This window comes from Shinella pollutisoli, assembly GCF_024609765.1.
Classification (GTDB): Bacteria; Pseudomonadota; Alphaproteobacteria; order Rhizobiales; family Rhizobiaceae; genus Shinella; species Shinella pollutisoli.
The window spans coordinates 166,286-223,956 of record NZ_JANFDG010000004.1 but is presented as its reverse complement, the minus strand read 5'-3'; the positions used below and the strand labels follow the sequence as shown (position 1 = coordinate 223,956).

Genomic DNA, 57,671 nt, shown 5'->3' with positions numbered 1-57,671 from the left:
CATGAAGGTGCCGGTCTACCACATGGAAGCCGGCAACCGCTCCTTCGACCACAACGTGCCGGAGGAGACGAACCGCAAGCTCGTCGACCACATCGCCGATTTCAACCTCGTCTATACGGAGCACGCCCGCCGCCACCTGCTGGCGGAGGGGATTTCCCACCGCCGCATCCACCTCACCGGCTCGCCGATGCGCGAGGTGCTGGAGCACTACCGCGACCGCATCGCCGCCTCCGGCGTCCTCGACCGGCTGGGCCTTGCCCCGCGCGGCTATCTCATCGCCTCGCTGCACCGCGAGGAGAACGTCGACAGCAGCGCCCGGCTTGCCGCGCTGACGGCGGCGCTGGAGGCGCTCGCCGCCCGCTACGGCCGGCCGGTGGTGGTCTCGACCCACCCGCGCACGCGAAAGCGGCTCGAGGCGCTCGGAAAGGCCACGGGGAGCGGACCGGTGCGCTTCCTGAAGCCCTTCGGCTTCCACGACTACAACCGCCTGCAGAAGGACGCCTTCTGCGCCGTTTCCGACAGTGGCACGATCGCCGAGGAATCGGCGATCCTCGGCTTTCCCGCCGTCACGCCGCGCGACGCCATCGAGCGGCCGGAGGCGCTCGACGCCGGCTCCATCGTCATGACCGGCGCCGACCCGCAGGCGATCCTCGCCGGCGTCGAGGCCGCCACCCGCTTCTTCGCCGAGCGTGAGGCGGCCGGCCTCCCCCACCCCGTCCCCGCCGACTACTGCATACCCGACACGTCCGAGCGGGTGGTCGCGCTGATCCTCGGCACGGCCAGGCTCTCCAACGCCTGGGACGGCATCCGCGAAAACGATCTGGGATGACGCCATGTCCGACCTCTACCGAAACCGCGGCAAGCGGCTGTCCGATCTTCTCCTGGCGCTTCTCGCCGCGCCCGCCGCCATCCTCCTCTGCCTCGGCTGCGCCGTGGCGATCCGGCTGGAAAGCCCGGGCCCGGCGATCTTCCGGCAGGTCCGCGTCGGGCGCGGGCGGAGGCCCTTCATGCTCTACAAGCTGCGCACCATGTCGGCGGATACCGGCGACCGCGCGAGCCACGAGGTTTCCGCCGCGCAGATCACCCGGGTCGGCGGCCTGTTGCGGCGCACCAAGCTCGACGAGCTGCCGCAGCTCCTGAACGTCGTCAGGGGCGACATGAGCTTCGTCGGCCCCCGCCCCTGCCTGCCCGGCCAGACGCTGCTGGTGGAGGAGCGCGAACGGCGCGGCGTCCATGCGCTGAGGCCCGGGATCACCGGTCCGGCCCAGCTTGCCGGCATCGACATGTCGACGCCCGTGGCGCTCGCGGAGGCGGACGCCGCCTATCTCGGCCGCGTCGATCTCGCCGGCGACCTGAAGATCCTTCTCCTCACGGCCGCGGGCCGGGGTAGCGGCGATGCCGTCAAGCGCGCCTGACCTCCGCCGCCAGGAAGGCGAGGCTCTCCGGCATCCGCTCCACCGGCCGCCAGCCGAAGCGGCGCTCGAGCTCCAGCGGCGGGGCGACGCGGAGCTCGTCGAGGGCGCCGGACAGGAGGCTCCCCGTGCGGGTCGCGCCCGCAAGCAGCCTCAGGAGACGCGGCGGAACGGGAAGGAGCCGCGGCGCCACCCCGATCTGCGCGGCCATGGCGCGGACCAGGTCGCGCGTGCCGATCGGCTCCCCGTCGGACGGCTCGAAGATCCGGCCGGAGGCCTCCGCCCATGCCGCATCGCCGGCGCCTGCCATCGCCAGCACCAACGCCACCAGGTTGCGCCGGGACAGATAGGCCCGCGGCGCCGCGGCGCGGCCGAACGGCAGGGGAACGCCCCGGGCGACGAGGCGCGACAGGGCCGCGAAGCCTCCCGCCCCGCCCGGCCCGTAAACCGGCGACAGGCGCAGGATCACGACGTCGATCCCATGGCCGCGGGCGGCGAGGAACCGTTGCTCGACAAGCCGCTTCACGGCGCCGTAGGAGGCCGGGCCGGCCTGCGCGTCGCGCGCATGGACGCTGCTTGCGACGATGATGCGGGCCGTGCCCGCCCGCCGTGCCGCCTCGATCAGGCCGGCGCACAGCCGCGCGGCGGCGTCGGCGCTGCGCTCCGCATCGCGGGCGGGATTGTCGGCGAGATGCAGGAGGCAGCCGCCCCGGGAAAGCGCGCCGGCGAGCGCGTCGGCATCGGCATAGGACGGCACGGTGCGCCACGCGACGGCCGGCGGAACCCAGTCGGGACGGCCGCTGCGCGACAGCGCCCGGCACGCGACGCCCGCGTCCGCGCACGCCTCCATGACGCCGCGGGCTATGAAGCCCGTTGCGCCGGTCAGGTCAAGCTTGACTCGGCGTCCGTCCGTCATCGATATCTATACTGCACCATCCGCATCAATTCTGTCCATATTGTTGTTTCTTCATGTATGTCGCGCTGATTTCCCAGTATTTCCATCCCGAGCAGTTCTCGAACAACGCGATCGCGCGCGAGCTCGTCCGCCGCGGCCACGAGGTCCACGCGTTCCCCTGCGTGCCGAATTATCCGGAGGGGCGGTTTCCCGCCGGCTATTCGAACACCGCCAGGCGGGAGGAGACGTGGGAAGGCGTCCGCATCAGCCGCGTCCTGACGGTTCCCCGCGGCAGGCGCGCCCTGTCGCTGATCGCCAACTATCTGGTCTATCCGCTCGCCGCGAGCTGGACGATGTGGCTGAGGCTGCGCGGCCGCCCGGACGTCTCCTTCGTCTCCATGCCCTCGCCCCTGTTCCAGGCTTTCGCCGGCATCGTGCTGCGCTGGCGCACGGGAACGCCCTGCGTCTACTGGGTCCAGGACATCTGGCCGGAAAGCGCGACCTTCACGCTCGGCATCCGTTCCCGGATCGCCGTGGCGGTCCTGAACGCCGTCTGCGGCTGGCTCTACCGGCGGGCGGACATCGTGCTGGTGCAGAGTGCCGCCTTCACCGGGATGATCACCCGTTTCGGCGTGCCGCGCGAGCGCATCCGCGTGCTGCCCAACACCGCCCCGCCGCTCTACCGGCCGGTGGCGCCGGAGGAGGCGCCCGAGCATGCCGCGCTGATCCCGCAGGACGGTTTCCGCCTGATGTTCGCCGGCAATATCGGCGAGAGCCAGGATTTCGACACGCTGGTCGCCGCCGCCGCGCTGCTGCGCGACCGGCCCGGGCTCTGCTGGGTGATCGTCGGCAGCGGCCGCGACGAGGCGCGTGTCCGCCGGCTCGTCGCGGAAAAGGGGCTGGACGCCCGGTTCCGCTTCCTCGGGCGCTTTCCCGAGGCGGCGATGCCCGGCCTCTTCGCCCATGCCGACGCCATGCTGGTCAGCCTGAAGGACACGCCGATCTTCGCGCTGACGGTTCCCTACAAGACGCAATGCTACATGGCCTGCGGCAAGCCGATCGTCGCCTCGCTCAACGGCGAGGGCGCGCGCATCGTCGCGGAGGCGGAAGCCGGCGTCGCCGTGCCCGCCGGCCGGCCGGAGGCGCTCGCCGCCGCCATCGCCGGCCTCATGGACGGTCCGCGGCAGCGAAGGGAGACCTATGCCCGGAACGCCCGGCGCTATTTCGAGGAGAACTACGCGGCCGACAGGATCCATGGCGATCTGGAACGGGCGCTGGCGGATGCGGCAGGGATGTCGTAAGGCGTTTCCCGTCCATCAAAAAGCCCATTTCCCCTGCCCTCCTCGGCACTCCCGCCTTTCGCCTTCCGGAGCCTTCCATGCCCGCATCCCCTGACAGACTGCGCATCGCCGTGCTTTTCGGCGGCCGGTCGGCCGAGCACGAGGTGTCCGTGCTGTCCGCCGTCAACGTGCTTTCCGCGCTCGACCCGGCGAAATACGAGCCCGTGCCGGTCTTCGTCACCCGCGAGGGGCGCTGGCTGCTGAGCTCCTACCGCGACGGCGCGCTCGACCAGCCGGCAGGCGGCACGGAGATCGCTCTCGTTCCCGGCGGCAGGGGCCGGGCGGTGGCGCTTGCCGAGGACGGCCGGGCGGAGGCCTTCCCGGCGATCGACATCCTCTTTCCGGTGCTGCACGGGCTCCACGGCGAGGACGGGGCGGTGCAGGGGCTGGCCGAGGTGGCGCGCGTGCCGCTCGCCGGCTGCGGCGTGCTCGGCTCGGCCAATGCGCTCGACAAGGACATCGCCAAGCGGCTCCTGCGCGCGGCCGGCCTTCCCGCCGCCCGCGCGGCGATCCTGCGCCGCGGCGACGCGCCCTCCCACGCGGCGCTGGAGGCCGAGCTCGGCCTGCCCTTCTTCGTCAAGCCCGCCCGGCAGGGCTCCTCCGTCGGCGTGCGCAAGGTCAACGCCAGCCAGGAGCTCGCCGGCGCGCTGGAGGAGGGCTTCCGCCACGACGACAAGCTGCTCGCGGAGGAATTCATCGCCGGCCGCGAGATCGAGTGCGCGGTGCTGGAGAGCGTCGACGGCAGCCTGTTCGTCTCCCGCCCCGGCGAGATCGCGCCCGCCGAGAGCCACGGCTTCTACAGCTACGACGCGAAATACATCGACGAGAACGGCGCGGCGCTGACCGTGCCGGCCGACCTTCCGGCGGAGATCGAGGCGCGGATGCGGGCGCTCGCCGCCGACGCCTTCCGCGCGCTCGGCTGCGACGGCATGGCCCGCGTCGACTTCTTCCTGACGGCGGACGGCCGCATTCTCATCAACGAGCTCAACACCATCCCCGGCTTCACCGATATCAGCATGTATTCCAAGGCGATGGCGGCAAGCGGCGTCGGCTATGCCGAGGTCATCGACCGCCTCGTCGCCCACGGCCTCGCCCGGGCGGGCCGGTAGACGCGACGCCCGCCGCCGCTTCGCGGCCGCCTCCATCGGAGGGAAGACGGGTGCCTCGCCGCCCCTACCCTCCCTCGATGGAAGGTCCGCAGCGCTGCGGCAGCACGGGCGTCCATGGCTCATCCCTTCCCCCGCTCCAGCGCCTGCAACATCGGGTAGATGCTGAAGGCGGAGCGCTCGGCCTTGGCGGTGAGATCGCGCAGGTAGCCGCCGGGCGAGCGGATCGTCTCGGCGCGCTCGAGCAGCACGGCGACGGTGATCGCCGCCGCCTCGTCGCCCATCGCCGCGCGCGCCTTGCGCCAGGCGTCGGGCGAGACGCCGAGCATGGAACGCACGAGATCGGCGGCCGCCACGAGGTCCGCCCAGTTGCGGATGCCGTCCCGGGCATAATCGCCGATCTGCGGGCAGAGCCTTTTCAGCCGTGCAAGGCTTATCGCCGCCTTCCGCTCCGGTGCGGCTTCGCCTTGGATGGACTCATGGCCGTTTTTATCAAGGGTCGGGTCTGGATTTGAATTCTGAATATGGCGCTCGTCATGGGAGTCATTGGCGCTCATTTCCTCTTCGGAAAGGCTTGAGAGATAAGCGTTTTCCACCTCGGCGCGAAGCCGCAGCAGCCCGTCGCGCCGCGCCTCGATCTCCGCCGCCGCCATGCGCCGGCCGATGCCCGCGGAAAGGGCCGCAAGGCGCGCGGCCATCTCCGCCCAGTCGCCGGCCCTGCCCTCCTCCAGCGCCGCCTCGACGATCTTGCCGATGTCGCGGCGATGCAGCGTCACCTCGGCGCGCAGCGCCCGTTCGGCCCGGTCGGCGGCGCGGGCGGCCTCGGCGGCGGCGAAGATCTCGTCCGCCTGGAGGGCGAGCGGCGCGAGGTCGAAGCCGAAGGCGTCCTCCACCCGGCCGCTCTCGTCGCGGCGGCAGTAGCGCTTGCCGTTGGCGCTGTCGCGGCGGAAGATCAGGCCGGCCTCGACGAGGGCGGCGAGATGCCGGCGGATCGTCGCCGGCGCCATGCCGCGGGCGCGCACCGCAAGCTCGCGGTTGGAGGGAAAGACGACGAGCGGCGCGGAGCCGTCGAGCTCGCGCACCGTCGCGAAGGAGACGAGCGCCTCCAGCACCGCGATCGTCCGGTCCCCCAGCCCGTAGGCGCGGCGCGCCTCCGTCAGCGCGCGCAGAAGCTGCCACTTGTCGGCGCGGCCCGTGTCGTTGCCGCCGTCGCCGGCGCGCAGTTTCTCCTGCCGCTCGGCCGCGGCGCGCTGGCGCCGAAACAGGCGCGCAGTCATCCTGCCGCCGCCGAAAGGCGTCGTTGCAATATGCTCCATCATCGTCCGGTCCCCTGTCCTGAGACAAGAAGGTCCCGCCGACGCCGCCGCTCGGGCAGACGAAGTTCTCCGTTTCGCGCAATGCTTCCCTATCCGGGACCGGAGCATCCTTTCCGCACAGGGATGAATCCATCCATGCGCGGGACGCTGCGGGCATCCGCGACTCTTGACTTTGACTGTCGGAAGTGATTCTCTCGAACTGCTACATAGAAGAGGGCTTCCGGAACGGGTACGTTTTGGGGGCCTTTTTTCTTGTCTACGCGCTTCCTTTCGCTGGTTTCACCTGGGTTCTCCAGGCCGGTTTCCCGGCCCGAATCGGTCTCTACGTCTCCGCGCGGGCGGCGAGGAACGCGGCGTAATCCTCGGCAAGCCGGGCCGCGACGCGCTCGGCGAAGGCCGGATCGACGTCGGCGGCGAAGGCGATCACCGTCGCCTTGCCCCTGCGCTCCAGCCGCGCGAGCGGCCCGCCGTCGGCCCGGGCGATCGCGCGCACCTGCGGCTCGGGCTTTCTCAGCCGCGACAGCCGGTCGAACAGCATGCGGAAGCGCTGGTCGGACGGGGCGGCGCGGAAGCGCGTGCTGTAGATCTCGTCGATCGCGATCTCGAGCCGCGCGCCGTTGTCGTTGGAGAATATCTCGCCGAGCGCCATCCAGCGGGCGCGCCCGGCCTTGGGCGCGGGGCCGATCGCCCGGACGACCTGCGGCGGCACGTTCTCCGCCACCTGCAGCAGGCGCGACAGCTCGCTCTTCTCCACGGCGAGCGCCTCGCAGACGAGCTTGCGCTCGAAGCCGCGGGCCGTCAGCGCCTGCGCGAAGAGCGCGCGCTCGATGAAGGAGAGGTTGCGCCGCTCGGCGTTCTCCTTGCCCTGGGCGAGCACGAGGTCCTCGTCGCTGAGCGGCCGCACGATCGCCTTGACGGTCACGCCGAGCCTGCGGGCGGCCTTGACGCGGCGGTGGCCGTAGGCGACCTGGTAGCGCTCGCCCCCCTCCCCGCCGCCCGGCGCGGGCCGCACGAGGATCGGCACCTGCTGGCCGCTCTCGCGGATGCTCTCCACGAGTGCGGCGAAATCGGGATCGTCGCGCTCCTCGTCGGAGAGCCGGTCGCTGACGAAGGAGGCATCGATGCGATCGGGATCGAGCGAGACGACGCGCTCGCCCTCGGCGAGCGCCTGGCGCAGCTCCTCCGCCTCGCGGGTGATCGAGGTGAGCGAGAGGCCCATCGCCTTCACCGCGCCGGAGGCGGCCCGGCCCGGCCCGTCGCCCGCCGGCGGCGCCGGCATGGACTTCACCTCGGGCGCGCGGCCCGGCGGATCGGCGGCCGGCACGATGTCGCCGCCGAACAGCGCCTTGATCGAATTCTTGCGGTCGCGTCCGGCCATCGTCAGCGTCCCCATGCCGTGTGGATGAGCGCCTCGATCTCGCTGTTGACCGCCTCCAGCGAATCCATCGCCCGGTCGTAGGTCCCGCGCGAGAAATTCTCGCGGCCGACCTCGTAGAGCGTCTGCTTGGTGAGGCCGGCGTCCGAGACGGCGGTGGATTTCAGCATCGTCGCGGTCAGCACCCGCTCGCCGAACAGCGAGCGCAGGAAGCCGACGATCTGCGCCTGCGGCCCGTCATGCGGCTCGTAGCGGGTGACGAGGTAGCGCAGGAAATCGAAGTTGAGCTCGCCGCCCGCCTCGCGCACGACGCCGAGCAGGTCCGAGGTCATGAACAGGAACTGGCTCATCGAGGCGACGTCGAGCATCTGCGGATGCACGGTGACGATGACCGAGGTCGAGGCGCAGAGCGCCGACAGCGTCAGGTAGCCGAGCTGCGGCGGGCAGTCGATGACGACCACGTCGTAGTCGCCGGCGACCGTGGCAAGCGCCGCCTGCACGCGGGTGAAGAACAGCGCGTGGCCGTCGCCCGGCCGCCGTTCGGCAAGCGCCCGCGGCGTCGCGTGCTCGAATTCCTGCAGTTCCAGGTTGCCCGGCACGAGGTCGAGATTGTGGAAATAGGTTTTCCGCACGATGGCGGAGAGGGGACGGGCCTCGCCGTCGTAGCGGATCGCGCCGTAGATCGTGTCGTTGCCGGCAAGGTCCAGCTCCGGCTGGTAGCCGAACAGGGCGGAGAGCGAGGCCTGCGGGTCGAGGTCGATGGCGAGCACCCGGTGGCCGGTCATGGCGAGGTGCTGGGCGAGGTGAACCGAGGAGGTCGTCTTGCCCGAGCCGCCCTTGAAATTGGTGACGGAGATCACCTGCAGGTGCTCGCCGCGCTCCGGATCGCGCCATTTCAGGTAGCCGCGGGCCTTGGCGGCATTGCCCTTGGCGCGCGCCTGCTCGGCGAGGTGCCGGCGCAGCGCGTCGATGTCGGCGAGCGAATAGAGCCTGCGCCCGCCGGGGCCGACGGGCAGCTCCGGCCCCTCGCCGGCCAGCGCGATCTGGCGCAGATACCCGTCCGACACGCCGATCAGCCGCGCGGCCTCGCCGGAGGTGAAGCTGCGCAGCGTCTTCTGCGCGGCCGGCGGGAACAGCCGCTCGCGCATCGCCTTGAGCTGGACGGACAGCGCCTCGGCGTCCTCGGCGATGGTGACGTCGGCCGGACGCGGGGCGGGGGCTTGCGTTTGCGGGGCTGGCTCCGAGGGCAAAGCCATGGCAGTCTCCGTTTCTGGTCTTCCGCCCGCTCCGCCCTCATGGCGCCACGGCGGCGTGCTGTCCTTCCATTCTCGGCGATTCTCCGGGCCGGGGATATACGGGCTCGGAAAAATCTGCGGATCACTTCGGCAGTTACGGCGAATGTCCTGATCTTCGCCCGGTTCCGTTAGGGACGGTGGGCCATCGACCGAGTCGCGTCAAGCCCCTTTTTCTCCCCGCCCTCCGACCCATCAACGCCGTGAATCGATCCGCCCCGACCGATTCACCGAAGTCGTTGGACGGGCGGGCCGTGCGCACGGAGACTGCGCGGCATGGAAGACGACGAAGCACGCCATTTCGAGCGGCGCGATCCCGCCCGCAACATGCAGCGCTACTGGCGCCTCGCGATCACCCGGGACCTGTTCGGCACGGTCCTGCTGGTGCGCGAATGGGGCCGCATCGGCACCGTAGGCCGCCGCCGCGCCGAGCCGCAACCCGACCTCGCCGCCGCCCGTGCCGCCGCCGCACGACTGCTGCGGCGCAAGGCGGGGCGAGGGTATGTGCGGGTCGGATGAGGGCGTTGACAGCTGTCAACGGATGGACGGCAGTAGGTGGATGCCGACCCTTCTCTCCGCTCGCTTCGGGGAGACATGAGTGCCTCACGCAGTTCGCCAATGCCCTTTCATTTGCGTCTACATTCTGTTCCGGAGCGAGAATCCGCCCGGCAATGTCGTGCGCCGGATAGCCGGCCTCGGGCGAGCGTGAAGCCGCGTTGACAGCTGTCAACGGATGCAGGCGGCATAATCAGCCGGTGGGGACGTTCGCACTCCGCGGCGCCCAATGAGAGGCGGGTGTACCTCGTGCGAGCGACCAACCGCCCGCTGTCTGCATTCCCGGCCAGGACGGGAACGATACGCTCACCAACGTCAGCGTGGATGATCCGCGTCGAGCCGGCGTGTAGTCGTGTCGGCAGCTGCCAACGGGTGAGGGCGGCGTAAGATGCAGCCGGGGGCTGTACCGTCGCCGCTCGGTAGAGGAGGGATGGGACCGATCTCCGCCTTGAGGCCGAGGGTGTCGGCCACCGCGTTGGCGAGGTCGACGTCCATGCCCTTCAGCGCTTCGCCGTCCTTGTAGGAGAGCGGCTTGCCGACGTCGGGCACGGCGATGCGCAGGACCCGGATCAACCTCGGAAGGAGGGCGGCCGCTGCATCCGATTTCTCGAACGACGGCGCCCGGGCGGGGCCAGGGAAAAGACGGCGGCAGCGACGGCGATCATGCCCAAAACTTTGCGTCTGTATATGTTGGCAATTCGCGGCGTACGCCCCGCCGCGCGGCGGCGCTTCGAGAAGGAGCGGCGCACCTTGCGAGGATCGGCCAATACCCTGTCGTCCCCATCATCAGGATCGGTACGCTCAGTTACGTCGCACGTGCATGACCGGGCTGGGCCCGGTCGGGTCGGGTCGGGTCGGGACGAGCAGGAAGCCGTGTTGACAGCTGTCAACGAGGGGCGATGCACCTTCCTCCCCCCGCCGAGGAAGAGACGACCCATAGGTCCGGGCGGGTTTGCCGGGTCGAAACGTGGACGAGATGCCGCCCGGCGAAAAGCGAACGGCCCCGGAATCTCTTCCGGGGCCGTTTCCTTCCACTCGGTCGGGCTGGTTCAGAATTCCGCCCACTCCGCCTCGCGCACCGCGAGGTTGCCTCTCGCGGCGGGCGGGGCACGGCGGACGGGCGCGGCGGCGCGGGCTGGGGCCTCGTCGCCGAGGCGGAACTGGGCGAGCAGCTCGGCAAGCCGCGCGCTCTCGGTGGCAAGCGCCGCGCCGGCGGCGTTCATCTCCTCCACCATGGCGGCGTTCTGCTGGGTCGACTGGTCCATGTGGTTGACGGCGGTGTTGACCTGGACGAGGCCGGCCGACTGTTCCTGCGCGGCCGTCGCCACCGCCTCCATGTGCGTGTTCACCGCCTGCACCAGCGCGGCGATCTCCGAAAGGCTCGTGCCGGTGTCGCTGACGAGGCGCACGCCCTCGCCGACGACAGCCTCCGAGGTGCCGATCAGCGCCTTGATCTCGCGCGCCGCCTGGGCGGAGCGCTGGGCAAGCTCGCGCACCTCCTGGGCGACGACGGCGAAGCCCTTGCCGGCGTCCCCGGCCCGCGCCGCCTCGACGCCGGCGTTGAGCGCCAGCAGGTTCGTCTGGAAGGCGATGTCGTCGATGACGCCGATGATCTGGCTGATCTGGTGCGAGGACTGCTCGATCTTCTCCATCGCCGCCACCGCGTGGCGCATGACGCCGCCCGACTGGTCGGCCTTGGCGCGGGCCTCGCGCATTACGTCGCGGGCGTCGGCCGCCCGCTTCGAGGTGGCACCGACATTGGCGGTGATCTCCTCCAGCGCCGCGGCGGTCTCCTCCAGGGAGGCCGCCTGCTGCTCGGTGCGACGCGACAGGTCGTCGGAGGCGGACGAGACCTCGCGCGAGCCGCCGGTGACGGTGCCGACCGACTGGCCGACGCTCCGCAGCGTCTCGCGCAGCTGCCGCACGGCGCTGTTGAAGTCCTGCCGCAGCGCCTCGAACTGCGAGGCGAGGGGCCGGTCGAGCTCGCAGACGAGGTCGCCCGCCGCAAGCCGCTTCATGCTGGCGGCGAAGGCGTCGGTCGCCTCGATCAGCCGCGCCTCGGCCTCCGCCTCCGCCGCGCGCTGCATCGCCTCGCGCTCCCGCTCGGCGCGGGCGCGGCTGTCCGCCTCGGCGGCCTCCAGCTCGCGGTTGCGGATCGCCGCCTGGCGGAAGACCTCGACGGCCTCCTCCATCGCGCCGATCTCGTCCTTGCGGCCGGTCGCAAGCGGGGCGCTGTCGACGTCGCCGGCGGCAAGCCGGCCCATCGCCGTCACCATGCGGCCGAGCGGACGCACCACCGTCATCGCCATCAGCGCGGAGAAGACCGTCATCGTCAGGCCGCCCGCCGCGCAGAGGACGGCGATCAGCACGAGATTGCGGAAGGCGCGGTCGGCCTCGCCGCCGGCAAGGGCGGAGAGCGTGGCGAGCTTGCCGTTCTCGATCTCCTTCAGCGTGTCGATGCGCCGCGTGGCGGCGTCGTACCAGGCGCCGCTGTCGAGGCCGGCGAGTGCCTCCGCGCCGTCCCGCACGATCGCCCCGCGCATGGCGGCAAGCCCGGAGGAGACGTCGGCGATCGCGGCGGCGGCGCGGGCGCGGGTCCCCTCGTCCTCCACGGCGAGCGCGGCGTCGAGCAGCACCGCCTGCCCGCCCGCCATGGCGACGAAGCCGGTCAGGCGTTCCGGGTCGAGGCGGCCGGAGACGATGAAGCCGTTGCCGGTGGCGCGCTCCTGGCCGGCGAGCTCCTTGGCCTGCATCAGCTCGACGAAGGCGGCCATGCGGCGGGAGATCCCGGCGTCGGGCGCGGCGCGGGCGAGGTCGCCGGCAAGATCGACGACGGCGCCGATCGCCGCCTTGTAGGCGTCGAGCGCCTCGGCCCCGCTCGCCGTCTGCGCGTCGACGCCGCGCCGCAGCGTCTCGAGGGCGGCAAGGCGCGCGGAAAAGGCCTGCGCCTCCGCCGAGAGATCGACGGGAACCGCCTCGGCGAGGCTCGCCATGACGGCGTCGAATTGCCCGGTCGCGGCCGCCGAGGCGGCGCGCGCGCTCCGCATCGCCTCGGCGTTCTTCCCGCCCTTCGAGGCGATGAAGCCCGAGGTCACGCCGCGCTCGAGCTGGAGCGCATGCACCATGTCGCTGAGCCGGCCGAGATCGGCGCTGGCGGCGACGATGCCGTTCATCGCGCCATAGGTCTCGTAGCGGTCGGAGATCTGCGCATAGGAAAGATAGCCGGCGGCGAGCATCGGCAGGGCGACTGCCGTCAGGATCCGCTTGTTGATGGAAATGTCGACCAGTTGCATGGTGCGCTCCTAGAGCAATTCCAGCAAGGGTGCGAACCGCGGCCTTGCGCCCGGAATTGCGAAAAATCAAATGGATAGAGCGTTTTCGCAATTGGGAGGAAGGCGGAAATGCTCTAAGGGTGGCGGCGTCATGCCCGGTCCTGATGCATTCATGCACGCCTTCGTTTGTCGGGGGCGGACGTTAACGGAAGCTGAAGGAAACGCCCGGCGAGACACTCTGACGCACGCGTCACGGAATGGCACAGGGACTTGAAATCCACGAGAATTGACGTCATATTGCGTCAGTACGAGTGGCAAGGCTTCCGGAGGTGACGATCATGGGTCTCGCGCAATATTCCGACGGCGGAATTTTCGCCCCGCGCAAGATCGCCGCGGCGCTCAGCACCACGAGCGAGGAGGTCGCCCGCACCGCCGGGCTCGGCCGCGACGCCGTGCAGCGCAAGGACCGGCTGCGCTCCGACCGCACGCAGCGGCGGCTGCGCGAGATGGTGGAAGTGCTCAACAAGGTGGAGCCGCGCTTCGGCTCGGGGCTGATCGCCTATGCCTGGTACCGCTCGGAGCCCCTGGCGGGCTTCGCCGGCCAGACGGCGATGCAGCTCGTGCGCGGCGGGCGGGCCGAGGACGTGCTCGACTATATCGACGCCGTCGACGCCGGCGTCCACGCCTGAGCCGGACGTTGCGCTACGACGGCAAGCTCTATCGGGCGCTCAATCCGGTGCATGCCCGCGAGCCGCTCTCCGGGCGCGGCGCGGAGCTCTACGGCGGCCGTTTCAATCCGAAGGGCGTGCCGGCGCTCTACACGTCGCTTTCCGTGATGACGGCGCTGCGCGAGGCGAACCAGGTCGGCACGCTGCAGCCGACGACGCTCGTCTGCTACGAGGCGGAGATCGCCCGCGTCTTCGACACGCGCGATGCGGCGGCACTCGCCGAGGCGGGCATGGACGCGGCGGGGCTGGCGGATGCCGGCTGGCGCGAGAGGATGCGCGCCGACGGCGAGGCGCCGACCCAGGCGCTCGCACGCCGGCTGATCGCCGCGGGCCACCACGGCCTCCTCGTGCGCTCCTTCGCGGCCGGCGCGACGGGCGCCGACTTCAACCTCGTGCTCTGGCGCTGGGGACCGGCCGCGCCGCACCGGCTCGCCCTTATCGACGACGAGAACCGGCTTTCTCGGGCCCATCCGCCGGAAAGCGGTTGAAAAATCGATCGCAAAGCGGCAGTTTGCACCCATCTTCGATACCATCCGAAAGACCAATCCCCATGCAAGCAGCATCCCCGCGCCTTCCCTTCGCCGTGAAGCCGACCGCCCATCCCGTGCCGGAGGCCGACCGGCTCAAGGCCTTCGAGGCCCTCGGCTTCGGCACCCTCTTCTCCGACCACATGGCCGTCATCCGCTGGAGCGCCGACAAGGGCTGGCACTCCGCCGAGATCACCGCGCGCGCGCCCTTCCCGATCGATCCGGCCGCGAGCGTGCTGCATTATGCGCAGGAGATCTTCGAGGGCATGAAGGCCTACCGCACCGCCGACGGCCGCGCCGTGCTGTTCCGCCCGCAGGAGAACGCCCGCCGCTTCAACGAATCGGCCCGCCGCATGGCCATGCCCGAGCTGCCGGAGGAGGACTTCCTCGCCGCCGTCGAGGGGCTGGTGAAGATCGACGCGCGCTGGATCCCGCAAGGGGAGGGGAGCAGCCTGTATCTCAGGCCCTTCATGTTCGCGAGCGAGACCTTCCTCGGCGTGCGCCCGTCGAAGGAATATATCTTCTGCGTCATCGCCTCGCCGGTCGGCCCCTATTTCAAGGGCGGCGCCAAGCCGGTGAAGATCTGGGTCTCGGAGACCTATACGCGCGCCGCCGCGGGCGGGACGGGGGCGGCGAAATGCGGCGGCAACTACGCCGCAAGCCTCGTCGCCCAGGCGGAGGCCGCCGCCCACGGCTGCGACCAGGTCGTCTTCCTCGATGCGGCCGAGCACCGCTGGGTCGAGGAGCTCGGCGGCATGAACGTCTTCTTCGTGCTCGAGGACGGCTCCATCGTCACCCCGCCGCTGTCCGGCACGATCCTGCCCGGCATCACCCGCAAGTCGCTGATTTCGCTTGCCGCCGACGAGGGCCTGACGGTGCGCGAGGAGCCCTATTCCTTCGACCGGTGGCAGGCGGACGCGGCGAGCGGCAGGCTGAAGGAAGCCTTCGCCTGCGGCACGGCGGCCGTCGTCGCCGGCATCGGCGCGGTGAAATTCTCCGGCGGCGAGTTCCGGATCGGCGACGGCGAGACGGGTCCGGTCACGACCAGGCTGCGCGAGGCCCTCGTCGGCATCCAGCGCGGCCAGACCAACGACCGCAACGGCTGGCTGCACACGCTTTCGGGCGTTTGAGGGAGCGGGGCGTTTCGCTCGCAGCACCCCCTCTGCCCTGCCGGGCAGAGGGGGGTAACCCGAAGGGTAATAACCCCTAAAGCCCCGCAGCCTTGGTAAGATTGACCCGGAACCTGTCCCGCCGCCGCTGGTAGCGGCGCGTCATCTCGGCCGAGGCGTGGCCGAGCTGCTTCTGGACGTGGCGCTCGTCCACCTCCGCCGAGGAGGCGAGGCCGGCGCGCAGCGAATGGCCGGCGAATTTCGAGGCCCGCTCGCCCTCGGCGAGGTCGCCGCGGATGCCGGCGGCCATCGCCGTCCGCTTGACGAGGCGGGCCACCTCGCGGTCGGTCAGCCGGTCCGGGCCGACCGCCTTGCCGCCGCCGGTCACGCGGCGGAAGAGGGGGCCCTTCGCCAGCCGGGCGAAGGCGATCCAGCTCTCGACGGCGACGACCGGGCAGGTGGCGTCCGCCGAGCCGCGGCCGATCTCCACCTCGCGCCAGCCGGTCTTGCCGCGCAGCGTCGCCAGGATGCCCTTGTCGAGAATCTCGATCCAGCCGCGCCCGTCCTCCGTCTGGTCGCGGCCGAGGTCGAGGCCGGTGATCTCGGAGCGCCGCAGCCCGCCGGCGAAGCCGACGAGCAGCATCGCCCGGTCGCGCAGGCCCCGCAGCGTGCCGCGGTCGAGCGTCTCCAGCATGGCGAGGAGGTCCTCCGGCAGGATCGCCTCCTTCTGGCGCGGCGGGGCGGCGTGGCGGTTGCGGATGCCGGCGAGCACCGTGGCGATCGCCCGGTCCCTGCGGTCGAGGGCAAGGCCGCGCTGGGTATAGTTCCAGGAGAGCGACGACAGCCGCCGCTCGATCGTGGAGACCGCCGCCGGCCGGCCGCCGGCCGCGCCCGAGGCGCAGGCGGTGATGTAGAGGCCGACGACCTCCGGGCTCGGCGGCAGCACCGCGAGGCCCTGCCGCCGGCACCAGGCGCTGAAATGCTTCCAGTCCGCGGCATAGGCGCGCCGCGTGTTGGCGGAGCTCGCCGCCTCGACATAGGTGCGCGCCCGGTCGGCGAGGTCCTCGAGATGCGACGGCAGCGGCAGCGGGGCGGCGAGCGCCCCGGCCCCGGCTGCGATATCGTCCTGGTCGATGATTCGGCTCATGCCCCTATTAAGCACAGGCGCGGGGAAAATGCGCGAGGCAGCGGCGAGAACCGCCGTCGGCCGGACGAGGCTCCTGCGCTTGAACGCCAAGGGGAGTGAGTGGTTTAGGTGGTGGCTATTTTTTCTGGAATTGCCATTTCCTGATTTTCTTGGTCGCGCCGTTCCCGGCACCCTTGATACTAGCCTTGTTGGTATTCTTGGCGTTCCCACCGTTGTCGCCGTTTTGATTAAAACCTATCAAGAGAGCGATTAAGCCAGACACCATGCCGATGACGCCCGCACCGATCTGCGCCACATCCTTGACATGGTCCTTCATATCCGCGCGCTGCTGAGCAGAAATTCGATTGGCCTCACTCGCGACCGCGTCCTGATAAGCCTTCCGCATGGCCGCCGTCTGTTCCTCCCACTGCCGAATTTCTTCGGTCGTAGCGTCTACGAATTTTGGAACCTCCTCATGGATATCCCTGCATATCTGCTCCATGCGAATGCCTAGCCCGAGTATCTTGGGAAGCTCGGTGCACACCTGGCGGGTATGGGTCTCCGTGACCTGCCGGCCCGTTGGCGCGACAGGATATGCGGGTTCCACTATTGCCTTTTCGGCTTTGGCCCATATTTCTTCCACCGATAGCCACGCCGGGCTCATAAAGTATCCGACGGTTCCTACAAGGATAAAACCGCCGGAAAGAAGAATGAGCGTGATTGCAACCTGCCAAGTCGTAGCGCGCGACATTGCCCCCTCCGTTGATACACAATGCACCATGAACGCGAGTACGTCGGGTGGCAAGATTACCCTGCCGTGCCGAGAATGGTGCAATCCGGCAGTACCGGGCGGCAGTGACGAGGCCTCCGGTCTTTGACAAAAGAACTTCGTGATCGAGGAGATCGCCTGCACTGGGCGACGCACCATCGAGCGGTGTCAGATGTTACGCAGATTGTGCTGCCATCTGATCTTGCGGGCCGTGCCATTCGATTTTGCGCGCTGCAACAGGCGAAGAGGGAACCGCCGGGAGAGGGTCGCCGGCCTCCCTCAGCGGCGAGGCTCGGATCGTTGAAATGCTCTCGGCGCCAGCCGCCGCCCCGTTCAGCCGGCGTCCTCCTTCGCCACGAGGGCGAGCCGGCGGCCGCTGCCCGCCGGCTCGTCGCGCCTGACAACGAAGCCAAGGAAGCCGCGCGGAAATCCGGCGCTTTCGACCGGTTGCCGGCGAGGAGCGGGATCCCCGGCCTTGCCCGCTCAGCGCCAGCCGAGCGCCGGGGCGACGTGCTTCAGGATCGACTCGATGACATGGGCGTTGTAGTCGACGCCGAGCTGGTTGGGCACGGTGAGAAGCAGCGTGTCGGCCTCGCGCACCGCCTCGTCGGCGGCGAGCTGGCGGACGAGCTCGTCCGGCTCGGCGGCATAGGAGCGGCCGAAGATCGCCCGCGTGTTCGCGTCGATGTAGCCGATCGAATCCTCCTCCTTGCCGCCGCGGCCGAAATAGGCGCGGTCGCGGTCGTCGACGAGGGCGAAGATGCTGCGGCTTACCGAGACGCGGGGCTCGCGCGCGTGCCCGGCGTCCTTCCAAGCCTCGCGATAGGCGCGGATCTGCGCGGCCTGCTGGACGTGGAAGGGCTCGCCCGTCTCGTCGTCCTTCAGGGTGGAGCTCTGCAGGTTCATGCCGAGCTTCGCGGCCCAGACGGCGGTGGCGTTCGAGCCGGCGCCCCACCAGATTCGCTCGCGCAGGCCCTCCGAATGGGGCTCGAGGCGCAGCAGGCCCGGCGGGTTGGGGAACATCGGCCGCGGGTTGGGCTCGGCGAAGCCCTCGCCCTTCAGCACCTCGAGGAACACCTCGGCGTGGCGGCGGCCCATGTCGGCGTCCGTCGTGCCCTCCTGCGGCTGGTAGCCGAAATGGCGCCAGCCGTCGATGACCTGCTCGGGCGAGCCGCGGCTGATGCCGAGCTGCAGGCGGCCGCCGCCGATGAGGTCGGCGGCGCCGGCGTCCTCGGCCATGTAGAGCGGGTTCTCGTAGCGCATGTCGATCACCGCCGTGCCGATCTCGATCTTGCGCGTGCGCGCGCCGACGGCGGCGAGCAGCGGGAAGGGAGAGGCGAGCTGGCGGGCGAAGTGATGGACCCGGAAATAGGCCCCGTCCGCACCGAGTTCCTCGGCGGCGACCGCGAGGTCGATGGATTGCAGCAGCGCGTCGCGCGCCGAGCGGGTCTGCGACTGGGGGGAGGGGGTCCAATGGCCGAAGGAGAGGAAGCCGATCTTTTTCATGATTGCGAAGCCTCGACGCGGGCGCGTCCGTTGCGGGATATGCCACCCTAAATGGCGCATCGCACCGGCTTTGCAAACCCGGCCGGGCAAGAACAGTGCGTTCACGGATCGGCGCCGCCGCCTCAGGGGTCGCCGCCTCAGGGGACGAGCACCGCCGCGCCGCTGATGCGGCCCTCCCGGAGGTCGGAGAGCGCCTCGTTCGCCCGGTCGAGCGGGTAGGGCGCGGTCTGCGTGCGCACGCCGGCCGCCCGTGCGACGGGGAAGAACTCCTCCGCGTCCCTGCGCGTCAGGTTGGCGACGGAGACGAGCGCGCGCTCCTCCCACAGCAGCGCATAGGGCATCGCCGGGATGTCGCTCATGTGGATGCCGCCGCAGACGACGCGGCCGCCCTTCTGCACCGCGGCGAGCGCCGCCGGCACGAGCGCGCCGACGGGCGCGAAGATGATGGCCGCGTCGAGCGGCACGGGCGGCGGCGCGTCCGATCCGCCGGCCCAGGCGGCGCCGAGGCCTTCCGCGAAGCGCTGCGCCTCCCTGTCGCCCGGGCGGGTGAAGGCGTAGACCTCGCGCCCCTGCCAGCGGCACACCTGGGCGACGATATGGGCGGCCGCGCCGAAGCCGTAGAGGCCGATGCGCCGTCCGTCCCCCGCCTTCTTCAGCGACCGCCAGCCGATCAGCCCGGCGCACATCAGCGGGGAGAGCGCGACCGGGTCGGCCTGCCGGTCGAGGTCGAAGGCGAAATCGCCGTCGGCCACCGTATGGGTCGCGAAGCCGCCGTCGCGCGTATAGCCCGTGAACAGCGGGGCGTCGCACAGGTTCTCCGCGCCGGAGCGGCAGCAGGCGCAGGTGCCGCAGGCATGGCCGAGCCAGGGCACGCCGACGCGGCGGCCGATCCGCGCGGCATCGACGCCCGGCCCGACGGCCTCGACGATGCCGACGATCTCGTGGCCGGGCACGAGCGGCAGCTTCGGATGCCGCAGGTCGCCGTCGACGACGTGGAGATCGGTGCGGCAGACCGCGCAGGCCTCCACCCGCAGCCGCAGCTCGCCCGGTCCCGGGACCGGGTCCGGCCGCTCCTCGAGAACCAGGGGCGTCCCGGGCGCATGGAGAATCATCGCCTTCATCGCTTGCCTCCTTCGGGCAGAATGCACCGATGCGGCCGCTCACGCCACCGTGTCGAGCTGCCGGACGTTCTCGCTGATCCGGTCGTTGAGCCTGCCGATCTCCTCCAGGCCCGAGGCGAGGCCCGCGTGCCCCCTCTCCAGGTCGGCGATGAGATCGAAGAAGATGCCGCTGCTCATGTTGACGCTCTCGACCTTGCCCATCACCCGCACCGCGACGAGGCCGGAGAGGAGGCGCTTCATGTCGGCGGTGAGCTCGAAGAAATGCCCGATCCGCTGCTTGATGAGCTCGAACTTGCGCGCCGCATGCGCCTTGTACTCCTCGGTCTGGCGGACGAGGCGCTGCGCCTCGTCCTTCAGCGCCCGGTCGCCGTCGGAGATCTCGCGGTCGAAGAGGCTCGCCATCTCCGCCTGGAGCTTCGCGACGCATGTCAGGAACAGGCCCTCGTTGACGACCGAGAAGACCTCCTTCGCCGAAGCGCCGAGGTCTTCGAGGTTCCTGACGATGGCGTCGGAGATCCGGGCGTAGTTCGAGGAGATCTCGGCGATCGCCCGGCCCTCGTCGCCGAGCCGCGAGGCCTGTATGCGCAGGTTGCCGGGCGTGAAGCTGAAGGTCGAGATCATGCCGAGCATGCGCCCCGTCGTCGTCAGCAATATGTCGGCCGCCGCCACCAGCTCGTCGAACAGGCCGAGCGCGGGCCAGGGGCTGCGCCCGAGCGCCGCCTCGCGCGCGCCCATCTCGCGGCTCAGCGCCGCCGCCATGAAGGCCGCATAGTCGCGGAACCCGGCGGCGGCGAGGCCGTCCATCAGCACGCCCGCGCTCTCGGCCGGCTTTGCCGCGCTTGCGCCTTCGTGCCGGCGCACGGCCGCGTAGAGCCCGGAGGCGGCGGCGAAAAGCGCGCTGCCGGGCTTCAGCCTGACGGACAGGTATCCGTCCTCCACCGGCGTCACCACGGCGAACACCCAGTAGTAGCCGCCGTCCTTCGCCCGGTTCTTGACATAGGCGCCGACCGGGTGGCCGGCGCGGATGCGCTCCCACAGCACGAAGAACACCGCCCGCGGCATGTCGGGATGGCGGATGATGTTGTGCGGCTGGCCCGTCATCTCGGCCCAGGAATAGCGGCTCACCCGCTGGAAGACGGAATTGCCGGCAAGAATCCGCCCGCGCGCCTCCGTGCGGGAGAAGAACAGCTCGTCCACCCCGAACGGCACCTCGCTCTCCGCCGCCGCGGCCACGCCCGCGCTCCGTCGCCTGTCCTCGCCCTGCGAGGACGATGTCGCATCGTCCGGGGTCTTCACTGCCGTCGCCTCCTCCGCGCCGCCGATATCCGCCCCGGCGATCGCGCCGGCGACGCCCCCGCCGGCGGCCTCCGGTGCTTTAGGGGTTTCGCATATTGACGGCGGATCGGGACGGCTACCTTGGGCTTGCGCAAGGAACTCGAAGAAATTTCGCGGCGACGGCGCAATTCGACGGAGCGGCCGCCGGATGGCGCCCGCGGGCGATAGGGCCGGAACGGACCCGCCAACGGCTCGAAAACGCTCTTTATAGAGTAGAGAGAGCTATGTCCGATAAGGCAAGATTATCGGATGTTTTGCACGGAAGACAAGCCGTGCGGTTTTTCGGGGAAGATGACGGGAAACCGCTCGCCGTTCCGAGCCGGCTAATGCACCATGAAGCGGGAGCTGAACGGCAGGCTGGCCGCCCCGATCGCCTTCGGGGCCACGGAGGTGCGGCCGACGACCGCCTCGACCGAGGGTACTTCCTGCCGGATCAGCGCGCACAGCGCCGCGCAGACATCGGCGGGGACGAAGGACGAGAGCACGACGGTCTTCAGCTCGATGAACTGCAGCACGGACTGCGTCAGCCGGACGAGGCATTCGGCGCAGGCCTGCTGCCAGGCGTCGAGCGCCGGACCCATCGGCAGCCAGGACGGGTCCTGCCCCCAGAGCCCTTCCGCCCTGGCGTCGCCCGCCGGCAGGGCGCGCTCCAGCGCGAGCACGCCGACATCGTAGCTCAGCGGCGAATTGCCGTTCTAGATCTGGTGATTGAGCAGGAGGCGGCCGTGCAGACGGGCGCCGAGATAGAAGAACAGGAAATCCTGCAGCTGCCGCGCCGCGCCGAACAGGCTCTCGCCGCCCGCCGCCGCCGTGATGTCGTTCTGCACGAAGACGGGAAGGCCGAGCTCGACCTCCAGGTAGCGATGCAGCACGTCGTGATCGGGGCCGGAGCGGATCGGCGGGGTAGGCAGCGCCAGACCGACGCCGGCGATGCGGCCCCGCCGGCTTTCCGAAAGCCCCGCGCCGGCCTCGTGGATCTCGCGCGCCAGGGCCTCCGGCGCATCGAACCGGTCGGCGTTGACGTGCGGCATGACGCGATGATGCTGTATCCGGCCGATGAAATCGACGACGACGACATGGGTGTTGCGATAGCCGACGCTGACGCCGACCGAATAGGCGCCCTCGGAGTTAAGCATCAGCGGCGTCGTCGGCGGGCCGACGCGGCCCTTCTGCGCCTCGCCGAGCACGACGAGGCCCTCCTGCTCCAGCGACCGGACGATGACGGAGATCGTCTGCGCCGACAGGCCGGTCTTCTCGCCGATCTCCAGGCGGGTCGTCGCCTCGTTCTGCAGGAGCAGCGGCAGGACCCGGCGACGGACGCCTTCGCCAATGCCGGGATCGTCGGCGCAGGCGTGCTTTCCGCGTTGAAGGACGGGGCCGTGCTCCTCAACTACGACCGCGGCGAGCTCGTCGACGTCGAGGCGCTCGACGCGGCGCTCGCCTCCGGCAAGGTCCACCACGCGGCGGTCGACGCCGACATCTTCAAGGGCCGGCTGCTGGCGCGGGTGCCAGGCGCTGAAATGCGCGGTCGCGGCGGCCGGGCCGTTCGGCCGGGGCGCCGGCGAGGGAGAGCTGCGCGACGCCGTGCTGCTGCGGCCGGTGGGCGGCGAGGCAGGACCGGCCGGCAACGTGCTCCTCGCCTTCGGCCGGCTCGGACGCGGGCGCGACGCCGTCACCGCGCCCCTGCTGATGGAGCTTGCCGGACTGCTCTCGCTCGCCTGGGACGAGAAGCTGGCGCGGACCGCCGATCATTTCGACGCGGCGATGCAATCGCACCGGGCCGTGCCCTTCGCCGCAGCCGATCTCGTCTCGGCGCTCTTCGGCGAACGGCAGGGTGCCGAGGTGCTCGCCTGGGGGCTTGCCGACCGGCTCGTCGCGGCGAAGCTCGGGGTGGCCGCATCCCGTGCCGCTGCTGATGGCCGGGCGAAGACGCCTTTTCCCGCGCCGTCTGCCTCGCGCTCGCGGACGGTGCGGCAAGCGCGCTGCGCCTGGCCGGTGAGATCGCCCGGCGCGCCGGGCGGCTCGTCGCCGTCGCGCCGAAGGTGCGGACCAAGGGGGCGGCACCCGTCATCCGCAGGCTGCTCGACGAGGACGCCGTGGCGGCCTCCGCCCCCGGCGCGGCCCTCTCGCGCTGGGCGAGCGGCCGGCTGTTCGAGCGCCTCGAAACGCTCGGCGCGGTGCGCGAGCTCTCCGGCCGCGGAAGCTTCCGCATCTACGGGCTGTGACCGTGGCGGCCGCGGCAAGCCGGGCGGGGGACGGGCCTGCCTTCGACCGGGAACTCGCGGACCTGCCGGCATCCGCGCGCTGGCGGGAATGGATGCGCCGCGCGGAGGCGGTGATCTTCGCCGCGGCGGCGCCGGTCGACCGCGAGACGCTGGCGCGCGTGGTGGGGACGGATTGCAGCATCGACCTCCTGATCGACGACCTCAACGAGGAGCTGCGCGAACGGCCCTACGAGATCGTCGCCGTCGCCGTCGCCGGCGGCTGGCAGTACCGCACGCGCCCCGCTACGCGGCGGCGATCCGCGCGAGCACCGCGCCGGCCCGCGCGCCGACGGCAGACCTTTCCGGCCTGGAAGCGACGGCGCTGATGGCGATCGGCTATTTCCAGCCGATGACGCGCGGCGACCTGGAAAGGATCCTCGGCAGGGAGATCAGCCGCGACACGATCGGCAGCCTGCGCGTCGCGGGCTTCATCGCCTCCGGCCCCCGCAGCCCGACGCCGGGCGCGTCCTATACCTACGTCACGACGAAGCACTTCCTCTCCGCCTTCGGCCTCGCAACGCTACGCGACCTGCCGGACATCGAGGCGCTGGAGGACGCAGGCCTGCTCAGCCGGCAGGAGCTGGCCGCGGCGGACGGGCCTGAGGCGGAGGAGGAGGCTGCCGGGTGAGCTGCCGCGGGTCACGATTTCATTCTGCCGGCGGGGAGTCGCCGAACAGGCCAAATCACAGGCCGCAAACCGGGCAGTTCACTTTTTCTTGGAGCTCTTAGAGCGGCCTAGGCGGCGCAGAGGGGCCGTGATGCGCCAGGAAACCGAGGAACGCAGACGGGTGAGGGTGCTTTTGGCATCCTTGCTCTCCCGCTCCGCCGTCTCCAAGGACTTGCCGAGCTTTTCCTTCTCGTTTCCGAGGCTCTGCAATTTCTTGCGCAGTCCCTTGTTTTCGCGCTCCAGTTCGGCAACCTGGGATTCGAGCCGTTGCCGCAAGGGCTCCAGAGCTTCAACGCGTGCCAGGCTTTTGTTGAGGGCAATCTCGATTCTTCCGTAGCGGGCGCGCAGGGTACTCACCTGGGCGCGCAACGCCTCGGTTTCTCCGGTGACGACGGTTGCCCGCTCCGTTCCGGACGTTGCGGCTTGAGCGGCCTCTTTTGGCGTCATGTCATGCTCCCTGCAATTTTGGACCGCCGGCATCTCTCGCAGGACGGTGGCCAGTCTGATACGCTTTTTCCCGCATTTCGTGAATTACTTTTTCAAAGTCGTCCCTTGCCTAAAGGGTGTTGCGCGGCTCCTTTCGGTAGCGCAGGGAGCTGGGGTGATAGTGGCGGGAAGCATGATCGAATCGGGTCCGAACGGCGGCTTCGATCTGCCGGCGGCAACCCCGCCGCTCCCCTCGGACTGTCCGCGATCGCTCCGCTATCGGATTGTACAGTAACAGCTTTTTTGACCGGACGGGACAATTGCAATGCGTATTGGTATCGACTATCAAATGGCGGCTGTAGAATTGGAGAACCGGTGAATGGCGCGGCGGCGAGATGATTTGAAGGATAATATTGCCATTTTATCCGACCGTGAGAAGTCCTATCAGATATTTCTGCCCGACCACGCGACGGACTACATCCAGAAGAAGGTTTACCAATCCGGCGTCGCATATGAGCTCGATATGCTGCGCGATATGGCAGGCCGACTGGAGCCCGGAGATCTCGTTCTCGATGTCGGCGCGAATGTCGGTAATCACAGTCTCTATCTGGCTGCCGTCTGTGGCTGCCATGTCGTAGCCTACGAGCCGAACACCCACCTTGCGGACGCGATCGTCCAGAGCGCCAAGCTGAACGGGCTCGGCAAGCAAATTCGTGTTCATGCAAAAGGGGTCGGCGAAGTGGTCGGAAAAGGCCAGTTCGAAAAGAAGATCGAGGAAAATCTCGGTGGGCAGAAACTGATACCGGGCCAGGGTGATCTGGCGATCACCACGTTGGACAGAAGCAAGTTTGAACAACCCGTGAAGGCAATCAAGATCGATGTGGAGGGCATGGAAATGTCAGTCCTGCGCGGTGCCGACAGGCTGATCGCGCGAGATCGGCCCGCTTTCTACATCGAATGTATGGCCGAGGACGATTTTCACAATGCCATGGCCTTTCTGTCGGCACGGAACTATTTGTTCTGGGGCACATTCAATGCAACGCCCACACATCTGTTCCTGCCGGCCGAGGCTGTCCCTCCCGAACAATATCTCCGGCACTTCCAGCAATTGAAGATTCGGGAAGTCGCGGAATCTTATCGCCGAGCGGCAGATTTTATGAGAATGAAATCAACCCTCGATGCGGCCAATCTGAAGTATCGAGAGAGCAGTGCGCGATTGAACGCCTATCGTGAGAGGGTTTCCACTGAAACCAGCCGGGCCGACGCTGCAGACGCGGCATTTGCAAAGCTACGTGAGAAGACCACGGCTCTCGAAGGCGAGGTTCGTAATCTTAAAAGACTATTGCACTACCAATTTACGGGGCAGGCGATCGAAAGCTCTTCGGATTCGTCGCAAGAGGAATCCGTACCAGCGGGATCGACGATAGCGCCCGAGTTTGTCGGTGCCTGGGCGTTGGCCCTGCCGCTGCCGGCTTCGGAGATTGCCAAGATCTGGGCAGGGCTGGCCCGTTGCCTCATGATCGAAAACCAGCAGCAGGCTGTCGCTTTGCTCCGGGCCGTACAGGAATTGAATCCCACGCCCGAGACGGCCCGGCTCCTGGGGCTTGCGCTCATAGAGGCAGGCGATGGAAAGGGCGGGCTCGATGTCCTGGAGCCGATCGCCAGCGAACTGAACCTCTCCTCGCGCGAGGCGCGGCTTCTGGCGCTGGCACGCGCCGGTCATACCGGCCTGGAGCTTCGTGCGCGCTGCGAACAAGCCGTACGCAGCAGACTGCGTGTCGCCGCGATCATGGACGAGTTTACCGCCACCGGCTACGGACCTGAGTGCGACCTGCAGCAGCTTTCCGTCGGCAACTGGGAAGCCGAGCTTTCGATCTTCCGGCCGCAACTTCTGTTGATCGAGTCCGCCTGGCGCGGGCTGTGGGGCGAATGGGGCCCGAAAGTCGGCCAGCTCAGCCGGGAAGTTCAGGGAATCCTGGAATGGTGCCGCGCCAAAGGGGTTCCGACCGTCTTCTGGAACAAGGAAGACCCGGTTCATTTCGAGAATTTTATAACGACCGCTCAGAAATTCGATCTGGTCTTCACCACCGACATCGATTGCATTCCGCACTACAAAGCAAAGCTCGGTCATGATCGGGTCTACCTTTTACCCTTCGCCTGCCAGCCCGAGCTTCACAATCCGATCGAAATCGGCGAGCGCATCGATGCGTTCTGCTTTGCGGGCGCCTATTATGTTCGATACCCTGATCGGATTCGCGATCTCGACGATTTTCTCGCCCGCTTGAGCGACCATCGGTCGTTCGAGATATTCGACCGAAATTTCGGCCAGGATCGTCCAGACTATATGTTCCCGGAAAAGTATCGGAAGTATATCATCGGGACTCTTTCCCCCAAAGAGATCGACAAGGCGTATAAGGGTTACTCATTTGGAATTAATATGAACTCTGTGAAGAATTCACAGAGTATGTTTGCACGACGCATTTATGAGCTTCTCGCCAGCAACACACGGGTAGTCAGCAACTATTCGGTGGGCCTGCGTCTTATGTTCGGCGACCTGGTGGTGTCGACCGACAGCGGAGAGGAGGCTCTGCGCCGTATCCGCAAGCAGGATGACGCCGGCTGGACGGGGCGGATTCGACTGGCCGGGCTGCGCAAGGCCATGTCGGAGCATACCTACAGCCACCGGCTGGCCTATGTGGTACGCCAGGCCGGGCTGGATTTTCCCGACAGCAGTGCGCTGCCGCCGGTCACGGTTCTTGCGATGGCAACCACGCGGGAAGAATGCGAGCGGTTCATCGCACAATTTTCCCGGCAGACCCTGACCGGCGCCCGGATGATTCTGGTCACCGCGGACGGGCTGACTCTGTCCGGAGTTGCCTTGCCGGCGGGCATTCGTCGCATTGCCATGGCTGAAGCCGGAAAGATGTGGCTCCACGACCTGATCGGTCCGGGAGAGTGGGTCGCAGGATTCGCGCCGACCGATCATTATGGCGCGAACTATCTGCAGGATCTGATCCTTGCCACCCGGTTCAGCAAAGCACCGGTCCTCGGCAAGGCAGCCCATCACCGTGTCGGAGCCAACGGCGTCGAATATATCGACGGCCCGACCTACAGGCCGGTGAGGACCCTTGCCACCCGTCGCGCGGCACTGCGCTGGGATGCCGTCCTCAACGATCGCCTCGATACCTGGCTGCGCACGCTACCCGACGCAGAAATCGACGCCGACGACATGCTGGCGCTCGATCCGTTCAACTATTGCCAGGAGGGAGCCGCCCACCCGCTGCAAGACAGCGAGATCGAGGCCATCGTGGATGACCTGCCGGGCTTCGCCGCTGGGCTACCGGTCTCGGAGCTTCTGGAGCGCGCGTCAGCGATGGCGCCGGCGATCGACATGAATGTGACGGATCCGTTCATTTCGGGTAGCGACCTGTTCGCCCGTATCCAGCCCGGCGCTAATAAAATCAAATCGCGCATCGAAGGTAAGGACTGGATCGTGACGAGCCAGCTCGCGGACAACAAGCACATCTATCTCTATGAGAAGGAAAGCCGCCCACTTTCGCGACTGACGAGGAAAGATGGACTAAGGCTACATGGCTGGATAAGTCCAGGCCTGAAGGTGAGGTTCGTCGCGGTCTTCTATGACAAGGCGATGGAAAAGCTCGGCAATCAAATAGTATTGGCCAATCAGAACCACCGACTGGAGCCACCGGAAGGTACTGAATTCGTGCGCTTTGGAGTAAGACTCCATGGGCCGGGAACGTGCAGTATTCGTGGTCTCGTTCTCGGCAAGCGCCATACTGCGCCTCTGGACGTCATTTCGCAATCCAAGGTCCTCTTGTTGACCAACCACTATCCCTCCTATCAGGATCTCTACCGCAATGGTTTTGTCCATAGTAGGGTGCGAGCCTATCGGGAATTGGGAGGGACAACGCCGGATGTCTATCGGCTGCGTCAGGGGCAGGAGCCAACGTGGCACGAATTTCAGAACATCACCTGCATGACCGGCTCGGCCGAACAGCTTGATGCGATGCTGGCCAACGGTCGATACGACCATGTACTGGTTCATTTCCTCGATGAGCATATGTGGAAGGTTCTGGCTCGCCACATAGACCGGATTCAGGTGACCGTTTGGGTTCACGGAGCTGAAGTACAGCCTTGGTGGCGACGTCAGTTTAACTATACTACCGAGGAAGAGCTCGCCAAGGCGAAGAAGGCGAGTGACAAACGCCTTGATTTCTGGCGCAGCATTTTTGCCCCCCTATCCAAGAATGTGCACTTCGTCTTCGTATCGCAATATTTTGCTGACGAGGTATTCGAAGATCTCGCAGTTGAGTGCCCTGCCGAGCAGTATGAAGTTATTCACAATCCGATCGATGGTCAATTGTTTGCTTGGCATGAAAAGCCGCTCGAACAGCGAGGAAAGATTCTGTCGATCCGGCCCTTCGCATCGGCAAAATATGCCAATGACCTCTCAGTCGCCGCGATCCTGGCACTGAGGAAACAAGAGTTTTTCAAGGACCTCGATTTTCACATCATTGGAGACGGCGTTCAGTTTGAAGAGATCACAGCTCCTCTAGCAGGGATTGCTAATGTTAAATGTGAGCGGCGTTTTCTGAGCCAGCCTGAAATTGCGGCTTTGCATCGCGACTACGGTGTTTTCCTCAGTCCAACCCGTATGGACGCACAAGGCGTTTCTCGCGACGAAGCGATGAGTTCCGGCCTCGTTCCCGTCACCACCCGTGTCGCGGCCATTCCGGAGTTCGTCGATGAAAGCTGCGGCTACATGGCTGAGCCCGAGGACGCCAAAGGCCTTGCCCAGGCTATCGAGGATTTGTGGAAGAACCCCGAAACCTTCCTGCAGAAATCGCGAGCGGCGGCGGAGCGTGTGCGGCGGCAGAGCGCCAAGAACAAGGTGATCGCGGCGGAACTGGCGCTGTTTTCACCCGTCTCACCGGCCGGCGACGACCGATAACGGAGCATGCCCGAATGGCGCCCTATGTACAGGTAAAATGAAATGGCTGACCCCATCTCTACAGCCGAAATTCCCTCCTATGATGTAAGCATCTGGAAAACTGACGTTTTTGATTATACGACAATCGAGGCTTTTCTTGCTGACAAGCTTCCTTCCAGTGGAATCATTCGTATTGGCGACGGTCTGGGAAAAGTAGAGTTCAAACTGGAGAATGCAGGGCCAGGGAGCCTACCTGAGGCCGATTTCTTCTTGGTTGGATTTTCCGGCGCGATGACAAACCGCTCGGCGATTGCGGCGCCGCTATTCTCTGGCATCAACTTGTCACGTAGCTTGAAAATGCCGCTTCTGGCGTTTGCCGATCCCGTTGTCAGCGCCAGCCGCGCCGTCACCCTCGCGTGGTACGCGGGGGGAGAAGGCGGCTTCGATCATCCGCGCAATGTTGCGCGTGTAATCGACTACGTCTCAAATGTCACTGGCCGCATTCCGGTTCTGATCGGGGGGTCTGGCGGCGGCTTCGCTACCATTAGCACGATGCGCTACATGGCGATGCCGGCAAGGGGGCTAGTCTGGAATCCGCAAACCCAGATCGCCGAATATAACGCGGATATTGTACAAAAATATATAGATGTAGCTATTTCCAATGCCAAGCAGAACGACTCTCTTCGAGATATTCTCGTTGCAGCCGGTGTCGATCAGGATGTTTGTTCTGCGAGTTATAAGGCTCCGTCCTGTCTGGTTTACCTGCAAAACGATAGCGACCATCATGTCGGGAAGCATATGGAGCCTTTTCTGGCCCGCTGCGGCCTCTGGCATGATTATGATCATCTGACCAAGATTTCTCACGACCGTAGAATAATCGTCAGAACCGGAAATTGGGGCAGCGGGCACGCGGTGCCGCCAAATGCCCTCGTCAAGGCAATGGTGGCTTTACTCACTCAGGATTCCGGACAAAGGGATCCACTAGATTTTGTCCCCAACGCGCTACAGGGCATCCTGGAAAGTACAATTAAGCTGGAGCCGGATCCCGACTATGACTTGCGTGCCCGCGCTATTTTCAAGGATGGACGAGTGCACGTTACGGTAGATGTCGACAGATCGCCTGAAGGTCTATCCTACGCGTATTACATGATGGAAGACGGTGCCCGGGTCGCTGTGAATTGGTACTCCTCTCAGGCAAACACAACATTCCTCACCGAGATCGAGAATCCAGCCAGACTATCCGTCGTAGTGTTCGCTCGCCATGCACAAAATGCACCGAACATACATGTGGTCAAGGTTGAGTCTGCCGACCTGGTGTGACTGCTGCACCGACCGGAGGATGTCATGCTGAAAGTGTCTATCTTTGGAAGTTGCGTCAGCGCCGATGCCGTGTACGGCACAGGCATCGTGCAGCTTGACAACTACCTCGCCAGATCGAGCCTTGGATCGCAGGTGACGCTGCCGTCCGTTCGGGAAGACATCATCGAGCAGATCGGCAGTCCGTTCCAGCGCCGGATCGTGCGCGCCGATATGGAGAAAGCACTCTGGGATATGATCCGTGGCAACGCGTTCGATCTGCTCCTCATGGATTTTATCGACGATCGGTTCAACCTGCTTCTCGACAAGGACGGCAGCATCCATACGCTTTCGAACGAGTATGCATCCGGCTTGCGGAAGGTCGAGGGCGACTGGGACCGCGAGCGCGTCATTCCCTCGTATTCGAACCAGAAATGGGAGCTCTGGAAGCAGGGCTGGGCCAAGCTGCTCGACGTCATGTCCGACACGGGCAATATCGGCAAGCTCGTCGTCAACCAGGTCTGGTATGCCTCCCGCGACAGCAGTGGGAATGTGCTACCGAAGGCTCCCTTCGAGGTAGAGAATGGTTATCTGAGGAAGCAATACGATCACATCCTTGAAACCCGGCCGGATGTTCGCTTCCTCACATACGAGCCGGTGACCCTGGTCGCGGATACCGAACACAAATGGGGCATCTCCCCCTTCCATTACGTACCGGCGCTCTACGAGGCTACGATCCGTCAGATCACGATGCGCTGAGGTCCGTTTACCGCAGCCTTGCTGCCCGAGGTTGAAAACTCTATTGTCCGCCGCGAATTTGCTCGGCCAATCTCCCAATCGGTATCAAGGTGGAATAAGGCATCCAATATGAAAGTACTGTCCGTTTTCGGAACCCGCCCCGAGGCGATCAAGATGGCGCCGGTGGTGCTTGCGTTGCAGGAGGCTCCCGGCGTCGTCGCGAAGGTCTGCGTCACGGCGCAGCATCGGCACATGCTCGATCAGGCGCTCGCGCTCTTCGGCATCACGCCCGACTTCGATCTCGACCTGATGCGGCCGGGCCAGGACCTGTTCGGCCTCACCGCCGCAGCGATCGTCGCGATGAAGCCGGTCCTGGCCGAGTTCCAGCCCGATATCGTCCTCGTCCACGGTGACACCACGACCACGTTCGCATGCTCGCTTGCAGCCTACTACGCACAGATCCCGGTCGGGCACGTCGAGGCGGGCCTGCGGACCGGCGACATCCGCTCGCCCTGGCCGGAGGAGGCCAACCGGAAGGTGGTAGGCACGATCGCGGACCTTCATTTCGCCCCGACGGCGCGTGCCAGGGAAAACCTCCTCGCCGAGAACGTCGCCGCCGACACGATCCTCGTCACGGGCAACACGGTGATCGACGCCCTGAAATCGGTGGTGAGGCGGTTCGACGAGGACCGGTCGCTCGCCGACCGCTTCGCACAACAGTTTCCGCGTGACGCCGGCAAGCGGCTGCTGCTCGTGACCGGCCACCGCCGCGAGAGCTTCGGCCTCGGCTTCGAGCGGATCTGCGCGGCGCTGGCGAAACTTGCCGAAAGGCCGGACCTGGAGATCGTCTATCCGGTGCATCTCAATCCCAACGTGAAGGAACCGGTCCAGCGCCTGCTCGGCCACCTTCCCGGCGTGAAGCTGATCGAGCCGCAGGAATACCTCGCCTTCGTGTACCTGATGAATCGCGCCGACATCATCCTGACCGATTCCGGCGGTGTGCAGGAGGAAGCCCCCTCGCTTGGAAAGCCCGTGCTCGTCATGCGCGACACGACCGAACGGCCGGAGGCCGTCGAGGCCGGCACCGTCCAGCTCGTCGGAACGGACACGGAGCTCATTGTCGCCCGCGTCGCGCACATGCTGGACGTGGAAATGCCGGACGCATCGGCCACGGCCGCGCGCAATCCCTATGGAGACGGCCACGCGGCCGCACGGATCGTCGACTTCATCCGTGCCTGGCATGCGCGCCGCACGTCCTCCGCCACATCATCCAGCCGCTAGAGTAGAAAAATGTCCCAGAACCAGACCATTTCCGTCGTCGGCCTCGGCTATATCGGCCTGCCGACGGCAGCGATGTTTGCCTCGCGCCGCATCAAGGTCGTGGGCGTCGACGTCAACCCCGACGTGGTCAAGGCGATCAATGCCGGCAAGATCCACATCGTCGAGCCGGATCTCGACATCGCCGTCCATTCCGTCGTCTCCGAGGGCTGGCTGCGCGCGACGACCGTGCCCGAGCCCGCGGACAGCTTCCTGATCGCGGTCCCGACCCCGTTCCGTGGCCCCGGCCGCCAGCCGGATCTCAGCTATGTCGAGGCGGCCGCGCGGACCATCGCGCCGGTGCTGGCGCGCGGCAACCTCGTCGTGCTGGAATCGACCTCGCCGGTCGGCGCGACCGAGAGGATGGCCGAGATCCTCGCCGAGGCCCGCCCCGACCTGACGTTCCCCGCCACGCATGGCGCCGATTCCGACATCCGCATCGCCCATTGCCCCGAGCGCGTCCTGCCGGGCCGCGTCATGCAGGAGCTCATCACCAACGACCGCCTGATCGGCGGGCTGACGCAGAAATGCTCGGAAACCGCAGCACAGCTCTACAAGCTCTTCGTGACAGGAAGCTGCATCTTCACCGATGCCCGCACCGCCGAGTTGGCCAAGCTGACGGAAAACAGCTTCCGCGACGTCAACATCGCCTTCGCCAACGAGCTCTCGCTGGTCTGCGACGGACTCGGCATCGACGTGTGGGAGCTGATCCGCCTGGCGAACCGCCACCCACGCGTGAACATCCTCCAGCCCGGCCCCGGCGTCGGCGGACACTGCATCGCGGTCGACCCCTGGTTCATCGTCTCGAGCGCGCCCGACACGGCCCGTCTGATCCGCATCGCGCGCGAGGTGAACGACGCCAAGCCGGAATGGGTGCTGGACAAGGTCCGCAATGCAGTCGCCGCCACGCTGCTCGACCAGCCCGGGCGCACGGCCGGCGACCTCACAGTCGCCGTCTACGGCCTCGCCTTCAAGCCGGATATCGACGACCTGCGGGAAAGCCCGGCGCTGTCCATCGCCTCGGAACTGGCGAGGATGCTTCCCCGGCCCATCGCGGTGGTCGAGCCGAATATCGCGGCCCTGCCGAAAACCCTGGAAAACGCCCGCCTCGCCAGCGCCGAGGAATGTGCCGGCGCCGACATCCATGTCATGCTGGTCGATCATTCCGGCTTCAAGTCGATGCCGAAGCCGCAGGGCGTCGTCATCGATACGCGCGGCGTTTGGGCAGGACGCTGACGCTCCGGCGCGTCCGTCACGGATATGACGGACAAGACAGGTAAGACATGTGGCGGGCGGGTTCCAGGCCCGTTGGGACAATGCGAGGCCAATCGGGCATGAAGGGGATCGCCGGCCACTTTTTCAACGCCGCGGGCAGGCTCTACGAGCGCAAGGGGGCGAAGGCGAAAGCCGAAGCTGCATACAGGCGAGCGCTCGGCTTGCGCCGTCAGGATGCCGGCATCCTGGCGAACCTCGCTTTCTTGCTGATCAGGCGGAAGGCGTTCGGCGAGGCGCTGCCCCTGCTCGACGAGGCATGCCGGCTTCGCCCGCAGGATGCGGTGCTCCACGGCGAGCGCGGCCGGTGCCTGCTTGAGTTCGGCGACCACGCATCGGCGGCCGAGGCGCTTGCGACCGCCGTCGACCTTGCCGCGGATGCGGCCGACTATCACAATCTCCTGGCCGAGGCGCTCTATCGGCTGAAACGGAACCGGGAAGGGGCGGAGGCGCTGGAGCGCGCCTGTGCCCTGGAGGACGGCCATGCCGGCTGGCAGTTCCGGCGCGCCAGGGCCCTCGACAAGCTCGGACGTCTCGGCGCGGCCGTCGAGGCCTACCGGTCGGCGATCGCGCTGAGGCCGGACGACGCCGAGTGGCACTATCGCCTCGGCCTGGCGCTGGAGCGGTCCGGCGAAGGCACGGCCGCCGGGGCGGCCTATGCGCGCACCGTCGCCCTCGACCGATCCCTCAAGGCGCAGCGGTTCGGCATCGGCGCCTATCACGCCCGCGAGCAGCTCTGGCATCTCGCCGCCCCGGCCCTGGCGACAACGCTCGCCGGCCGCGACGACGATGCCGAGCTGCATTACCGGCTGGGCTTCGCCCATGACCGCTGCTACCGATGGCCGCTCGCCGAGCAGAGCTACGGCCGCGCAATCGCCCTGCAGCACGACATGGCGCCGTGGCACTACCGGCTCGGCTTCGTCCGCGAGCGCCAGCACCGCTGGGACGATGCGGCCGCCGCCTACCGGACGGCGATCGCGCTGGACGGCGGCACGAAATCCTACTGGCTCTTCCGCCTCGCCTATGTCCTGGAGCAGGCGGGCGGCTGGAGGAGGCCGCCGAGGCCTATCGTGCCTCGCGCGACGACGCAAGCAGGCCGGAAAGGCCGCCGGTCCCGCTGCCCGACATCCTGCCGGGGTCCGGCACCGCCACGGAATTCCTCGATCTCGCCCGCGCCGCCCTCGACGGCGGCAGGCCGGAGCTGGCCATCGATGCCTGCCGCGCCGCCGCCGACCGCTCGAACCCCCACGCCCCGGCGATCTACCGCACGCTCGGCGAAGCGCTTGCCCGCACGGGCCGCCTCGGCGAAGCCTGCGAAGCCTTCCGCGGGATGCGGATACGCTGGAGCGCCGTGGGATTCGACACGCGGCCCTTCGAGACGAGCGCCACCCAGAAGGCAGTGGCGAACTATGCCGAATACCGCCAGCGCCTGGCGATCCGCGAGAAGGTCATCCTCTACGAGAGCGATCTCGGGGAAGCGGCGGGCGGCCAACCCCTGGCGATCTTCGGGCATCTGCTGGACCATCCGGGCTTCTCCGGCTTCCTGCATGTGTGGAGCCTCGCGAAGAACGCGCCGCCTCCCCCTGCCCATGCCGGCCGGCCCGACGTGATCCTCGTCGCGAAGGGAAGCGACAGGTATCTGCGCTATCTGGCCGAGGCGCGGTACCTCGTCAGCAACGCGCCCCTTCCGGCCTATTTCTCCCGGCGGCCGGAGCAATCCTACCTGCTGGCCTGGGACGGAAGCACGGCGGCGGCGAGGGAAAAGGGGCCGGCGGCCGATCCCGGCTTCATGGGTCACCGCAACATGGCGCGCAACATCCTCCATGCCACCCATGTCGCAAGCCCCGACGCGCAGGCGTCCGACCTGCTGATGCACGGCAACGACGTCGCATCGGCCTTCGCCGGCAAGCTGGCGGAAACCGGCGATCCGCGGGAGGACCTTTCGGCAAGGCGCGCGACCGATTTCTTCTTCCGCGGCGAGGAAAGCCGCCTGGTGACGCGCTACCGGAGCGACAGGGAACGGCTCCTGTTCTTCGGCGGGCATTTCGCGCCCAACGGCATCACGTCGTCCTGCATCGATCTCCTGCGCTCACTGCCGACAGAGAAATACGACATATCCGTCGCGATCGACACGAACATCGTCGCGCCGAAACCCGACAACAGGGCCAAGCTCGCGGAGCTTCCAGACGCGCTGCACGTTCTCGGCCGGGTGGGGCTTGCGCTCTTCACCCACGAACAGCGCTGGGCCTACGAGAGCTTTCACGCGATGGGCGTCATTCCGTCGGAGGAGATGCGCGCCGTGCTGACGGCCGCGATGCGCGGGGAATTCGAGCGCACCTTCGGCTCGGCGCGCTGGAAGGCGGTGGTGAACTTCGAGGGGTTCACCCGCTTCTGGGCGGCGATGTTCGCGGCGGCGCCGGCGCCGGCCGACAGAATCATCTATCTCCACAACGACATGGTCAGCGAAAGCAAGACCCGCGTTCCCGCCCTGGCCGGCGTTTTCGAGTTCTATCGCGACTATGCCAAGCTGGTCTCGCCGTCACCCAGCGTCTATGCGCTGAACAGGGCCAATCTCTCGCAGGCCTACGGCCTGCCGCCCGACAGGTTCCGGATCGTCGGAAACGTCATCCTGCCCGCCTCGCTGCGGGAGCGGGCCGGGGAACCGCTGCGCGAGGACATCGCCGAATGGGCGGAGGGACGAACGCTTTTCGCCACGGTCGGACGGCTTTCGCTCGAGAAGGATCACAGGAAGCTGATCTTCGCCTTCGCCGACGTCCATCGCGCCTGGCCGCAGGCGCGGCTGGTCATCGTCGGCGACGGGCCGATGCGCGAGGCGCTGCAGCGGCAGATCGGCGAGCTCGGCCTGCAGGACGCGGTCCTGCTCGCCGGCATGATGCACAATCCCATGCCCGTCTTCGCGCGGATGGACTGCTTCGTCCTGAGCTCCAACCACGAAGGGCAGGGCATCGTCCTCTTGGAGGCGCTGGTGCTCGCAAAGCCGGTGATCTCGACCGACGTCGTCGGCTGCCGCAGCGTTCTGGAGAACGGCGAGGGGATGCTGGTCGAGAATTCGGCCGCCGGGCTCGCCGGGGGCATGCTGGCCTTCCTGGAGGGCCGCTACGAGGCCCGGCCCTTCGCCGCCGACGCCTATGCGAAGACCGCGATCGACGCGTTCAACGCCCTGATCGAGGGATAGGCTCGGGCGCGGTTCCAGCGGCGCGCGGCTTCCTGTACAAGCGGGCGATCCGATTCTCGTGAGCGAAATCGGCATCATGCTGAGCGCGGTCATCTATGGACTGGCGATCGGGCCGCTGATCTATCACCATATGCGTTGAAAGGGTCGACAGCAGGACATAGATGAGAGTTTACGACAGAGTACGACGCTGATGGAGCCGCGGGCGTATCGAAACGCCTGCCGCATCCTGCCGTGCCTCATCCCGCAGGACATGGGGTCAGGCATCACCCGGTGGTACCGGCGGTGCGCCGGCTCCCAGAAACGCCGTGTCGTCGAGCGCGAGAGTGAGCGCGAGCAACCCGCCCAGGTAACCGTGATGGCGCAATCCTTCCATAACGCCCGTTGCGCCGAAGCTGAAGATCGACGAGTCGTCGTAGGTGCCGGTGCTATGAAACCAGCGGGCAAGGTTGGCGAAGTGGACTTCGAGATAGGGGCGGCCAGGCTCCATGAGGGCGTCGCGGGTGGCCATGCCGAACTGAGTCAAGCCTGCCGGGTTGATGAGAAAAGCATCGACTTCGTTGGCAGTCTTGTGAACGTAATCCAGTATCTCCCCTTCGATGTTCGAGGTGAAGTGTCGCACGCGCACACCAATTTTTGCCGCGAATTCGTCCACGGTGCGGTTAAGATCGTCGAGCGACCGGATTAAGCCGAACAGCTCAGGATTGCGTTTGCTCAGCGCGGACATGTTGGGGGCCTTGGATCAGCGCAAAACGCCAGGCGCGAGCGCTGGGGGCACGTAGCTCGGTCATAAGGGCTCCTCGAGTTGGGACATTCGTTATTGATCGGGCCATGGACAAAAATTCCTAACCCTGAAGGGACGCGCTAACCCGGGTTCCTGGCCGCGCCACTCCGTTTCAAAGCTTTTCGATGATGTCGTTGCCTCGAAACTGGCAGGACCGAGGCCTTTTGACAAACGAGGAATTTTAAGCATATGGGGGTCGGAACAAGATGTGTTCAAAATCCTGCGCTAAGCTCGAACGAACCCTGAACATCACGCGGCGCCGAGGATTTTTCCAGGAAGCCGCAAGGGCCTGAAGCCCTCGGACATCTGCTGCTCGGTGTCCCAGGAATAGATGCCGGTGAGATTATGTGCTCCCAACTGAGGGGCGAGACGTGTTTTAGCAACCCATCGGGAATAATTCGGCCTTGCTGGCGCAGATGAGCCGTTGCCCGGCTGAGGTAGACGGTGTTCCAATGGACGATGGCGCTGACCACCAGGTTGAGACCTGAAGCTCGGAAGGCCTGACTGTCGAAGGAGCGATCACGGATCTCGCCGCGTGGAAAAAGACGGCGTGTTTGAGCTTGTGAGCGGCCTCACCCTTGTTGAGCCCGGCTTGACAACGCCGGCGTAGAGCTGGGCTGGAATACCACTCGATCATGAACAGGGTGCGCTCGATGCGGCCGAGTTCGCGCAAGGCTTTGGCCAGATCGCTGGATTTCGACGACGCGGAGAACTTCTTGAGGATCGCCGACGGCGCGACGGTGCGCGCCGTGATCGGGGCGGCAAGACGCAGGAGTTCGTCCCAATGTTCCATGATGAGAGCGGTGTTGATCGGCATGCCGATATGATTTGCCAGCGCCGGATAGCTATCGGCCTTCTCGAAGGTGTGGAATTTCCGGTCCTTGATATTGCGAAGCCGGGGCGCGAAGCGCTTGCCGATCAGGCAGAACAGCGCAAAGACATGATCGCTGGCGCCGCCGGTATCGGTGAACAGCTCCTCGATCTCCAGAATCGTGTCGTGGTCGAACAGGCCGTCGAGCACATAGACGGCCTCGCTTTCGGTCGGGCTGATCGGCAGGATGCTGTAATAGCCGTATTGGTCGGAAAGCCCGCTGTAGAACTTCGAGCCCGGCTCGCTGCCATAGTGCAGGTTGATGTTGCTGCGCCTGGCGGCGCGGTCGCTGGCGCGGAAGAACTGCCCATCGGATGAGGCCGTCGTGCCGGCACCCCAGATTTGCGAATGCGGATGACGGGAATGGGCATCAGTAACGCAGGCCTGCGCGGCCCGATAGGTTTCGGAGCGGGCATGGAAGCTGCGCATCCAGCCGATCTGGTGGGCGCTGATCCCCTTCGACGCCCCCGCCATGCGTTTCGGGCCAAGATTCGTGCCATCGGCAAGCACGCCGGCCAGCATGGCGGCGATGTTCTGAGGCGCATCTCCCGTCCGGACATGGGTGAACTGGTCGGCAAACCCAGTCCATTCATGCACTTCCCGCAGGAGATCGGGCACCTCGACCAGAGGATACATCTCCGTGATTTCGGCATTGATGGCTTCCGCCGCGGCGGGAACATCGCTGGTATGCGGCGTCACGATCAACGTGCCGTTTTCCATCCTGACGCCATCGAGCTTGCCGAAACGGGCGCGCCAGGCCAGCCGTTTGAGGTTGACGTCCATCATCTCCCGGATGTCCGCGAGCCAGGCACCGCAGTCGGTCTGGACGCCGAGGCCAAGCTGATCTTTGCCCTTCAGGGCGACAAAGGTCGGCTTCGGCATGAGATCTTCGTCTATCGGTCGGAATGACCGGCTGCCCTCGACCCACACATCGCGCGAATGCAGCCGGTCCCGTAAATGAGCGAAGGTGGCGATTTCATAAAGCCGCCGATCCGGCTTGCCATCCTCGAAGACCAGTTTCCTTTCGTTCGCACCTAGATGGCCGACCGGCACGCGATCCGGCAGAACACGGCGTCCCTCCACATAAAGCATTTTCAGGGTCGCGACCGCCGCAAGCAGCGGATCGTGCCGGCGGCGCGAGCGGAACGTGAATGCCTGAAGGAACGCGCCGGCGAACTTGCGGATGTTTCCATGTTGCTCGGCCGCCAGCACCAACGGCGAAGCGTTGGCGCTCTCCACCATCGCCTCGAGACCGGGCTTGATCTGCAGCAGCCGATGCCAGCCAATTTGCCGGTTTACCGTCTCGATCGCATCTTCATCGGCATCATTGGCGGCCTGCAAGGCAACGATCGTATCGAGGAACAGCCGCAGCGCCTTGGACGTTTCCATACGGGCGTTCATGTGACGCTGCTTTTTCCGGTTGTTCGCCTTGGGAGAACAGCCGGCTCATCAGTTTGATGAACATGGTCATTGGGAGCGGAACGAAGCCAATGGAAGCGCGTCTGCCCGATTGCTGGATCAACAGCCAACAGGGCATCGAGGGCTTTGAGCTTGTCCAGATCGAGATCCGAGATCAGCGCGGCCTCGGCACGGCGGCGGCGATTGCGCGCGCTGCCAACCCCATGCGCTCGATCATGGTCGCCACCGGCAGCAGAACCCGGCGCTCCCGATACGTGACGATGATTGCGTTTGCGATCACCGCTCCTTTGTCGGTCGTTGAAGCTGTTTCGATAGCTGCTAGGAGCGCCGCGCGTCGATCCTCGCCTGTCGGGCTTCTCATTTCAAGATAGCCCAACAGGCGCGCGACGTGGTTCATGCGTGTTTCTTCGCGGCGAGCATACAATTCGAATGACGCCCGGTCGGCTCCGACTTGCTCCGCAACATGGCTGAGCATCGGCATGGGAAGGGCTTCGTTGGCAATAAGCGCGCGGCCAGGATAACGCATCAGGCAGAGCTGCAACGCAAATCCGAGCCGGTTATGCTCGCGACGGCGAACCTCGATTTCGAGTCGATCTGCCGGGGACAGGGAATAATAACGGATCAGACTGTCTTCGTCAGTTGGAATACCGAAAAGCTCTTGTCGATCATGAGGCTTGAGAAGCGTCCGCCGGGCCACCGTTCTTACTCCTTACAATATGCGCTGGTGGCCAAACCTCTGTCCGGAAACGGACGATTGCGTACAGGGGCGAAACTCCCTGTCCACAAATTATCTTGACATATTTATGAACAGAGGCGCTATTTTGGATAGCCTATTCGGGCAAAATTGCCCTCATGCCGCGCACCTTCGCCTATGTCCGCGTCTCCACGACCGGCCAGACGACCGAGAACCAGATTCAGGAAATCGAAGCCGCCGGCTTCCAGGTCGAACCGCGCCGGATCGTCACCGAGACGGTTTCCGGCAGCACGGCCATCGCGCAGCGCCGCGGCTTTTCCCGACTTATGGACAAGCTGGAGGCCGGCGACATTCTGATAGTGACAAAGCTCGATCGCCTCGAGCGTGATGCAATCGACGTCAGCTCCACCGTCAGAACGCTGGCCAAAATGGCTTGCGCGTTTATTGCCTAGCGCTCGGCGGCGCCGACCTCACCAGCTCGGCCGGCATCATGACCATGAATGTGCTCAATGCCGTCGCCCAATTCGAGCGGGATTTGCTGATCGAGCGGACGCAATCCGGTCTCAAGCGCGCCAAGTCGGAAGGCAAGACCCTCGGCCGGCCCTTCACGCTCAGCAATGAACAGAAGCAGGGTGTCCGCAACAATCTCGCGACGGGCATGAGCGTTTCGGCGATCGCGAGAAAATTTGCGACGAGCCGGCAGACCATTATGCGGGTTCGCGACGAGAGTTCACGGTCCGTTCGACCTTAGCGCAGGATTTTGAACAGAACTTGTTCCGACCCCAAAAAGGCCCGGTCACACTGGTCCCGGCAGGCGGACGTCCGGCTTGACGCCGATCCCCGTTGCGTGGGCGTGGAGGCGGGCCGCGAACTTGTTCCGGCATCGATCAGGTCTTTTGCCGGTTTGACCGATACGCGGCGAGAGGCCTGTTGCCTAAAGTGGCGATAGTCAAGAGGAGCCCTCCCATGCCCAGATTCCGGAACACCATTTCGCTGACCGCCGACGCGGCGCTGGACGCACTGTCCGCCGCCGTGGAACGGGCGAAGGCGATCCAGGTCCCGCAATGCATCTTCATCGTCGATACCAGCGGCGAGACCATCGCGAGCATCCGGATGGACGGCGCGAAATACCTCAGCATGCACACCGCGCGCGCAAAGGCGCGGACCGCCGCCTCCATCAACGGCGCGACCGGCGCCATGACGGCCGAATTCGGCCTCGCCGCCGGCATCGCCTCACAGGGCGGGGTGACCCACCTGCCGGGCGGGCTTCCCATCCGCTTCGACGGCGTCATCGCGGGAGCGATCGGCGTGGGGTCCGGCACGGGCGAGCAGGACTTCGACGTCGCGCGCGCCGCGCTGAAGGCGCTCGGAGCCGACGAGGTCTGACCCGGCAACGAAAGCCGCGGCCTGAGCGCTCTTTCGTGCGTCCGATCTCCTTCGCCGCGACCGCGCGCGGCAAAGGGCCAGCTGGCCGTATCGTGGTTTCCGGACAGTGCCCGCAGGATGCCTGTCAGGCGCGCCGCGACCTCGCGGCTTGCCCGGCTCAGGGGGCGTTGCTGTCCGGTCACGAGGACGACGTGATGCGATCGACCGGGTGAAGTCCGCTTCCGGCGCGGGCGGCCGATACGGCATGGCGGGCCTCGGCTGGCTCACCGTGCCGGCGCTCGTCATCAGCCATCTCTACGGCTCGGCGGCCTATCACGGCCTGACGACCCGGCAGATCGCACTCTTCGAGGACAACAGCGTCGACGGGGAGACGGCGGTCTGGATCGCGGCCGTCGCCGGACTGGTCGTCTTCGTCTGGCGCCTGCTGTCCGGCTGGCTCTGCGACCTCCGGGGCTCCGGGCCGGTCATGTGGCTGGCCGCGCCGGCAGGCCTCCTGACCTTCGCCACGCTGGTGGCGATCCTCGTCACGGCGAACGTCGCGGCGCTCTTCTTCTATCCCTCGTGCTCGGCGTCGCTTTCGGCGGCCAGCAGGTCCTGTCGCCAACCGCGTCCGCCTCCTCGCCCTCTCCGCCCTCTCGGCGTCTGCCGGCTCGCCTCCGGTGCAGGCATGGCTGCGGGGCCGGTCATCGCCGGCTCCCTGCATGCCCTTGCGGGCGGCTACGGCGTCGCGACCGCGGTCATCGCCGGCCTTGCCTTGCTGCACGTCGCCGCGTTTGCCGCAATCCGGCGACGGCCGGCACGGACGGAGGCGTGAATGCGCCGCGCGTCCGACATTCCGAAGCTTCCGGATCGATGAACCGTCTTTCCGTCAGCTCCGCCTTTTATCCAGTTCGGCATCGTGGACGATCAGCCCGAGACCCGGTCCCGACGGCACCTTGAACATCCCGTTCTCCGGGATCGGGGGATTGGCGAAGGCGACGTGCATGCGCGTCGACGGATCGGAGAATTCCGCGGGCTTGGTATTGTGCATCAGGGTCGCGAGCAGGTGCAGGTTCGCCGCATGGGCGATCGTCGGCTGGGTCTGGTGCGGGACGAGTTCGACGCCGTGGGCGAAGCAGATGGCGGCGCACTGCATCAGGCCGGTGATGCCGCCCATCTTGACGATGTCGGGCTGCACCATGCGCACGCCGGCATTGATCATGTCGACGACCGCCTGCGTGGTATAGGACTGCTCGGCGGCCGAGACGGTGATGTCGAGACGCTGCGCGACCTCGCCCATCGCCCGGACGTTGTAGTGCTGGACCGGCTCCTCGAACCAGATATAGCCGAGCTCTTCCAGCGCGCGGCCGACACGGATGGCGCCGCCGACGGAATACTGGTTGTTGGCGTCGAAGGCGAGGGGGAAGTCGTCTCCGACCAGCTTGCGCACCGCCTTCGCCTTCGCGATGTCGCCTGGAATATCGTAGTCCTGCCGCGTGCGGTCGCCGTCCCAGCGGATCTTGACGGCGGCGGGACGCTCGGATCTCAGCCGCTCCTCGACCGCCCGCACGGTCTCGTCCACGGTGCGCCCGGCATTTCTTCCGACCGACGAATAGAACGGCAGCTCGGTGCGCCATGCCCCGCCGAGGAGCTTGTAGACCGGCAGGCCGAAATACTTGCCCTTGATGTCCCAGAGCGCGATGTCCAGCGCGGCAAGCGCCCCCGTCACCGCGCCTTCCGGGCCGAGCTTTACGTATTTGTGCAGCAGCCTGTCGTGGATGACGGCCTGGTCCAGCGCGTCCAGACCGGTCAGCGAAGCCGCGAAATCCCGCACGATGCCGAGCGAATGCTCGCCGCCCAGCATCGGGGAGGCCTCGCCGTAGCCGACCAGCCCGTCCTCCGTCGTCACGCGCACGATCGCCGTCCTGCGTCCCGGCGGCTCGTTCTCGACCCAGGTGACCTGAAAGGCCTCGACCGATCTGATGATGGTGCCCACTTTGATTCCTTCCTGTCCGTGATCGGATGCGCCGGTCGTTCCGAGCCTTGGCGCGGCTATCCGAAGAGCATTTCGATGGTTTCCATGGCCTCCAGACGCGGCAGGGTGAAGCGGATGCGGCTGCCGTCCAGACGTGTCACGGGGATTTCGCGCTCCGCGAAGACGAGCCGGACGCGCTCCCTTGTGAAGGATGACGGCACGTCGACGGTGATTTCGAGGTCGTGGAGGGGGATCAGTTCCTCGATGATGCGTCGCTGCCCGGTGTTGAAGCTGCCCGGAGCGGAGAAGTTCACGAGCGAGACGACGAGCCGGTCGCTCTTTTCCATGACGGAGAGGTCGATCAGGCCCGGTCCCTCGACGGTCACGATGTCGCGCCAGCCCTCCGCCTGCTTTATCGCGTTGGCGAGGAGCCGGAAGAGATCCCTGAAGCCGTAGCGGAAGCCGATCAGGTCCGGCTGCCAGGGGAAGTGGACGATGCGGCCCTCCCCGACGCGGCGGTCCAGGATCATCGGATAATCGGTGACGTGATCGATCCGGTTGAATTCCGGCACCGAAATCCCGCTCCCGACCTCCCCTTCCACCGGCGGCACGAGGGTCAGGGGCGCCGCGATCGCCGGCTGGTCGCCGGTGCGTACGAAGGTGATGTCGCCGGCCACCGGCAGCAGGTCCGTCCCGTCGAACCCGGCCAGCAGCGGCGACGACGGATCGCGGATCGCGGCATAGGCCGCCCGCAGGTTCTTCCACGTGACGCCGGTCGCCTTCGCGCCGGTCAGCCGGCCGAGAAGCGTCGTTTCGCGGGGGGCGCCCGTCTCGTCGAAGTCGCCGCTGCGATAGGTCGAGACGAGATGGCCGCCGTTGCGGACATAGGTTTCGAGCGCCGCGCAGGCGGCATCCGACAGGCAGGCGGCGTTCGGAAGCACCACGGCCTTGTAGTTCGCCAGCGTCTCCGCCGTGAGCCGGTTGCCGCTGAGGATGTCGAAGGGGAGCCGCTGGTCCATCATGGCGTTGTAGGCGCCGCGGAAATGATCGAGGTAGCGGGCCGCCGGGTCCTTGTGGCCGAAATTGTCGAGGCTGTGGCGGGAATAGACGAGCGCGACCTGCGCGGCGGACGCCGCTTCCATATAGGTCGGGCGGTTGCGGTCGAACCGTGCGAAGAGCGCGCGAAGGCCATCGAGCCCGCGATGGTCGAACTGCTCCTGCTGATAGCCGGTCACGTGGATCCAGGGCATCACGCCCTGCGCCATGATCTGGCCGGCCCACATCCGGTTCTCGGCGATCGGCACGCGGTAGAACCGCCACCAGGGCAGGAAGTAGCTCGTCGTGATCCCGCCGCCCTTTTCCGGCGCGAGGCTGCGCATGTAGCGCGCCTCGAGTCCCGGCCAGAACATGTTGGCGTAGCGCCGCTGCGCCTCGAGGACGATGCCGTCCTGATGCGGCTCGGTATAGTCGAGGTCCCAGCCGCCGACGCGGGAATGATCCCACGATTCCGCCACCTGGCTCAGCGGCATCCAGGCGCAGGACGGCCGCACGCGCGTCTTCGCCGCCTGGACGCGGGCATTCCATTCGGCGATGCATTCGTAGCGCCACTCGTTGTACCGGCGCCAGACGTCGCTGTCCCAGTCCTCGTCGGGAATGGGCCTGCCGGTCCTGGCCCGGAACTTCTGCTGGCACACGCCGCAATGGCATTGCGGCGTGTGCCAGGGGGAGAATTGCGCGGCATTCGCCCACAGGCCGTCGAAGGGATAACGCGCCAGGATTTCCTCGACGACCCGGATCATGAAGTCGTTGTAATAACCCCCGTTCGGGCAGGTGACGAAGTGGCCGTGGACTTCCACTGGCGCTCCCGCCTTGTCCTGAACGAACCATTCCGGCCGCTCGGCATAAAGCGCGCGCGAGGCCATGCTGGGGTCGATCCGGGCAATCGGCCTGATGCCGCGCCTCGCAAGCGAAGCGATCATCTCCGCCGCCAGGTCCCGCTCGCCGAGCGCCGCCGCGCGCGGGTGGAGCGGAATGTCGGTCGGGTAGAAGGCCATGATCCCGCCCACCGAGAACCCCAGCGCATCGAGCGAGAAGGATTTGGCGAAATCGGCCATCTCCTCGGTGTCCCAGCTCGCCGCATCGCTCTCGCGAAGCGTCATGATCATCACCAGCGAGGACCGGAGCCAACTGTGATCGGAATGCGGCATCATTGAATTCTCCGTTGGAGCGGCATGCTGGATGATCGGACGGCGGGGCGGCTAGGCGGCCACAGGGCCGCCGAGCACGGGGTCGGATTGCAGGAGTTCGCGGGTGTAGGGGTGCTGCGGATTGGTGAAGAGGTCTTCGGTCCTGCCCTGCTCGACGATCTGGCCTTTCCGCATGACGAGCACCCGGTCGGCGAAGCTGCGGACCACGGGCAGGTCGTGGGCGATGAAGATGTAGGAAAGGCCGTGCTCGTCCTTGAGGCTCTTCAGGAGCGCGATGATCTGCGCCTGGACCGACACGTCCAGCGAGGAGACCGCCTCGTCGCAGATGATGACCTCCGGTTGCAGGGCGAGTGCCCGCGCGATGGCGATGCGCTGCCGCTGGCCGCCGGAGAACTGATGCGGGTAGCGCTGGGCATGCTCCCTCGACAGGCCGACCTGTTCGAGGAGATCGCCGACCCGTCCCTTCCAATCCTTCTTCGGCAGGATCTCCCGGTGGATGGCCCAGGGTTCCGAAATGATCTCCTCGACGGTCATGCGGGGGTTCAACGATGCGGTCGGGTCCTGGAAGACCATCTGGATCTGGCGCTGGAGGACCGTCCGGTCGGACGATGTCGGCTGCAGCATGTCGCGGTCCTTGTAGGATGCCGTGCCGTTCGATGCCTTTTCGAGGCCGAGCAGCGTGCGGGCGAGCGTCGACTTGCCGGAGCCGGATTCGCCGACGACGCCGAGCGTCTCCCCGCGCGCGAGGGTGAAGGACACCCTGTCCAGGGCCATGACGACCGGTGAGCGCGAAGAGCTCGGATAGCCTTTCGACAGTTCCCTGACGGCGATCAGCGTGTCCCTGCGTTCGTCCGACGGGGCGGATGCCGGGAAACCCTGCCTGCCCGGAACCGCATTCAGGAGGTTGCGGGTATAGGCATGTTCCGGCGCGTTGAAGACCTGGCCCACCGGTCCGGTCTCGACGATCTCCCCGCCGTTCATAACGGCGACGCGGTCGGCAAGCCCCTCGACGATGCCGAGGTCGTGGGTGATCATCAGCAGGCCCATGCCCCGCTCGCGCTGGAGGTCCTTCAGGAGGCGCAGGATCCGGGCCTGGACGGAGACGTCGAGCGCCGTCGTCGGCTCGTCGGCGATCAGGAGGTCCGGGTCGAGCGCGATCGCCATCGCGATCATGATGCGCTGCCGCTGGCCGCCGGAGAACTGGTGCGGATAGTCGTTGAAGCGCGCCCGCGCATTGGGCAGCTCGACCCGCTCCAGGAGCTCCAGCGCCCTGGAATCCGCCTCCTTGTGACCGACACCGTGGGCGCGAAACGTCTCCGCCACCTGCCAGCCCACCGGATAGACGGGATTGAGGGCGGCGAGGGTGTCCTGGAAGATCATCGCGATCTTCGAGCCGTTCAGCTCCCGCTGCCGTTCATAGGAGGCCTTGAGCAGATCCTCGCCGCGATAGAGGACCTCGCCGGATGTGATGCGGCCGGGAGGAATGTCGATCAGGCCCATCAGCGCCGACGAGCTGACGCTCTTGCCCGAACCGCTCTCGCCCAGGATGGCGAGCGTCTCGCCGCGATCGATATGCCAGCTGACATTGCGCACGGCCTGGACCGTGCCGTCCTGGGTGTGGAATTCGACGGAGAGGTTTCGTACCTCGACGAGATGCCTGTTATTCCCGGTCATGAGGTCTTCTTTCTGGATTCCAGCCGCCAGCGCTGCACCGGATCGCCGACGATCCGCAGCCAGTTCGCGAAGAGATTGAGCGACATCGCCGTGAGCGTGATCGCGACGCCGGGCCAGAAGGCGACCCACCAGGCGGTGCTGAGGTAGCTCTGGCCCTGCGCGACCATGGCTCCCCAGGTGAAGGCCGGCGGCTGGATGCCGAGACCGAGGAAGCTCAGGCTCGATTCCGACAGCATCACGAAGGCGAATTCGAGCGTCGCGATGGTGATCAGGGTCGGCGTGACGGTCGGCCGGATATGCCGCCAGATCAGCCGGCGGGGCGAGGCTCCCATGATCCGCGCCGCCGTCACGAACGTCCGTTCGCGCACCTCCAGCACCTCGGCCCGGGTCGTGCGCAGATAGATCGGAATGCGGGTGATCGCCAGCACGAGGATGACGTTGGCGATGCCGGGCGTCAGGACGTAGAGGACGATCAGCGCCAGGAGGAGCGAGGGAAAGCTCATCACCACGTCGGCGACCCGCATGATCACCGCGCTTGTCCAGTCGTTGCGGTATCCGGCGATGAAGCCGAGAAACGATCCGACGAGAAGCGAGCAGACGACCGCGGATGCCGCCAGCAGCATCGTGTTCTGCGCCCCGACGATCAGGCGCAGAAGGATCGACCGCCCGAGCGAATCGGCCCCGAGGATGAAGGTCCAGCCGTGCTGGAACGACAGCGGCGGGGCGTTTCGGGCAAGCAGATTGATCCTGTTGGAAGCACTCTCGAAGAGAGCAGGCCCGAACAGGGCGGCGAAGAACACCAGCAGCAGGAACATGACCGCCGCCGTCGCGAACTTGTCGTGCCACAGGAGCAGCAGGTAGCGGTGGACGGCGGATCGGTTCGGCCGGCTGCCGGGGGTGACGATGGTGCTCATGTCGCGGCCTCAGCTGTAGCGGATGCGCGGATCGAGCAGCGCATAGGAAAGGTCGATCGCGATGTTGAGGGCGAAGATGGCGACGGCGGTGATGATGACGCCGCCCTGCACCATGGCGAAATCGCGATACTGGATCGAGTCGATCATCAGCTTGCCGATCCCCGGCAGCCCGAAGATGACCTCGACGACCACGGCGCCGTTGATCATTCCCGTCGCCTGGTCGCCGGCGACGGTGATGACCGGAAGCATCGCGTTGCGCAGGGCATGGACGAAGATGATCGTCGTGCGGCGCACGCCCTTGGCCCGCGCCGTCTTCACGTAAGCGGACGACATGGCGCTGATCATCGAGCCGCGCACGACCTGGGCGATCAGGCCGCAGGGACGAACGGAGAGAACCATGACCGGCAGGATCCAGTGGACGAAGCCGCCCGTGCCCGACGTTGGCAGCCATCGCAGCCCGACGGCGAAGACGAGCACGGCGACGATCGCCAGCCAGAAATTCGGCAGGCTTGCGCCGGCAAGCGAGATGACGTTGACGAAACGGTCGAGAACGCCGTTCGGCCTCTGGGCCGCGAGCGCGCCCGAGACGATCGCGACGACGAGGGCGATGAACATGGCGCACAAGGCCAGCAGCAGGGTCGTCGGGAAGGCTGCCAGCACGAGATCGAGGACCGGCCGGTCCTGGCGCAGCGACATGCCGAAATCGAGACGGGCGAGATCCCGCACGAAATGCCAGAACTGCACGATCAACGGATCGTCGAAGCCGTGCGCCTCGGAGAAGGCGGTCCTGGCCTCGGCCGAGGCTTCGATCGGCAGGTAGATGTCCACCGGATTGCCGGTCAGCCGCGCCAGAAAGAAGACGAGGACGACAAGTCCCACCATGGAAATGGCGCTGTGCGCCATTCTGGATCCGATATAGCCGCGCAAGGCGCTCCTCCCTTTCCCTTCGTCCGTTCATTCCTGCAGGGACGTCCGCCGGCCTCCCGGGCCGAAGGACGTCCCCCGGATCTAGGGCCTACTTGATCTCCGCAAAGGTGCCGTCCCGTTTCCTTATCGCGGCGCGGTCCTCCGGCGTCTCCCATTCCGCGGCGTATTCGCTCTTTTCCCAGGCCTCGAGATCCATGAGGCCGATGCCCATGCCGAAGCCCGGCTCGCTCGTATAGGTGTTGACCATGAAGGCGAGCCACCTGCCGTCCGGGCTGACGTTCGAATTGCTCGCGCGCCAGGGGGCGCGGTCGAAGAACCGCGTCATGCGCACGCGGCGCCCGGAACCGTCGAGCTTGAGCTTCCAGAGATCGATCGGCGGGAACTGGTCGACGAAGTCGCAGGAGGATTCCAGGCAGATATGCTCCTGGTCGGGGAAGATGCCCTCGCATTCGTTGTGGGTGAGCGGCTCGTCGATATAGGTGCGGACGTCGAGGGTCTTCAGGTCGATGCCCCGGGTCTGGGTCTTCCAGGTGGTGCTGCGATCGCGCGGGCCGATATATTCCGCCATGATGACCTCCGTGTCGTCGTGGCGGAAATCCTGCGGTTCGGGACGGCGCAATCCCGTGACGTTTCGATAGATCGGGCGTGTCGCGCCGATCTTCGGGCCGTCCGCCCCGTACTCGATCTCCGACACGTAGCACTCGAAGTCCTCGAACTTTCCGAGACGGGGATCGTGTTCGCCGTGCCGGGAATAGGTGATCCGGTTGGCGATCGCCGAAACGCCGATGCCCTCGAAGATCGTCAGCCCGAAGGGCCGGGGCGGGGTCTTCGCCTCGCGGTCCATGAACCAGAGCTCCGACTCCACGTAGCGGCTGGTGTGGTGGTCCTTGAATTCCTTCGGCCCGATCAGGAGGTAATCGCCGTTCGGCAGGAAAAGCACCCGGAGGAACGAGTGGTGTTCGCCGAGATCGCCCGTCAGGTTGCGGATCCGCCGCGTTTCGAGGTCGATCTCGTGGACGTCGCCATAGGCCTTTTCGACGAAGGCGATGCGCTTGCCGTCCGGCGACCAGTAGGGACGCGCGCCGTAGTCGCAGAGCTTCTCATGGAATGGCGGCGGGTTGTCCAGGACGTGAGGACCTTCATAGGGCTTGTTGTCCCACTTGTAGATAGGCATGCTTGAACCTTCCGTTTGAGCGGATCGCATCGGTCAGGGATCGCGGAGGCGGGATGCCGCCTCCGCCGTTCGGGTCGGGGATCACTTCAGGCTGATCGCCGCAAGCTCGAGCTGGCCGCCGGTGGTGAAATCCGGCTTGAAGCTGACGCGCGGCCCGATGCGCATGTAGCTGACCATGTGGAACAGCATGATATCGGGAACGACGTCCTGCTGGATCGTCCGGTTGGCCTGCTGGAAGAGCGAACGGCGCTTGTCGCCGGTCGAGACGCTGGCCTCCTCGAGGACGGCATCGAGCTTCGGATCGGAAATGTTGGAGAGCGCGCCTTCCGAGGTGTAGTAGACCATCATCGTGAAGAACGCGTCACCGGCCGTGTTGTCGTGCAGCTCGTGCACCATGGTCGGGCCGCGATCCGTCGGATAGGGCTTACGGCGCATGGCGGAATGCTGGATCTTGTCGACCATCCGGATCTGCACGTTGAGGCCCGCCTCCTGCCAGCCCTGCACGAGCGTCTGGAGCATTTCGTCGAGGTTGGCCTGCATGAACTGGCTGCCGAAGAGGTCGATCGGCGTGTCGACCGCAACGCCGTCGGCCCTGGCCTCCTCGACAAGGGCCTTCGCCTGTTCCGGATCGTAGGGCCACGGCTTCAGGCTGTCGTCGTAGCCGCTGACGCTCGGCAGCATGTATTGGCTGGCGGGCAGGGCGTCGGGGCTCATGATGGTGCCGACGAAGGCGCTGCGGTCGAAAGCCAAGTTGAGCGCCTTGCGGATGCGGACGTCGTCGAGCGGCGCCTTGTCCATGAAGATGCGGATGCGGCTCGTATCGGCATTGAGATAGCCGACGTCCATCTGCGGATCGACGTCCTGGGGCGCGATCTGGAGCCCGAGATCGGCCTCGCCGACCTTGACCATGGAGGCACGCAGCGCCGGTTCCTCACGCCACACATAGGTCGCCTGGCGGACTTGCGGCTTGTCGCCCCAATAGCCGTCGAAGCGGGTCAGGACCAGATTGCTGGCCGGATCCCAGCTCGTGAAGGTGTACGGACCCGTGCCGACGGGCGATTTCGTGGCTTCCGTGGTGCTGGTGCCCGGCGCCGTCATGCCGATCTGCGACAGCGTAGTCGGCATCAGCGGCATGGGCGCGCTGGTCTTGATCTCGACGGTGTGCGGGTCGAGAGCCTTCGCCTCGATGGTCGTCTTGGCGAACAGGCGGATGGTGTCGCGGCACTGGAGCTCGGGGCTGAACTGCCGGTCGAGCGCCGCGACCACCGCGTCGGCATTGAAATCGGTGCCGTCCTGAAATTTCACGCCCTCGCGCAGCTTGATCTGCCAGGTCTGCGGATCGATCTGCTTCCATTCCGTGGCGAGGTTGGGCTTGATCTCGCTGGTGGCGGGATCCATGCGGGTCAGCGTCTCGACCACGTTGGCCTTGAGAACCTGGCCTATGTAGCCCGTCGAGTTCATATGGCACGGTTCGACGACGTCGACGGCGGATGACAGCACGATGGTGATATCGCCGGACTTGTCCTGGGCATGGGACGGGCTTGCAAGCATGCCGGCCACGCCCAGCCCCATAATCAATCTGTGGATCTTCACAACATTCCTCCCGTTGTTGGCGAGCGGGTGCCTCCCACCCGCAAAGTTCCGGCGGCGCCGCATCGGGCCGTCGTCACTTTCGCAAGGAAAGCTAGACCTAAACTTTCTGGTTGATAAGAAGCAAAAAATGCAGTTCATTCTGTACTGAGAGTATAGGATCAGCCGTGGACAAGCTTCGCGAGATCGAAACCTTCGTGGCCGTCGTCGCCGAGCGGAGCTTTGCCGGCGCCGCGCGGAAACTCGGATTGACGCCCGCCATCATCGGCCGGCGCATCAGCCAGATCGAGGAGCGGCTGGGCGGGATCCTGCTGGTGCGGTCCACCCGCAAGCTCGGCCTCACGCCGCAGGGCGAGGAATTCCACAGGCATTGCACGGGGATCCTGCAGCGCCTCGAAACCGCCGAGCGGCTGGTGTCGGACGGAAGGGAGTATGCGACCGGCCATCTGATCGTATCCGCGCCGGCAGGGTTCGGGCGGCGCCATGTCGCGCCCCATCTTCCGCCCTTCATGCGCGAGAACCCCGACGTGCGCGTCTCCCTCAATCTCAGCGATCACATCACGGATCTGGTTCGCGAGGGCTACGAGGTGGCGATCCGGCTCGGCCCGGTGATCGACACGAGCCTCGTCCAGGTCCGGCTTGCGACCAATCAGGCCGTCCTGTGCGCGACGCCCGGCTATCTCGGCGAGCGTGGCGTTCCGCTCGTTCCGGCCGATCTCGCGCATCACAATTGCCTGGCGTTCAACGAATACGGCGGCCAGCCGCGCGGTTGGCATTTCCTGGTCGAGGACCGGCCGATCACCGTCCGGGCGGCGGGGGTGTTGTCGTGCAACGACGGGGAGGTCCTGGCGCAGTGGCTGCGCGAAGGCCTGGGAATCGGCTGGCGTTCGCGGTGGGAGGTCGCCGCCGAATTGGCGGCCGGAACGCTCGTGACCGTCCTCGACGATTACATGCCGCCGGTCTACGACGTGACCGCGGTCTATCCGGTGCAGCCGCACCTTCCCGCAAAGATCGGCCTGCTCCTCGAATGGCTGCGAACCGTCTATGCCCGGCCGGGCTACTGGGAGGCGTCGTGAACCGTTACAAGGAAATGCGGGCCTTCCTCGCCGTCGTCAAGGAAGGGTCTCTGACGGCGGCGGGCATCAAGGAGGGCATCACCGCCTCCATGATCGGCAGGCATATTGACAGCCTGGAACGGCGGCTCGGCATCCGGCTGCTTCACCGCACCACCCGGCATCTGTCCCTGACGGAGCAGGGCGTCTTCTTCCTGAAGCATTGCCAGGAACTCGTCACCGAGATCGACGTCCGCGAGGCGGAGATGTTCCCCGACATCATGCAGGTGACGGGACGTCTGACCGTTCTCGCGCCGCCGCATTTCGGGAGGCACCACGTCGCCGTGCATGCCGGGGCCTTCCTTGCCGCCCATCCGAACGTGCAGCTCTCCTTCAATCTCTCCAACGACTATGCCGATCCGACGACCGCCGAATACGATCTCTGCATCCGCATCGGCAACGTCATCGATCCGCGTTTCGTGACGACCAAGCTTCTGAGCAACAAGCGTGTGGTCTGTGCGACGCCGGCCTATTTCGAGCGGTTCGGCACGCCCCGGACCCTGGAGGACCTGGCGCGGCACAATTGCCTCGGCGTCAATCTGCGGGCCGGCCTGCACCGCGAATGGCTTTTCCAGGAGAACGGCAAGCCCGTCTCCGTGAAGGTGGAAGGCACGATCGATTGCAACGATGCCGACTCGTTGATCCGCTGGGCCCGCGACGGGCTGGGGCTCGCCTGGCGGTCGACCTGGGAAATCGGCGCCGAAATCGCCGACGGCCGCCTGGTGACCGTCCTCGACGACTACGCGCTGCCGAGCTTCGACATCACCGCCGTCTATCCCCGGGACAGGCCGCTGAAGTCGGCAAGGCTTTTCGCCGAGACGCTGAAGAGCGCCTATTCGCAGCCGGGTTACTGGACCGTCAGGGCATAGGATCGGCCGTCCGGCAGGATCTCGATCCTTTCATGGCTGGCGGACACGGGCATGAAGCCGCCGTCGACGCGTTCCAGCGGTACGTCATGCCCGGGAACGATCACGTCGGCCATCGTCAGGATGCGGTCGACGCTTTTGCGCGCGGCTTCGGCGTCGAAGGCCCCGGCCAAGGTTTCCGAGACGGTCTCGCCGCGATGCTTGAGCGCATCCTGCGCGAGCACGACCTGCTTACCGTCGACGGTCAATGAAAGCGAAATATGGCCGCCGGTATGGCCGGGGGTGCGAAGAACGCGGATCCCCGGCAAGATTTCCGGCTCCCCGGATATCAGACGGAGCCGGGGCTTTCGCAACAGGGTTTCCGCGAGAAACAGGGGAACGGCGGCATCGGCCGCGCCATGATCGTCAAAATAGTTCCGTTCCGTCTCATGGAGCAGAAACTCGGCCTGCGGGAAGCATTCGGCATTCGCCACATGGTCGAAATGCAGATGCGAGAGAATGATCGTCCTGATATCGCCGTTGCGAATGCCTCTCGCCGCCAGCGCCCTGAGAAGCCCGGGACGGTCCCCGGCGGTCCCGGTATCGAAGAGCGCATATCCGGCTGTCGTCCGCAAAAGAACCGTCGTGCTCCATCCAAGGAAGCCACGCTCCGTGCGGGCGGGAAATCCGGTCAGCAGGAGATCGTATCCAGTGTGATTTGAAGCGTCCGTTTTCATGGGGCGGGATCAGACCACTATTCTCGCGCGCTCGTCAAACACCGGTTCCGGATGGGCCGGACGGTCCCCGGATCGGCGGAGACAGTCAGCCATTCGCCGGGGGCCTATCGGATGGTGCGCCTCGACGTCAGCATCAGGCTGGTCTCGGTCACTTTCACCCCGGTAAGCCCGGCTATCCGGCGAAGCAGCGCGTCGAAATTCTGCAGCGAGTCCGTTTCCAGCATGGCTATCGAATCCCATTGCCCGCTCGTGGAATAAAGGTCGACGACCTCCGGGATGCGGTTCAGCTCCCTGACCACCGACTCCGACTTCGTCCCTTCGATCTTCACCAGCATGATGGCCTTCACGAGATTCGCCCGGTTGACGTCGCCCTTGATCGTGAACCCCTCTATGACGCCGCCGTCCAAGAGGCGCTTCAAGCGCGCGCGCGCCGTCGTGCGCGAGATGTCCAGCTTCTGCGCGAGCGTCGCGATGGGCTCCCGCGCATTGTGGCGCAAAAGGGCGATCATCTGGCGATCGATGGTATCCAGTTCGACCAATTCGGCGCTCCACTTCGGACAGAACGGCCGGGACATTAGTCACATATCAAACTGGGTACAACCGCAAAAACCGGGCACTCTCGGACACCTAAGGCGGAAGACGCGCGCTTCCCCGCATGAAAACGAAAGGTGACGGAGATGACGACCGAGGCCCACACGAAAAGCTCCTTTGGAACCGCCGCATACGGCGGCGCCGGGTGGGTCCCGCGGCAGATGTCACACGCCCAGGAGCTGGGCAAACTGTGGGCCTCCTATCGCATCGATTCCGAGTGGAGAACGCTCAGAGCCGTCATCGTCCATTCTCCGGGGCCCGAGCTCGACGACGACCTCGATCTCGAAAAGAGCCTGATGCTCGAACCGCTCGACGGCGGGAAGGCCCGCGAGGAGCACGCCGCGATGTGCGAGGCCTACCGCTCCGCCGGCATCGATGTCCACCATGTCCGCCCCGAGGGCCGGGCCACGCCGAACCAGATGTTCTGCGCGGACCTGTTCGTCATGACGCCGCAGGGAGCGATCATCGCAAGACCCGCGGGCCAGGTCCGTGCCGGGGAAGAGCGCATGATGGCGCGACGCCTGGCCGATCTCGGCGTTCCGATCCTGAAGACCCTTACCGGGACGGCGACCTTCGAGGGCGCCGATCTCATGTGGCTTGACGAGCACACCGCCATGATCGGCCGGGGACATCGGACCAATCAGGAAGCCATCGATCAGATCACGACCGTCCTGGCGGAGATCGGCTGCGAGACCATCCCCGTCGATATGCCGTTCGGCACGATGCACTTCATGGGGATGCTCAGGACCCTGGACAGGAACCTCGCGGTCTGCTGGCCGCGCCGCACGCCTCTCGCGACGGTCCGAGCGCTTCAGGACCGTGGTTACAACGTGATCTTCCCGCCTTATGAAGACGATTCGGCCAGCTACCGTGCCATGAATTTCGTCACGCTCGGCCCGCGAAAAATCCTGATGGTCGCAGGACTCGCGAAGTATCAGGACTTCCTCGAAGAACACCAGATCGAGTGTGTCCCGGTCGTGACAGACGAACTCTCGAAGGCCGCCGGAAGTGTCGGCTGCCTGACAGGCGTCCTCGCGCGAGACGTGGCTCCGTGAGGCTCGTTGTCCAGCTCCGCGGAGCTGGATGAATGCTCAACCAGATAATGGGGAATTAAGGATGAAATCTTTTCTGAACCGCCTCGGTGTCGCAACACTCCTGGCCGCTGGTATCGCGCTCGCAGGCAATGCGTTCGCAGGGGACGTCGCCGATCGCGTCGCAAGCGCCAAGAAGCTGACCATGGCGACCGACTCGAACTATCCGCCGCTCTCGTTCATCAATCAGGAGAACGAGATGGACGGGTTCGACGTCGACGTCGGCAAGGAGCTTGCCAAGCGCCTCGGCGTCGAGCTTGAGATCACGACGCCGGAATGGACCATGATCGCCGCCGGTCACTGGAACCGGCGCTGGGATATTTCCATCGGATCGATGACCCCGACCCAGGAGCGCGCCAAGGTCTTCGACTTTCCCGCCATCTACTACTACTCGCCTGCCGCGTTCGTCGTTCACAACGATTCGGACATCAAGACGCTGGCCGACATCAACGGAAAGGTCGTCGGCGCGCCAAGTGCGACGGTTTACGAGAAGTATGTCCGCCACGACCTCGTCCTCGACGCCATTGGCGCGCCCGCGTTCGAATATCAGGTGACGCCCGGCACGATCAACACGCTGAACGCGACGAGCGCTCTGCTCGACGACCTTCGCCTCGGCCCGGGAAAGCGCCTCGATGCGGTGATCAACGCGCTGCCCACGCTTAACGAGGCGATCAAGAAGGGTTATCCGTTCCGCGTCGTCGGCGATCCCGTCTTCTACGAGCCGCTCGCGATTGCCATCGAAAAGGGCGACAAGGAGTTCAACGACCAGATTGCTGCAGCCATCGAGGCGATG

43 protein-coding genes and 8 pseudogenes (2 of these 51 running past the window's edge) are annotated in these 57,671 nt (G+C 66.3%); 27 read left to right on the top strand and 24 right to left on the bottom strand.

The window, feature by feature from the left end; translation table 11 throughout:
• On the top strand, positions 1–829 hold the 3' portion of the coding sequence (gene wecB / locus NNZ72_RS05160) for a non-hydrolyzing UDP-N-acetylglucosamine 2-epimerase (protein WP_257313591.1). It extends 326 nt beyond the left edge of the window; only the last 829 of its 1,155 coding nucleotides appear in the window; the start codon falls outside the window, past its left edge; it ends in the stop codon at positions 827–829.
• 4 nt (positions 830–833) lie between these two features.
• Positions 834–1,415 (top strand): sugar transferase, encoded by a 582-nt coding sequence (locus NNZ72_RS05155; protein ID WP_257313588.1) that lies wholly within the window; start codon positions 834–836, stop codon positions 1,413–1,415.
• Here NNZ72_RS05155 and NNZ72_RS05150 read toward each other — a convergent pair.
• Positions 1,402–2,328, bottom strand: coding sequence for an NAD-dependent epimerase/dehydratase family protein (locus NNZ72_RS05150; RefSeq protein ID WP_257313585.1), 927 nt, complete (start codon positions 2,326–2,328; stop codon positions 1,402–1,404). The genes NNZ72_RS05155 and NNZ72_RS05150 overlap by 14 nt on opposite strands.
• Positions 2,329–2,381: 53 nt before the next feature.
• Between NNZ72_RS05150 and NNZ72_RS05145 the strand changes: the two genes are divergently transcribed.
• On the top strand, positions 2,382–3,608 hold the full coding sequence (locus tag NNZ72_RS05145) for a glycosyltransferase family 4 protein (protein ID WP_257313583.1): 1,227 nt from the start codon (positions 2,382–2,384) through the stop codon (positions 3,606–3,608).
• 77 nt (positions 3,609–3,685) lie between these two features.
• Complete coding sequence (locus tag NNZ72_RS05140; protein ID WP_257313581.1) at positions 3,686–4,756, top strand: D-alanine--D-alanine ligase family protein; 1,071 nt, start codon at positions 3,686–3,688, stop codon at positions 4,754–4,756.
• 119 nt (positions 4,757–4,875) lie between these two features.
• Here NNZ72_RS05140 and repC read toward each other — a convergent pair whose 3' ends face one another.
• The 3 genes from repC to repA form a co-directional block, all read right to left on the bottom strand.
• Positions 4,876–6,072 (bottom strand): plasmid replication protein RepC, encoded by a 1,197-nt coding sequence (gene repC, locus NNZ72_RS05135; RefSeq protein ID WP_257313579.1) that lies wholly within the window; start codon positions 6,070–6,072, stop codon positions 4,876–4,878.
• A 319-nt stretch (positions 6,073–6,391) separates the two neighbouring features.
• Positions 6,392–7,447 carry a plasmid partitioning protein RepB gene (gene repB / locus NNZ72_RS05130; RefSeq protein ID WP_257313577.1) on the bottom strand — a complete coding sequence of 352 codons (1,056 nt, stop codon included), beginning with the start codon at positions 7,445–7,447 and terminating at the stop codon, positions 6,392–6,394.
• A 2-nt stretch (positions 7,448–7,449) separates the two neighbouring features.
• Positions 7,450–8,700 carry a plasmid partitioning protein RepA gene (gene repA, locus NNZ72_RS05125; RefSeq protein ID WP_257313574.1) on the bottom strand — a complete coding sequence of 417 codons (1,251 nt, stop codon included), beginning with the start codon at positions 8,698–8,700 and terminating at the stop codon, positions 7,450–7,452.
• 312 nt (positions 8,701–9,012) lie between these two features.
• Between repA and NNZ72_RS05120 the strand changes: the two genes are divergently transcribed.
• Positions 9,013–9,255, top strand: coding sequence for a WGR domain-containing protein (locus tag NNZ72_RS05120; RefSeq protein WP_257313571.1), 243 nt, complete (start codon positions 9,013–9,015; stop codon positions 9,253–9,255).
• Between the two features lie 351 nt (positions 9,256–9,606).
• Here NNZ72_RS05120 and NNZ72_RS05115 read toward each other — a convergent pair whose 3' ends face one another.
• Positions 9,607–9,864 (bottom strand): transporter substrate-binding domain-containing protein, encoded by a 258-nt coding sequence (locus NNZ72_RS05115; protein WP_257313569.1) that lies wholly within the window; start codon positions 9,862–9,864, stop codon positions 9,607–9,609.
• Between the two features lie 476 nt (positions 9,865–10,340).
• Entirely contained in the window at positions 10,341–12,584 is a 2,244-nt protein-coding gene (locus tag NNZ72_RS05110; protein WP_257313567.1) for a methyl-accepting chemotaxis protein, read from the bottom strand.
• Between the two features lie 317 nt (positions 12,585–12,901).
• Between NNZ72_RS05110 and NNZ72_RS05105 the strand changes: the two genes are divergently transcribed.
• From NNZ72_RS05105 to NNZ72_RS05095, 3 genes are all read left to right on the top strand, one after another.
• A complete protein-coding gene (locus tag NNZ72_RS05105; protein WP_257313564.1) occupies positions 12,902–13,252 on the top strand; it encodes an antitoxin Xre/MbcA/ParS toxin-binding domain-containing protein in 351 nt (116 codons plus the stop codon).
• Between the two features lie 8 nt (positions 13,253–13,260).
• Positions 13,261–13,779 carry an RES family NAD+ phosphorylase gene (locus tag NNZ72_RS05100; RefSeq protein ID WP_257313562.1) on the top strand — a complete coding sequence of 173 codons (519 nt, stop codon included), beginning with the start codon at positions 13,261–13,263 and terminating at the stop codon, positions 13,777–13,779.
• A gap of 62 nt (positions 13,780–13,841) precedes the next feature.
• Entirely contained in the window at positions 13,842–14,948 is a 1,107-nt protein-coding gene (locus NNZ72_RS05095) for a branched-chain amino acid aminotransferase (RefSeq protein WP_257313560.1), read from the top strand.
• A 76-nt stretch (positions 14,949–15,024) separates the two neighbouring features.
• Here NNZ72_RS05095 and NNZ72_RS05090 read toward each other — a convergent pair whose 3' ends face one another.
• The 6 genes and pseudogenes from NNZ72_RS05090 to NNZ72_RS25510 form a co-directional block, all read right to left on the bottom strand.
• Positions 15,025–16,074, bottom strand: coding sequence for a tyrosine-type recombinase/integrase (locus NNZ72_RS05090; RefSeq protein WP_257313558.1), 1,050 nt, complete (start codon positions 16,072–16,074; stop codon positions 15,025–15,027).
• A gap of 115 nt (positions 16,075–16,189) precedes the next feature.
• Positions 16,190–16,804 carry a hypothetical protein gene (locus NNZ72_RS05085; protein WP_257313556.1) on the bottom strand — a complete coding sequence of 205 codons (615 nt, stop codon included), beginning with the start codon at positions 16,802–16,804 and terminating at the stop codon, positions 16,190–16,192.
• Between the two features lie 501 nt (positions 16,805–17,305).
• Complete coding sequence (locus NNZ72_RS05080) at positions 17,306–18,328, bottom strand: LLM class flavin-dependent oxidoreductase (RefSeq protein WP_257313554.1); 1,023 nt, start codon at positions 18,326–18,328, stop codon at positions 17,306–17,308.
• A gap of 137 nt (positions 18,329–18,465) precedes the next feature.
• Positions 18,466–19,449: a zinc-dependent alcohol dehydrogenase family protein gene (locus tag NNZ72_RS05075; RefSeq protein WP_257313552.1), complete on the bottom strand. Its 984-nt coding sequence runs from the start codon at positions 19,447–19,449 to the stop codon at positions 18,466–18,468.
• Between the two features lie 39 nt (positions 19,450–19,488).
• Complete coding sequence (locus tag NNZ72_RS05070) at positions 19,489–20,745, bottom strand: PAS domain-containing protein (RefSeq protein ID WP_257313550.1); 1,257 nt, start codon at positions 20,743–20,745, stop codon at positions 19,489–19,491.
• Between the two features lie 362 nt (positions 20,746–21,107).
• A pseudogene (locus NNZ72_RS25510) lies at positions 21,108–22,097 on the bottom strand (ROK family transcriptional regulator); the annotation flags it as partial.
• Between the two features lie 39 nt (positions 22,098–22,136).
• On the opposite strand from NNZ72_RS25510, the pseudogene NNZ72_RS25505 reads away from it, so the two are divergent.
• The 4 pseudogenes from NNZ72_RS25505 to scpB all read left to right on the top strand — a co-directional run.
• Positions 22,137–22,196: pseudogene (locus NNZ72_RS25505) on the top strand (hypothetical protein); the annotation flags it as partial.
• 103 nt (positions 22,197–22,299) lie between these two features.
• A pseudogene (locus NNZ72_RS05050) lies at positions 22,300–22,614 on the top strand (DUF1403 family protein); the annotation flags it as partial.
• A 149-nt stretch (positions 22,615–22,763) separates the two neighbouring features.
• A pseudogene (locus NNZ72_RS05045) lies at positions 22,764–23,009 on the top strand (DUF1403 family protein); the annotation flags it as partial.
• Between the two features lie 92 nt (positions 23,010–23,101).
• Positions 23,102–23,676, top strand: a pseudogene (gene scpB, locus NNZ72_RS05040) (SMC-Scp complex subunit ScpB).
• Positions 23,677–23,754: 78 nt separating this feature from the next.
• Here scpB and NNZ72_RS05035 read toward each other — a convergent pair.
• Positions 23,755–24,162 carry a coiled-coil domain-containing protein gene (locus NNZ72_RS05035; protein ID WP_257313545.1) on the bottom strand — a complete coding sequence of 136 codons (408 nt, stop codon included), beginning with the start codon at positions 24,160–24,162 and terminating at the stop codon, positions 23,755–23,757.
• A gap of 358 nt (positions 24,163–24,520) precedes the next feature.
• On the opposite strand from NNZ72_RS05035, the gene NNZ72_RS05030 reads away from it, so the two are divergent.
• The 7 genes and pseudogenes from NNZ72_RS05030 to NNZ72_RS05000 all read left to right on the top strand — a co-directional run bounded on the left by NNZ72_RS05030 (position 24,521) and on the right by NNZ72_RS05000 (position 36,911).
• Positions 24,521–29,113, top strand: a complete 4,593-nt coding sequence (locus NNZ72_RS05030; RefSeq protein WP_257313542.1) for an FkbM family methyltransferase — start codon at positions 24,521–24,523, stop codon at positions 29,111–29,113.
• Positions 29,114–29,155: 42 nt separating this feature from the next.
• Positions 29,156–30,412: a hypothetical protein gene (locus NNZ72_RS05025; RefSeq protein ID WP_257313539.1), complete on the top strand. Its 1,257-nt coding sequence runs from the start codon at positions 29,156–29,158 to the stop codon at positions 30,410–30,412.
• A gap of 24 nt (positions 30,413–30,436) precedes the next feature.
• Entirely contained in the window at positions 30,437–31,147 is a 711-nt protein-coding gene (locus tag NNZ72_RS05020; RefSeq protein ID WP_257313536.1) for a DUF6270 domain-containing protein, read from the top strand.
• Between the two features lie 108 nt (positions 31,148–31,255).
• Positions 31,256–32,407 carry a non-hydrolyzing UDP-N-acetylglucosamine 2-epimerase gene (gene wecB / locus NNZ72_RS05015; RefSeq protein WP_257313534.1) on the top strand — a complete coding sequence of 384 codons (1,152 nt, stop codon included), beginning with the start codon at positions 31,256–31,258 and terminating at the stop codon, positions 32,405–32,407.
• Positions 32,408–32,416: 9 nt separating this feature from the next.
• Positions 32,417–33,679 carry a UDP-N-acetyl-D-mannosamine dehydrogenase gene (gene wecC / locus NNZ72_RS05010; protein WP_257313532.1) on the top strand — a complete coding sequence of 421 codons (1,263 nt, stop codon included), beginning with the start codon at positions 32,417–32,419 and terminating at the stop codon, positions 33,677–33,679.
• A gap of 47 nt (positions 33,680–33,726) precedes the next feature.
• Positions 33,727–34,383 (top strand): annotated as a pseudogene (locus NNZ72_RS25500) (tetratricopeptide repeat protein); the annotation flags it as partial.
• Between the two features lie 683 nt (positions 34,384–35,066).
• Positions 35,067–36,911, top strand: a complete 1,845-nt coding sequence (locus NNZ72_RS05000) for a glycosyltransferase (protein WP_257313528.1) — start codon at positions 35,067–35,069, stop codon at positions 36,909–36,911.
• A gap of 256 nt (positions 36,912–37,167) precedes the next feature.
• Here NNZ72_RS05000 and NNZ72_RS04995 read toward each other — a convergent pair whose 3' ends face one another.
• Positions 37,168–37,635 (bottom strand): type II 3-dehydroquinate dehydratase, encoded by a 468-nt coding sequence (locus NNZ72_RS04995; protein WP_257313524.1) that lies wholly within the window; start codon positions 37,633–37,635, stop codon positions 37,168–37,170.
• Positions 37,636–37,941: 306 nt separating this feature from the next.
• Positions 37,942–40,679: pseudogene (locus NNZ72_RS04990) on the bottom strand (Tn3 family transposase).
• 155 nt (positions 40,680–40,834) lie between these two features.
• On the opposite strand from NNZ72_RS04990, the pseudogene NNZ72_RS25495 reads away from it, so the two are divergent.
• The 4 genes and pseudogenes from NNZ72_RS25495 to NNZ72_RS04975 form a co-directional block, all read left to right on the top strand.
• A pseudogene (locus NNZ72_RS25495) lies at positions 40,835–41,205 on the top strand (recombinase family protein); the annotation flags it as partial.
• On the top strand, positions 41,179–41,427 hold the full coding sequence (locus NNZ72_RS25490) for a helix-turn-helix domain-containing protein (protein ID WP_371747720.1): 249 nt from the start codon (positions 41,179–41,181) through the stop codon (positions 41,425–41,427). The pseudogene NNZ72_RS25495 and the gene NNZ72_RS25490, both read left to right, overlap by 27 nt.
• 215 nt (positions 41,428–41,642) lie before the next feature.
• Positions 41,643–42,062 (top strand): GlcG/HbpS family heme-binding protein, encoded by a 420-nt coding sequence (locus tag NNZ72_RS04980; protein WP_257313522.1) that lies wholly within the window; start codon positions 41,643–41,645, stop codon positions 42,060–42,062.
• Between the two features lie 208 nt (positions 42,063–42,270).
• Positions 42,271–42,876: an MFS transporter gene (locus NNZ72_RS04975; protein WP_257313520.1), complete on the top strand. Its 606-nt coding sequence runs from the start codon at positions 42,271–42,273 to the stop codon at positions 42,874–42,876.
• A gap of 54 nt (positions 42,877–42,930) precedes the next feature.
• Here NNZ72_RS04975 and NNZ72_RS04970 read toward each other — a convergent pair whose 3' ends face one another.
• The 7 genes from NNZ72_RS04970 to NNZ72_RS04940 all read right to left on the bottom strand — a co-directional run bounded on the left by NNZ72_RS04970 (position 42,931) and on the right by NNZ72_RS04940 (position 52,505).
• Entirely contained in the window at positions 42,931–44,037 is a 1,107-nt protein-coding gene (locus NNZ72_RS04970; protein ID WP_257313518.1) for a mandelate racemase/muconate lactonizing enzyme family protein, read from the bottom strand.
• A gap of 56 nt (positions 44,038–44,093) precedes the next feature.
• Positions 44,094–46,226 carry an alpha-amylase family protein gene (locus NNZ72_RS04965; protein WP_257313516.1) on the bottom strand — a complete coding sequence of 711 codons (2,133 nt, stop codon included), beginning with the start codon at positions 46,224–46,226 and terminating at the stop codon, positions 44,094–44,096.
• 48 nt (positions 46,227–46,274) lie between these two features.
• Positions 46,275–47,897 (bottom strand): ABC transporter ATP-binding protein, encoded by a 1,623-nt coding sequence (locus NNZ72_RS04960; RefSeq protein ID WP_257313514.1) that lies wholly within the window; start codon positions 47,895–47,897, stop codon positions 46,275–46,277.
• Positions 47,894–48,811 (bottom strand): ABC transporter permease, encoded by a 918-nt coding sequence (locus tag NNZ72_RS04955; RefSeq protein WP_257313513.1) that lies wholly within the window; start codon positions 48,809–48,811, stop codon positions 47,894–47,896. The genes NNZ72_RS04960 and NNZ72_RS04955 overlap by 4 nt, the downstream gene beginning before the upstream one ends.
• Before the next feature lie 9 nt (positions 48,812–48,820).
• A complete protein-coding gene (locus NNZ72_RS04950; protein WP_257313511.1) occupies positions 48,821–49,738 on the bottom strand; it encodes an ABC transporter permease in 918 nt (305 codons plus the stop codon).
• A gap of 88 nt (positions 49,739–49,826) precedes the next feature.
• On the bottom strand, positions 49,827–50,912 hold the full coding sequence (locus tag NNZ72_RS04945; RefSeq protein ID WP_257313509.1) for a TolB-like translocation protein: 1,086 nt from the start codon (positions 50,910–50,912) through the stop codon (positions 49,827–49,829).
• Positions 50,913–50,993: 81 nt separating this feature from the next.
• Positions 50,994–52,505 carry an ABC transporter substrate-binding protein gene (locus NNZ72_RS04940; RefSeq protein ID WP_257313508.1) on the bottom strand — a complete coding sequence of 504 codons (1,512 nt, stop codon included), beginning with the start codon at positions 52,503–52,505 and terminating at the stop codon, positions 50,994–50,996.
• Positions 52,506–52,669: 164 nt separating this feature from the next.
• On the opposite strand from NNZ72_RS04940, the gene NNZ72_RS04935 reads away from it, so the two are divergent.
• Positions 52,670–53,578, top strand: coding sequence for a LysR family transcriptional regulator (locus NNZ72_RS04935; RefSeq protein WP_257313506.1), 909 nt, complete (start codon positions 52,670–52,672; stop codon positions 53,576–53,578).
• Positions 53,575–54,483 carry a LysR family transcriptional regulator gene (locus NNZ72_RS04930; RefSeq protein ID WP_257313504.1) on the top strand — a complete coding sequence of 303 codons (909 nt, stop codon included), beginning with the start codon at positions 53,575–53,577 and terminating at the stop codon, positions 54,481–54,483. Before NNZ72_RS04935 ends, NNZ72_RS04930 begins: the two co-directional genes overlap by 4 nt.
• Here NNZ72_RS04930 and NNZ72_RS04925 read toward each other — a convergent pair.
• Complete coding sequence (locus NNZ72_RS04925) at positions 54,462–55,196, bottom strand: MBL fold metallo-hydrolase (RefSeq protein ID WP_257313501.1); 735 nt, start codon at positions 55,194–55,196, stop codon at positions 54,462–54,464. The two genes, NNZ72_RS04930 and NNZ72_RS04925, sit on opposite strands and share 22 nt — an antisense overlap.
• Before the next feature lie 104 nt (positions 55,197–55,300).
• Positions 55,301–55,735 carry an Lrp/AsnC family transcriptional regulator gene (locus tag NNZ72_RS04920; RefSeq protein ID WP_257313498.1) on the bottom strand — a complete coding sequence of 145 codons (435 nt, stop codon included), beginning with the start codon at positions 55,733–55,735 and terminating at the stop codon, positions 55,301–55,303.
• A gap of 138 nt (positions 55,736–55,873) precedes the next feature.
• Here NNZ72_RS04920 and NNZ72_RS04915 point away from each other — a divergent pair, with 138 nt between their 5' ends.
• Both NNZ72_RS04915 and NNZ72_RS04910 read left to right on the top strand, forming a co-directional pair.
• Entirely contained in the window at positions 55,874–56,842 is a 969-nt protein-coding gene (locus NNZ72_RS04915) for a dimethylarginine dimethylaminohydrolase family protein (RefSeq protein ID WP_257313496.1), read from the top strand.
• Positions 56,843–56,870: 28 nt separating this feature from the next.
• A protein-coding gene (locus NNZ72_RS04910; RefSeq protein WP_257313493.1) for a transporter substrate-binding domain-containing protein crosses the window boundary here: on the top strand, positions 56,871–57,671 show its 5' portion. 75 nt of this gene lie beyond the right edge of the window; the window shows 801 of its 876 coding nt (coding positions 1–801); the start codon lies at positions 56,871–56,873; the stop codon falls past the right edge of the window.

Coding starts and splice junctions, on each gene's coding strand:
- NNZ72_RS05155 (WP_257313588.1), top strand. CDS start 834: ATGTCCGACCTCTACCGAAACCGCGGCAAGCGGCTGTCCGATCTTCTC.
- NNZ72_RS05150 (WP_257313585.1), bottom strand. CDS start 2,328: ATGACGGACGGACGCCGAGTCAAGCTTGACCTGACCGGCGCAACGGGC.
- NNZ72_RS05145 (WP_257313583.1), top strand. CDS start 2,382: ATGTATGTCGCGCTGATTTCCCAGTATTTCCATCCCGAGCAGTTCTCG.
- NNZ72_RS05140 (WP_257313581.1), top strand. CDS start 3,686: ATGCCCGCATCCCCTGACAGACTGCGCATCGCCGTGCTTTTCGGCGGC.
- repC (WP_257313579.1), bottom strand. CDS start 6,072: ATGATGGAGCATATTGCAACGACGCCTTTCGGCGGCGGCAGGATGACT.
- repB (WP_257313577.1), bottom strand. CDS start 7,447: ATGGCCGGACGCGACCGCAAGAATTCGATCAAGGCGCTGTTCGGCGGC.
- repA (WP_257313574.1), bottom strand. CDS start 8,700: ATGGCTTTGCCCTCGGAGCCAGCCCCGCAAACGCAAGCCCCCGCCCCG.
- NNZ72_RS05120 (WP_257313571.1), top strand. CDS start 9,013: ATGGAAGACGACGAAGCACGCCATTTCGAGCGGCGCGATCCCGCCCGC.
- NNZ72_RS05110 (WP_257313567.1), bottom strand. CDS start 12,584: ATGCAACTGGTCGACATTTCCATCAACAAGCGGATCCTGACGGCAGTC.
- NNZ72_RS05105 (WP_257313564.1), top strand. CDS start 12,902: ATGGGTCTCGCGCAATATTCCGACGGCGGAATTTTCGCCCCGCGCAAG.
- NNZ72_RS05095 (WP_257313560.1), top strand. CDS start 13,842: ATGCAAGCAGCATCCCCGCGCCTTCCCTTCGCCGTGAAGCCGACCGCC.
- NNZ72_RS05090 (WP_257313558.1), bottom strand. CDS start 16,074: ATGAGCCGAATCATCGACCAGGACGATATCGCAGCCGGGGCCGGGGCG.
- NNZ72_RS05085 (WP_257313556.1), bottom strand. CDS start 16,804: ATGTCGCGCGCTACGACTTGGCAGGTTGCAATCACGCTCATTCTTCTT.
- NNZ72_RS05080 (WP_257313554.1), bottom strand. CDS start 18,328: ATGAAAAAGATCGGCTTCCTCTCCTTCGGCCATTGGACCCCCTCCCCC.
- NNZ72_RS05075 (WP_257313552.1), bottom strand. CDS start 19,449: ATGAAGGCGATGATTCTCCATGCGCCCGGGACGCCCCTGGTTCTCGAG.
- NNZ72_RS05035 (WP_257313545.1), bottom strand. CDS start 24,162: ATGACGCCAAAAGAGGCCGCTCAAGCCGCAACGTCCGGAACGGAGCGG.
- NNZ72_RS05030 (WP_257313542.1), top strand. CDS start 24,521: ATGGCGCGGCGGCGAGATGATTTGAAGGATAATATTGCCATTTTATCC.
- NNZ72_RS05025 (WP_257313539.1), top strand. CDS start 29,156: ATGGCTGACCCCATCTCTACAGCCGAAATTCCCTCCTATGATGTAAGC.
- NNZ72_RS05020 (WP_257313536.1), top strand. CDS start 30,437: ATGCTGAAAGTGTCTATCTTTGGAAGTTGCGTCAGCGCCGATGCCGTG.
- wecB (WP_257313534.1), top strand. CDS start 31,256: ATGAAAGTACTGTCCGTTTTCGGAACCCGCCCCGAGGCGATCAAGATG.
- wecC (WP_257313532.1), top strand. CDS start 32,417: ATGTCCCAGAACCAGACCATTTCCGTCGTCGGCCTCGGCTATATCGGC.
- NNZ72_RS04995 (WP_257313524.1), bottom strand. CDS start 37,635: ATGTCCGCGCTGAGCAAACGCAATCCTGAGCTGTTCGGCTTAATCCGG.
- NNZ72_RS04980 (WP_257313522.1), top strand. CDS start 41,643: ATGCCCAGATTCCGGAACACCATTTCGCTGACCGCCGACGCGGCGCTG.
- NNZ72_RS04965 (WP_257313516.1), bottom strand. CDS start 46,226: ATGATGCCGCATTCCGATCACAGTTGGCTCCGGTCCTCGCTGGTGATG.
- NNZ72_RS04960 (WP_257313514.1), bottom strand. CDS start 47,897: ATGACCGGGAATAACAGGCATCTCGTCGAGGTACGAAACCTCTCCGTC.
- NNZ72_RS04955 (WP_257313513.1), bottom strand. CDS start 48,811: ATGAGCACCATCGTCACCCCCGGCAGCCGGCCGAACCGATCCGCCGTC.
- NNZ72_RS04945 (WP_257313509.1), bottom strand. CDS start 50,912: ATGCCTATCTACAAGTGGGACAACAAGCCCTATGAAGGTCCTCACGTC.
- NNZ72_RS04925 (WP_257313501.1), bottom strand. CDS start 55,196: ATGAAAACGGACGCTTCAAATCACACTGGATACGATCTCCTGCTGACC.
- NNZ72_RS04915 (WP_257313496.1), top strand. CDS start 55,874: ATGACGACCGAGGCCCACACGAAAAGCTCCTTTGGAACCGCCGCATAC.